Annotated in this window: 40 protein-coding genes, 2 tRNA genes and 1 riboswitch (1 of these 43 cut by a window edge); of the genes, 30 read left to right on the top strand and 12 right to left on the bottom strand. The window is 42.3% G+C overall.

Annotated features, from left to right (window positions below; translation table 11 throughout):
- The 4 genes from DWW23_RS22365 to murQ form a co-directional block, all read left to right on the top strand.
- Nucleotides 1-935 carry the 3' portion of an MFS transporter gene (locus tag DWW23_RS22365; RefSeq protein ID WP_122356356.1) on the top strand. The gene continues 352 nt to the left of window position 1, outside the view, so 935 of the gene's 1,287 nt are visible here — the last part of the coding sequence; its start codon lies off the left edge, out of view; the stop codon is at nucleotides 933-935.
- Between the two features lie 18 nt (nucleotides 936-953).
- Nucleotides 954-1,784, top strand: coding sequence for an ATPase (locus DWW23_RS22360; RefSeq protein ID WP_122356354.1), 831 nt, complete (start codon nucleotides 954-956; stop codon nucleotides 1,782-1,784).
- 74 nt (nucleotides 1,785-1,858) lie between these two features.
- On the top strand, nucleotides 1,859-3,139 hold the full coding sequence (locus DWW23_RS22355; protein WP_122356352.1) for an acetylxylan esterase: 1,281 nt from the start codon (nucleotides 1,859-1,861) through the stop codon (nucleotides 3,137-3,139).
- 120 nt (nucleotides 3,140-3,259) lie between these two features.
- Complete coding sequence (gene murQ, locus DWW23_RS22350; protein ID WP_122356350.1) at nucleotides 3,260-4,072, top strand: N-acetylmuramic acid 6-phosphate etherase; 813 nt, start codon at nucleotides 3,260-3,262, stop codon at nucleotides 4,070-4,072.
- A 28-nt stretch (nucleotides 4,073-4,100) separates the two neighbouring features.
- On the opposite strand, the gene DWW23_RS22345 is transcribed toward murQ, so the two are convergent.
- On the bottom strand, nucleotides 4,101-8,225 hold the full coding sequence (locus tag DWW23_RS22345; RefSeq protein ID WP_122356348.1) for a hybrid sensor histidine kinase/response regulator transcription factor: 4,125 nt from the start codon (nucleotides 8,223-8,225) through the stop codon (nucleotides 4,101-4,103).
- 484 nt (nucleotides 8,226-8,709) lie between these two features.
- Between DWW23_RS22345 and DWW23_RS22340 the strand changes: the two genes are divergently transcribed.
- The 8 genes from DWW23_RS22340 to DWW23_RS22305 all read left to right on the top strand — a co-directional run bounded on the left by DWW23_RS22340 (nucleotide 8,710) and on the right by DWW23_RS22305 (nucleotide 24,150).
- The gene (locus DWW23_RS22340) at nucleotides 8,710-11,886 is read left to right on the top strand and encodes a TonB-dependent receptor (RefSeq protein ID WP_122356346.1); all 3,177 of its coding nucleotides are present in this window, start codon (nucleotides 8,710-8,712) and stop codon (nucleotides 11,884-11,886) included.
- A gap of 12 nt (nucleotides 11,887-11,898) precedes the next feature.
- Entirely contained in the window at nucleotides 11,899-13,659 is a 1,761-nt protein-coding gene (locus DWW23_RS22335) for a RagB/SusD family nutrient uptake outer membrane protein (protein WP_122356344.1), read from the top strand.
- A 28-nt stretch (nucleotides 13,660-13,687) separates the two neighbouring features.
- A complete protein-coding gene (locus tag DWW23_RS22330) occupies nucleotides 13,688-16,675 on the top strand; it encodes a SusC/RagA family TonB-linked outer membrane protein (RefSeq protein ID WP_122356342.1) in 2,988 nt (995 codons plus the stop codon).
- A gap of 12 nt (nucleotides 16,676-16,687) precedes the next feature.
- Complete coding sequence (locus tag DWW23_RS22325) at nucleotides 16,688-18,328, top strand: RagB/SusD family nutrient uptake outer membrane protein (protein WP_122356340.1); 1,641 nt, start codon at nucleotides 16,688-16,690, stop codon at nucleotides 18,326-18,328.
- Between the two features lie 104 nt (nucleotides 18,329-18,432).
- The gene (locus tag DWW23_RS22320) at nucleotides 18,433-19,911 is read left to right on the top strand and encodes a right-handed parallel beta-helix repeat-containing protein (RefSeq protein WP_122356338.1); all 1,479 of its coding nucleotides are present in this window, start codon (nucleotides 18,433-18,435) and stop codon (nucleotides 19,909-19,911) included.
- A 47-nt stretch (nucleotides 19,912-19,958) separates the two neighbouring features.
- Nucleotides 19,959-20,226, top strand: a riboswitch (cobalamin riboswitch).
- A 265-nt stretch (nucleotides 20,227-20,491) separates the two neighbouring features.
- Nucleotides 20,492-21,085, top strand: coding sequence for a porin family protein (locus DWW23_RS22315; RefSeq protein WP_122356336.1), 594 nt, complete (start codon nucleotides 20,492-20,494; stop codon nucleotides 21,083-21,085).
- 69 nt (nucleotides 21,086-21,154) lie between these two features.
- Nucleotides 21,155-23,617, top strand: a complete 2,463-nt coding sequence (priA, locus tag DWW23_RS22310; protein WP_122356334.1) for a primosomal protein N' — start codon at nucleotides 21,155-21,157, stop codon at nucleotides 23,615-23,617.
- 44 nt (nucleotides 23,618-23,661) lie between these two features.
- The gene (locus DWW23_RS22305) at nucleotides 23,662-24,150 is read left to right on the top strand and encodes a low molecular weight protein-tyrosine-phosphatase (protein WP_370449323.1); all 489 of its coding nucleotides are present in this window, start codon (nucleotides 23,662-23,664) and stop codon (nucleotides 24,148-24,150) included.
- On the opposite strand, the gene DWW23_RS22300 is transcribed toward DWW23_RS22305, so the two are convergent.
- The gene (locus DWW23_RS22300) at nucleotides 24,125-26,155 is read right to left on the bottom strand and encodes an HD family phosphohydrolase (RefSeq protein ID WP_122356332.1); all 2,031 of its coding nucleotides are present in this window, start codon (nucleotides 26,153-26,155) and stop codon (nucleotides 24,125-24,127) included. The genes DWW23_RS22305 and DWW23_RS22300 overlap by 26 nt on opposite strands.
- Before the next feature lie 94 nt (nucleotides 26,156-26,249).
- Between DWW23_RS22300 and gltX the strand changes: the two genes are divergently transcribed.
- Together gltX and DWW23_RS22290 are read left to right on the top strand one after the other, a co-directional pair.
- Nucleotides 26,250-27,767: a glutamate--tRNA ligase gene (gene gltX, locus DWW23_RS22295; RefSeq protein WP_122356330.1), complete on the top strand. Its 1,518-nt coding sequence runs from the start codon at nucleotides 26,250-26,252 to the stop codon at nucleotides 27,765-27,767.
- Nucleotides 27,768-27,770: 3 nt separating this feature from the next.
- Complete coding sequence (locus DWW23_RS22290) at nucleotides 27,771-29,009, top strand: 3-deoxy-D-manno-octulosonic acid transferase (protein WP_122356328.1); 1,239 nt, start codon at nucleotides 27,771-27,773, stop codon at nucleotides 29,007-29,009.
- 185 nt (nucleotides 29,010-29,194) lie between these two features.
- Here the strand turns inward: DWW23_RS22290 and DWW23_RS22285 are convergent, their stop codons facing one another.
- Entirely contained in the window at nucleotides 29,195-31,081 is a 1,887-nt protein-coding gene (locus DWW23_RS22285) for a RagB/SusD family nutrient uptake outer membrane protein (RefSeq protein WP_122356326.1), read from the bottom strand.
- Between the two features lie 29 nt (nucleotides 31,082-31,110).
- Entirely contained in the window at nucleotides 31,111-34,251 is a 3,141-nt protein-coding gene (locus tag DWW23_RS22280; RefSeq protein ID WP_122356324.1) for a TonB-dependent receptor, read from the bottom strand.
- 1,215 nt (nucleotides 34,252-35,466) lie between these two features.
- Between DWW23_RS22280 and DWW23_RS22275 the strand changes: the two genes are divergently transcribed.
- The 4 genes from DWW23_RS22275 to DWW23_RS22260 all read left to right on the top strand — a co-directional run bounded on the left by DWW23_RS22275 (nucleotide 35,467) and on the right by DWW23_RS22260 (nucleotide 40,041).
- The gene (locus DWW23_RS22275; protein ID WP_007654232.1) at nucleotides 35,467-35,793 is read left to right on the top strand and encodes a hypothetical protein; all 327 of its coding nucleotides are present in this window, start codon (nucleotides 35,467-35,469) and stop codon (nucleotides 35,791-35,793) included.
- A complete protein-coding gene (locus DWW23_RS22270; RefSeq protein WP_122356322.1) occupies nucleotides 35,748-36,392 on the top strand; it encodes a nucleotidyl transferase AbiEii/AbiGii toxin family protein in 645 nt (214 codons plus the stop codon). The genes DWW23_RS22275 and DWW23_RS22270 overlap by 46 nt, the downstream gene beginning before the upstream one ends.
- A gap of 83 nt (nucleotides 36,393-36,475) precedes the next feature.
- Entirely contained in the window at nucleotides 36,476-38,800 is a 2,325-nt protein-coding gene (locus tag DWW23_RS22265; RefSeq protein ID WP_122356320.1) for a GH92 family glycosyl hydrolase, read from the top strand.
- A 47-nt stretch (nucleotides 38,801-38,847) separates the two neighbouring features.
- Nucleotides 38,848-40,041 (top strand): DUF418 domain-containing protein, encoded by a 1,194-nt coding sequence (locus DWW23_RS22260; protein ID WP_122356318.1) that lies wholly within the window; start codon nucleotides 38,848-38,850, stop codon nucleotides 40,039-40,041.
- Nucleotides 40,042-40,117: 76 nt separating this feature from the next.
- Here DWW23_RS22260 and DWW23_RS22255 read toward each other — a convergent pair whose 3' ends face one another.
- Nucleotides 40,118-41,518, bottom strand: a complete 1,401-nt coding sequence (locus DWW23_RS22255) for a C1 family peptidase (RefSeq protein WP_122356316.1) — start codon at nucleotides 41,516-41,518, stop codon at nucleotides 40,118-40,120.
- Nucleotides 41,519-41,916: 398 nt separating this feature from the next.
- Between DWW23_RS22255 and DWW23_RS22250 the strand changes: the two genes are divergently transcribed.
- Nucleotides 41,917-43,062 carry a 6-bladed beta-propeller gene (locus DWW23_RS22250; RefSeq protein ID WP_122356314.1) on the top strand — a complete coding sequence of 382 codons (1,146 nt, stop codon included), beginning with the start codon at nucleotides 41,917-41,919 and terminating at the stop codon, nucleotides 43,060-43,062.
- Nucleotides 43,063-43,309: 247 nt separating this feature from the next.
- Here the strand turns inward: DWW23_RS22250 and DWW23_RS22245 are convergent, their stop codons facing one another.
- Together DWW23_RS22245 and DWW23_RS22240 are read right to left on the bottom strand one after the other, a co-directional pair.
- Nucleotides 43,310-44,461 (bottom strand): acyltransferase, encoded by a 1,152-nt coding sequence (locus tag DWW23_RS22245; protein WP_122356312.1) that lies wholly within the window; start codon nucleotides 44,459-44,461, stop codon nucleotides 43,310-43,312.
- A gap of 113 nt (nucleotides 44,462-44,574) precedes the next feature.
- Complete coding sequence (locus DWW23_RS22240) at nucleotides 44,575-45,138, bottom strand: Crp/Fnr family transcriptional regulator (RefSeq protein WP_122356395.1); 564 nt, start codon at nucleotides 45,136-45,138, stop codon at nucleotides 44,575-44,577.
- Between the two features lie 313 nt (nucleotides 45,139-45,451).
- Here DWW23_RS22240 and DWW23_RS22235 point away from each other — a divergent pair, with 313 nt between their 5' ends.
- Genes DWW23_RS22235 through DWW23_RS22220 form a run of 4 tightly spaced genes read left to right on the top strand, consistent with a single transcriptional unit; the run spans nucleotide 45,452 to nucleotide 47,610 of the window.
- Nucleotides 45,452-46,420 (top strand): alpha/beta hydrolase, encoded by a 969-nt coding sequence (locus DWW23_RS22235; protein WP_122356310.1) that lies wholly within the window; start codon nucleotides 45,452-45,454, stop codon nucleotides 46,418-46,420.
- Nucleotides 46,421-46,422: 2 nt separating this feature from the next.
- Entirely contained in the window at nucleotides 46,423-46,701 is a 279-nt protein-coding gene (locus DWW23_RS22230; protein ID WP_122356308.1) for a DUF2089 family protein, read from the top strand.
- 2 nt (nucleotides 46,702-46,703) lie between these two features.
- A complete protein-coding gene (locus DWW23_RS22225) occupies nucleotides 46,704-47,291 on the top strand; it encodes a YIP1 family protein (RefSeq protein ID WP_122356306.1) in 588 nt (195 codons plus the stop codon).
- 16 nt (nucleotides 47,292-47,307) lie between these two features.
- Nucleotides 47,308-47,610 (top strand): DUF3784 domain-containing protein, encoded by a 303-nt coding sequence (locus DWW23_RS22220; RefSeq protein ID WP_122356304.1) that lies wholly within the window; start codon nucleotides 47,308-47,310, stop codon nucleotides 47,608-47,610.
- Between the two features lie 7 nt (nucleotides 47,611-47,617).
- On the opposite strand, the gene DWW23_RS22215 is transcribed toward DWW23_RS22220, so the two are convergent.
- The 5 genes from DWW23_RS22215 to DWW23_RS22195 form a co-directional block, all read right to left on the bottom strand.
- Nucleotides 47,618-48,268, bottom strand: a complete 651-nt coding sequence (locus DWW23_RS22215; protein WP_122356302.1) for an HAD family hydrolase — start codon at nucleotides 48,266-48,268, stop codon at nucleotides 47,618-47,620.
- Between the two features lie 475 nt (nucleotides 48,269-48,743).
- Nucleotides 48,744-49,859, bottom strand: a complete 1,116-nt coding sequence (locus DWW23_RS22210) for a carbohydrate-binding family 9-like protein (RefSeq protein WP_122356300.1) — start codon at nucleotides 49,857-49,859, stop codon at nucleotides 48,744-48,746.
- Nucleotides 49,860-49,880: 21 nt separating this feature from the next.
- Entirely contained in the window at nucleotides 49,881-51,053 is a 1,173-nt protein-coding gene (locus tag DWW23_RS22205; RefSeq protein WP_122356298.1) for a serine hydrolase, read from the bottom strand.
- Nucleotides 51,054-51,578: a gamma carbonic anhydrase family protein gene (locus tag DWW23_RS22200; RefSeq protein WP_122356296.1), complete on the bottom strand. Its 525-nt coding sequence runs from the start codon at nucleotides 51,576-51,578 to the stop codon at nucleotides 51,054-51,056.
- A 21-nt stretch (nucleotides 51,579-51,599) separates the two neighbouring features.
- Nucleotides 51,600-53,387 (bottom strand): aminopeptidase P family protein, encoded by a 1,788-nt coding sequence (locus DWW23_RS22195; protein WP_122356294.1) that lies wholly within the window; start codon nucleotides 53,385-53,387, stop codon nucleotides 51,600-51,602.
- Between the two features lie 388 nt (nucleotides 53,388-53,775).
- Here DWW23_RS22195 and DWW23_RS22190 point away from each other — a divergent pair, with 388 nt between their 5' ends.
- The 7 genes from DWW23_RS22190 (at nucleotide 53,776) to DWW23_RS22160 (ending at nucleotide 57,609) form a co-directional block, all read left to right on the top strand.
- On the top strand, nucleotides 53,776-54,630 hold the full coding sequence (locus DWW23_RS22190) for a hypothetical protein (RefSeq protein ID WP_187576755.1): 855 nt from the start codon (nucleotides 53,776-53,778) through the stop codon (nucleotides 54,628-54,630).
- A 14-nt stretch (nucleotides 54,631-54,644) separates the two neighbouring features.
- Nucleotides 54,645-55,694: an S-methyl-5-thioribose-1-phosphate isomerase gene (gene mtnA, locus DWW23_RS22185; RefSeq protein WP_122356290.1), complete on the top strand. Its 1,050-nt coding sequence runs from the start codon at nucleotides 54,645-54,647 to the stop codon at nucleotides 55,692-55,694.
- 143 nt (nucleotides 55,695-55,837) lie between these two features.
- Complete coding sequence (gene rpsU, locus DWW23_RS22180) at nucleotides 55,838-56,029, top strand: 30S ribosomal protein S21 (protein WP_122356288.1); 192 nt, start codon at nucleotides 55,838-55,840, stop codon at nucleotides 56,027-56,029.
- Nucleotides 56,030-56,102: 73 nt separating this feature from the next.
- Nucleotides 56,103-56,999 carry a tyrosine recombinase XerC gene (xerC, locus tag DWW23_RS22175; RefSeq protein WP_122356286.1) on the top strand — a complete coding sequence of 299 codons (897 nt, stop codon included), beginning with the start codon at nucleotides 56,103-56,105 and terminating at the stop codon, nucleotides 56,997-56,999.
- A 2-nt stretch (nucleotides 57,000-57,001) separates the two neighbouring features.
- Complete coding sequence (gene hpf, locus DWW23_RS22170) at nucleotides 57,002-57,301, top strand: ribosome hibernation-promoting factor, HPF/YfiA family (RefSeq protein ID WP_122356284.1); 300 nt, start codon at nucleotides 57,002-57,004, stop codon at nucleotides 57,299-57,301.
- Nucleotides 57,302-57,397: 96 nt separating this feature from the next.
- Nucleotides 57,398-57,471, top strand: a tRNA-Thr gene (locus DWW23_RS22165).
- A gap of 55 nt (nucleotides 57,472-57,526) precedes the next feature.
- A tRNA-Tyr gene (locus tag DWW23_RS22160) sits at nucleotides 57,527-57,609 on the top strand.
- The last annotated feature ends 62 nt before the right edge of the window (nucleotides 57,610-57,671 follow it).

Raw genomic sequence — 57,671 nt, 5'->3', positions numbered from 1 at the left:
ATATTGCAGCAGACGGTTTTTATATGCTGGCTCTCGATCCGCATGAACAAGCTTTTTATGTGGGGATACGCAGTACCTTCTATCGGATTGCGACGATAGCAGGTCAAGGGTTGCTGGTCATGCTGGCCGGGGCTCTTGAAGTGGCTACCGGTAAGATCCCGTTGGCATGGTCGATCACTTTCCTGATCATGGCTGGTTTATTTATCGGTTTTTGTCTGTATCATAAGTATATATTGCCTGTACCGGCTTCTGATAAGGCAGCTGTCACAGTGACGGCTACCACTATTTTCAAAGAGTTCCTGGCTACATTTGTTTCTTTTTTCAAGAAGAAGCAAGCTGTAGTAGCGATCCTTTTTATGTTACTGTACCGTTTTCCCGAAGCACAGCTGGTAAAATTGGTGACACCGTTCCTGATCGATCCCCGGGAAGTGGGAGGATTAGGATTGACCACCTCGGAATTAGGATTGGTCTATGGGACGATCGGCATTATCGGTCTGACCCTGGGAGGAATTATCGGAGGCATTGTTGCTTCACAGGGAGGTTTGAAGAAATGGCTGTGGCCGATGGCTTTGGCGATCACATTGCCTGACCTGGTTTTTATCTACCTGAGTACTGTATTGCCGGAAAGTCTGATCACGATCAATGTCTGTGTTTTTATCGAACAGTTCGGATATGGGTTCGGGTTTACTGCTTATATGCTTTACCTGATCTATTATTCCGAAGGGGAACATAAGACAGCACATTATGCGATATGTACGGCTTTTATGGCGTTAGGCATGATGCTTCCCGGGATGATTGCCGGATGGTTACAGGAAACACTGGGATATGTGACTTTTTTCTGGTGGGTGATGGGATGTTGTCTGATCACATTGGCGGTGACAGCTTGTTTGAAGATAGATCCGGCATTTGCCAGGAAAGAGAAAAAGAAAGAATAATTTGTAACAGAGTAAAATATGATACTGATAGCCGATAGTGGTTCAACCAAGACGGATTGGTGTATGGTAGAGAAGGGAGAATCTGTTCTCCGTTTTCAGACTCGGGGTATGAATCCGTTTTTTCAGACCGAAGAGGAAATGGGAAAGGAGATAGAAACCGGATTATTGCCAGCATTAAAAGACCTTATGCCTTCCGCCGTATATTTTTACGGGGCGGGTTGTGCTTTCCCGGAAAAGAATGAAATGATCCGGCGTTCTGTCAACCGGTATTTGTCTGCACCCGTTGAGGTCGGCAGCGATTTACTGGCGGCGGCACGTGCATTGTGCGGTAGCAGACCGGGGATAGCTTGTATTCTGGGGACTGGTTCGAACTCTTGCCAGTATGATGGGAAAGAGGTTGTAAAGAATGTCTCTCCCCTGGGTTTTATCCTGGGAGATGAAGGAAGTGGTGCCGTATTGGGTAAACTCTTGATTGGGAATGTATTAAAAGATCAGCTACCTCCAGACCTTAAAAACCAGTTTCTTACACAATATGAACTGACTCCAGCGTTGATTATGGATAGTGTGTATCGGCGACCGTTTCCCAACCGTTTTCTGGCAGGATTTTCTCCTTTTATATTGGAACATTTGGATGAACCGGCTATCTGGGAGCTGGTAACCCGTAGTTTTCTGGCATTTTTTACCCGAAATGTGAAACAATACGATTGTTTTAATCTGCCGGTTCATCTGGTAGGTTCGGTAGCCTGGTATTATCAGGATATATTAAAAGATATCGCTTTCGATCTGGGGATCCGTATTGGGACTGTTGCCCGGAGTCCGATGGAAGGATTGATTTCTTATCATGGCTGATGTATCCTTTGATATTTGGTTGATTGTCTTTATATTTGTTGCGTTTGTAATCTTATATTTAATAAATTGTCTGCATGAAAAAAGTGTTATTCTCATTCTGCTTCCTCATCGCATTGTTATGGGGTAGTTCGTTAAGGGTAGAGGCGCAGCCTGCCCGTAAATTGATTGATGTCGTGGTTTCGCCTGACCGGACTGACTGGAAATATAAGGCAAAAGAGGAGGTGACTTTTACTGTCCAGGTTTTCAGAAATGAAAATTTATTGGAAGATGTAGTTGTCGATTATGAATTGGGACCGGAATATTTCCCGGTTAAGACAGAAAAAGATGTTCTGTTGAAGAACGGAAAGACAACATTGAAGGCCTCTCTGAAAGAACCCGGATTTCTGCGTTGTAAAGTGATCGCTAAAGTGGAAGGCCGTAATTATGAAGGAATGGCAACTGTGGCTGTGGATGAAGAACGTATACAGCCGACAACAGAGGATCCGAAAGATTTCGACAGCTTCTGGAACCAGGCGATCGCTGATGCCCGTAAAATACCGTTGGATCCTAAAATGGTATTAATGCCGGAAAGATGTACTTCTACTCAAAATGTGTATCATATCAGTTTTCAGAATGAGCGGTATGGTTCCAGAATGTATGGAATACTGGTCGTTCCGAAGAAAGACGGGAAATATCCCGCTATACTTCAGGTTCCTGGGGCCGGTATACGTCCGTATGGCGGAATTAATCTGGGAGATGATGTGATTACCCTGGAGATAGGTATTCATGGTATTCCTGTGAATCTGCCGCAGGAGGTGTATAATAATCTGGCATCAGGAGCTTTGAACGGATATCCCGGAATCAATAAGAATGACCGCGATGCTCATTACTATAAGCGGGTTTATTTAGGTTGTGTAAAAGCTGTGGACTTTATTTATTCCCTGCCTGAATTTGACGGATCGACGGTAGGTGTGACAGGTGGAAGCCAGGGTGGTGCCCTCTCTATTGTAACTGCAGGATTAGAACCCCGCATTAAATTCCTGGCAGCTTTATATCCGGCCTTATGTGATTATGCGGGGTATTTGCATAACCGTGCAGGTGGCTGGCCTCACTATTACCGGAATGCACAACCCGGACCGAATGAAGTTGAGACATTGGCTTATTTTGACGTAGTTAATTTTGCCCGTCGTGTCAATGCTCCGGGATGGTATAGCTGGGGATATAATGACGTCACTTGTCCTCCTACGTCTATGTATTCTGCATATAATGTTATTCCCGGCGCAAAGGAGTTACATCTTTATCTGGAAACCGGGCACTGGACTTATCCAGAGCAGGATGCTGCCCGTTTACAATGGCTGAAAGAGATATGTAAATAAAATGTAGGTTTATGACCGGAAAACGATTCATCCGATGTTTGTGGATGCTGATGAGGTTTCCGGTCATAAATTTTGTTAGTTTTGCATCTGTTTTAATATCGTGCGTAATACATATTCTATATGGCATTTACTAAAATAACAGAGCAAGATTCATACTATGACAACCTGGAATGTAAATCAGTCCGGGAGTTGTTGGAAGATATAAATACGGAAGACCAAAAGGTTGCATCGGCTGTTCAGAAAACAATACCCCAGATAGAAAAACTGGTATTGCAGATCGTACCCCGGATGAAACAGGGAGGGCGTATCTTTTATTTGGGTGCAGGAACCAGCGGACGTTTGGGAGTACTTGACGCCTCCGAAATACCTCCGACTTTCGGAATGCCTTCCACATTGGTGATCGGTCTGATTGCTGGGGGGGAGAAAGCGCTTCGCAATCCGGTAGAGAATGCAGAGGACGATGTAAACCGGGGATGGGAAGAACTGCAGGAACACCAGATTACTTCTAAAGATATAGTGATCGGGATCGCAGCTTCCGGTACTACTCCTTATGTGATCGGTGCTTTGCGAAAAGCACGTGAGCATGGGATCCTGACGGCTTCTATTTCCAGTAATCCCGATTCTCCGATGGCAGCAGAAGCAGATATAGCCATTGAAATGATTGTCGGACCGGAGTTTGTGACGGGAAGTTCCCGTATGAAATCGGGGACAGGACAAAAGATGATCCTGAATATGATATCAACTTCCGTAATGATCCAATTGGGACGTGTAAAAGGAAACCGGATGATCAATATGCAACTGAGCAATCAGAAACTGGTTGACCGGGGCGTTCGTATGTTGGCTGAAGAATTAGGAATCGGCTACAATGAATCTCATAATCTGTTGCTTATATACGGTTCCGTTAAGAAAGCGCTCGAAGCTTACCGTCATTAATAACAGAATATGGATTGGCATTGAAGATTCAGGATTCTTTAGTTTTATTTTGTTCGATGTATTCCATAGGGGTCATGTCAAATTCTTTTTTGAAACATCTGCTGAAATATTTGGCATCGTTGAAACCTACACGGTAAGCAACTTCAGAGATATTGCCTTTTTGCTCGAGTAATAATTTGCATGATGCTTTTAACCGGATATTCCGGATGAATTCATTCGGTGATAAATTGGTCAGAGATTTCAATTTCCTGTACAGCATCGAGTTTGAGATATTCATTTCTTCTGTAAATGCCTGTAGGTCGAACTCCGGATTTTCGATATTCTTTTCAACAGCATCAATGGCCCGGTTCAATATCTTCTCATCCATGGATGTCAATGAAACCTGGATACTTTGGGTAAGAGGCGTGCTTTTGAACTTCTGTGCCGTGAGTACCCTGTTTTCTATAATACTGAGTAGCTGAGCTTTCAACAACTGGAAGTTAAATGGTTTAGTGATATAAGCATCCGCACTGACCTGGAATCCTTCCAGTTTATCTTCATCTGATATTTTTGCAGAAAGAAGTACGACAGGAATGTGGGAAGTGCTGATCTCTTGTTTGATCGTTCGACAGACTTCGAATCCGTTCATACCCGGCATCATGATATCGCTTAATATGAGTTCTGGATTCTTACTTTGCGCGATATCGATACCCTCGGAACCGTTTGTTGTCGTATAAACAATAAATTGTGTCGCAAGTAGATTCCGGATAGACTGTAAAAGTTCTTCATTATCTTCGATGACCAGGATTGTATGTTTTTTATCAGTCTGACTTTCTTCCGATTTCTCTGGCAGGGTTGTCTCTGCACATTCTGTTGTTGCAATGTCCGGAAGGATCTCCGGAGAATGGATGCCGCTGTTATCTTCTATCTGCTCTTCCCGGTAAGCTGTTTTTTCCAGAGGAATGGAAAATGAGAACTCGGTCCATTCATTTGGAATGCTTGTTACCTGGATGGTACCGTTATGCAATTCCACCAGGTTTTTGGTGAGTGATAAGCCGATGCCATTGCCTCGTTTTTCAGAATCTTTGTAATTGATCTCATAAAAACGTTGGAATATCGAATGAATATGTTTCTCACTTATGCCAATACCGGTATTGCCAACCGTAACGGTCAGTCGTTTGTATTCGAAATCAGAGACAGCCCCTTCCGGTGAAAGTGTGATTTTTACTTTACCGTTTATTTTGTTATACTTGAATGCATTCGATAAAAGATTGTAGATGATCTTGTCTACTTTATCTTTATCGAACCATCCGGGAATGTGTGGTTTCGGATTCTCAATGATAAGTTCTATATTTTTACTTTTTCCTAAAATCAGGAAATTATCATTGCATATCTTGGTAATAAAGGATCCTATATCTCCAAATGATACGGTTAGTTTAAGACCTCCGTTTTCGGCTTTCCTGAATTCCAGAATTTGTTCTAGCAGACGGTTCAGCCGTTGTATATTGGTTTTCATTACATTGAAGACACTGTCTTTGCTATTATATTTTAACCTTAATTCTTCAACGGAACAAGTTATCAGAGAAAGTGGCGTTAAAAGCTCGTGGCTGATATTTGTGAAAAACTTCAGTTTTTCCTGTGCAAGTTCTTCTGATTTGGCATGCTCTATTTGTTCCAGTTTGAGGGCTTCCTTTATTTCCAGTTTATATCGGAATATTCGGAAAGTAATCCATAAAATAAGACAGATTATCAGGAAATATAAGCAATAAGCCCACCAGGTAGCATAAAGGGGGGGAAGCACTTTTATATGGAGTATTTCCGGTTGTTCTCCCATAAAACTGTTTTCGTTCGTTCCCTTTACCAAAAAACGATAGGTGCCACTTCTTAAATTGGTGTAATAAGCGTAACGGTGATTAGCATCAACATAATGCCACTCTTTATCAAAACCTTCCAACATATATGCATACCGATTCTTTTCCGGATTTTTGAATGTGAGGGAAGCGAACTCAATCCCGAAATTGTAATCGTTATTGGATAAAGTAATGGACTTCGAGTATGAGGGATGTAACTGGGGGGACAGGTTTCTCTGTTTGCTCATTGGAAGATTATCGAATGAGTTATGGAAGATTTTAAGATCCGAGATAACCGTTTTCACTTTACTCGATGTCTCTTTTATATCCTTCGGATAGAAGGAACAAAAGCCATTGGCCATACCGAAATGAAGCTGATTATCCAGATCAGACAAAACTGTTCCCTGATTGAATGCATTATCCAGTAAACCGTCTTCTGTGGTAAATATTTTTATTTGTGCACCTTTTTCTCCTTCCGGATTGTATTGTACAAGCCCTTGGTTTGTTCCGATATATAATAGGCCATTGGATTCTGCAATGCTGAAAATTGCATCACCCGGAATTTCCTGCATACAATCGATCAGTTCAAATTTATCTGTTTCGCGATTAAGCATGCTTAATCCACCGCCTTTGGTGCCAGCCCAAAGGCGGTGTTTATTATCCTGATATATACATTTTATTTCATTACTGTTGATAGTTCCGTTTTCCTGATTGTAGTTTCTGAATGTTAATCCTTTTACGCCCTGGGAAGCATCGGCCAGAAATATACCGTTATTCTTGGTCCCCAGCCACATTTGATTTTTGTAATCGTGGCAAATGGATTGAACTTCTATCATTTCACCTTGATTAAGGTTAACATACGACAATGTATCTTGTTCTGCTGTTAGTATATTAATTCCATAATTGCTTCCAATCCATATATTCTGTGCTTCATCACAACAAATATCTTTTATTATATCTCCGGCGATCCATCCTCCCCAAAAAGGGAAATGCTGTTTTACCGAGGTTATTTTATTATTCTGTAATGTGCAGGATAATAAACCTCCGTATTCGGAACCCATCAATAATTCATCACGTAAAGGATGTTTGAATATAATTTGTATATTTCCGATTCTGTCAGGGAATTTTTTTAAGTCAGGATCATTTGCACGGGAAGTTAAACGGTTGGTACGGATATTGTATTTGACTAATCCGACCTTTTCTACTCCGAGTAAAAATTCATCTTTGTTCCATTTGTAAATAGCTGTGACAGATAATGGTTGTTTGAAGTCATCGATGGAATAGAATGGGTGATTACTGAATGGCTGTTCTTTTTCATACATTAGATAAATACCTGAATTTTGTGTAGCCATCCAGATCATACCGTTTTTCCCTTTATACAGATCGTTTATTTCATAGTTGGTTACTGTTCGTGTTGAATCTTGAAAAGAGGACCGATAATTATCAGGAATTAACGGATAAGTAATTATGTCGAGTCCCAGGCTTGTTCCAACCAAAAGGTTTCCGTTTTTATCCTGAGTGATCGAGTGTATTAATCGTTCGTATTTGATATCTTTGTCATACCTTGTATAAAGTATTTTCAATGGATTCGTGTGGTTTTCAATCTTGAATAAATGATTTACTGTGCCAAGCCACAAATTTTTATCTTTATCTTCATAAATGGCCCCGATTCTTCCTTCATCTCCCAAATAGGGACAGTTTATGAATTCTTCTGTGCGTGGGTTCAGGCGGCACAGGCCATTTCCCCATGTTCCTATCCATATAAAACCGTCGGAATCTTCATAAAGTACGCGAATGTCATCTCCGTAAATGCTGTTCGTTTTAAGGATCTTATTCTGATAAACATAGAATGAATCTGCTTTTTCGTCATATCGGTATAATCCGTTAGAGGTTCCGATCCATAAAATATTATCTCTGGTATAAAGGAAGGTCCAAACATGTTTGCCTGCTAATTTATTTCGATCTACGGTTTCCATTTTTCCAGTCTTTTTATCCAGTATATTGATACCGTTCACCGTTCCGATCCATAGTTTGTTGTTTTTGTCTTCAATTAGTGTATTGACCCAGTTGTTGTTGAGAAGTGTGGGGGATGTGTAAGTCGATTTGTACACTTTATTTGTATAACCATCATAACGGCATAGTCCGTTCGTTGTACAAAACCACATATATCCCTCACTGTCCTGATAAATATGCGTGATCTGCTTACTCGGTAACAGCTCCTGTTTATTAATAGGCTGAATATGATATGAAACAAGTGGGGTTGCTGATATTATAAGCGGAATAAATAGCGATAAGAATATCGAGTAAAAATTTCTTGTGGACATAATAACTCCTTTAGATGTAAAGCATGTAAAATTGCACTATGCGAATATATACTTTTTAAGGGAATCGGGAAAATGTAATACGTGGTAAATTTATGAAAAACTGAATAAGATTGTATGGAAAGACCGTGTTTTAAGATTTAATTGGAGTTTTGGATGATTTGTCCTCCTTTATTGAATGATTTATCCTCTTTATACAGATTAGTCTTCCTGGAATACGCATATGTACAATGTGTTAGCTGAATAATCTTATTTTGTCGGATAGATATGTTTTTACAATTTTTTTCTTGTTTGAATGATCTGTCTTCCTCTTTGAATAGATATTTTCTTCTTGTTTTTCCAAAAATAGTGTCTTTTGCATATGTTCAACCTAAAAAAATGCTTATGATGAAAGAGTAGTACGATTGTAAAAAAAAGGTTTTGTTGTTAACCTTCTTTTATGTTATCTCAAATTTTGTTTGATAATCAAAAAATTATTTCAGCCTAAATGAAAAGAAAAATTAGAATTTTTATTCTACCGCTTATAGCCCTTTGGGGGGCTTGGGGTAGTTCCTGGGCAGAGAATATGGCTATAACTGAACGGGAAAAAGATGTAGATACCAGAATTTCGATCAACCAGCAGCGTGATATTTTGGTAACAGGGGTCGTGAATGATACTTATGGAGAACCTATGGTAGGTGTGAATGTCATTGTAAAAGGAACGACTATAGGTACAATGACGAGTGCAGATGGTAGTTTCAGTGTTAAAATACCTTCTGAAAAAACAGTATTGGTTTTTTCTTTTATCGGTTACAAGACCATGGAGATTCCTTATGCCGGAAAAGATAAAATAACTGTAGTATTAGAAGATAATGCGGAAATGCTGGACGAAGTACAGATTATTGCCTATGGTACGCAAAAGAAAGTAACGGTAACGGGAGCTATTTCTTCTATTAATACAGATGAACTGCTAAAATCTCCGACATCCAGTATCGGTAATATGTTGGCGGGAGCCGTATCCGGTATTTCGACTGTACAGTATAGCGGACAACCCGGTGCTGAAGACCCGGAAATATTTGTTAGGGGAAGTGCTTCATTGGATGCTGCCCGCTCGCAGCCATTAGTTTTGGTGGACGGTGTCGAACGTTCGTTTTTTCGTATGGATCCGAATGAAATAGAAAATATTACGGTTCTGAAGGATGCTTCTGCAACGGCCGTGTTCGGTGTTCGAGGTGCGAATGGCGTTATTTTGGTCACAACACGTAGAGGAAAAGAAGGGCGTACGGAAATATCCTGGTCTTCATCTGTGGGTATCAGTGAAGCAATGCGGGTTCCGGAAGTAGTGGGAAGTTATGAACACGCTAAATACTTCAATGAAATGCAGTTGAGCGATAATCCGTCGTTAGGTCCTAACGACCTGCGGTTTTCTCCTTATGTGCTGGAAATGTTCAGGACAAATGCGGATCCTATTATGTTTCCGAATACCGACTGGCAAAAATTATTATTTAAAAATTCCTCTTTGCAAACTCAGCATAACCTGAATATTTCAGGAGGAACGAAAGATATCAAGTATTTTGTTTCCTTGGGTTATTTATTTCAGGATGGTTTGCTTAAAAAGTTTTATGAAAGTTATGATCCGAATTATAAGAATAACCGATATAATTACCGGGCGAATCTGGATATAAACGTAACTAAAACAACTACATTGAAATTAGGACTGGGAGGGCGCTTGGAAACGAGAAGAGAGCCGCCGTTTGCAGATGTTAATAATTTGTGGATACAGATTCTTCGTGTGCAACCATTTTCCAGTCCCGGTTTTGTAGACGGAAAAGCGATCCATTTGAACAATCGCTATATTCCGATGGAGATGCGTAATCTGCTGGATCAGTATTATGGAAAAGGATATACCGATTATTCACAGAATACGATGAATCTGGATATGGATCTGACACAAAAGTTAGATTTTATAACCAAAGGACTTTCTTTCAATATAAAGGGCGCTTATAATACATCTTATACCGGCAGTAAATCATGGAGAGGGTCTATGGAATTCTACATACCGGTTTACAAATCGACTTTAACGAATCCAGGTCTGGCTATCGATGATCCAAGTTTCGACCACTCGATTGTCTATCAGCTGGATGGAGCAGATAATGTTTTATCTCCATCCGAAAGTTGGGGAGAAAAAACGCGTGACTGGTATGCGGAAGCCAGCTTACGTTACGATTGTACGTTCGGTGATCATAAAGTAGGAGGTCTGTTACTTTATAATATGACCAAGCAGTATTACCCCAAAGCAAATACGGATATTCCGCAAGGATATTTAGGGTTGGTGGGGCGTGCTACTTATGCCTATAAAGATCGTTATCTCGTTGATTTTAATGTCGGATATAACGGATCTGAAAATTTTGCACCAGGAAGACGATATGGCTTTTTTCCGGCAGCTTCACTTGGTTGGGTTATTACGGAAGAAAAATTTATGAAGTCTGTCGACTTTATAAGTTTTCTGAAACTAAGAGCTTCTTATGGTCTCGTTGGTAATGATATTTTGAGTGAATATAAACGATTCTTGTATTTACCGGATTCCTGGTCGGCCAGTTCGGGTGGCTATTATTTTGGTGTGAATACACCACAATCTTTTCCCGGGGCTTCCGAGTTATTATTGGGAAATCCGAATGTAACTTGGGAAAAGGCGGCCAAACAGAATTATGGTTTGGATTTAAATCTGTTTGACCAGCGTTTGAGCTTTTCATTGGATGTCTTTTTCGAAAAACGAAAAGATATTCTTATTCAGCAGAATACGGTTCCCGGATTTGTTGCGGCAGATCTGCCAGCTGTTAATTTAGGTAAAGTAAACAATCATGGATATGAAATCTCTTTGGGATGGAATGATAAAATAGGTCGTGATTTCCGTTATTGGTTGAAAGGGAACATTTCTTATTCAAAGAATGAGATTGTTTATAAAGACGAGATTCCACAAAATGAACCTTATATGTATGAGACAGGACGTTCTACCGGATTGAATTTCGGTTATGTCTTCGATCGCTTTTTTGAAGCAACGGATTTTAAAGAAGACGGTTCGACGCTGGAAGGAATTCCTGTACAATCAGGAACATTTAAACCGGGAGATATTCTATACAAAGACCTGAATGGCGATGGAGTGATAGACGGTGATGATAAAACCTATTTCGGTTATAGCGATAATCCCGAATATATTTTTGGTTTGAATATGGGATTTGAATATAAAGGTTTTGATTTTTCTATGAGTTGGACAGGAGCTACTCATGTATCCAGATTATTTGAAGAAGACTTTACCCGTCCGTTTAATACCGGAGATGCTCCGTTAATGAAGTGGATCGCTGATGAGCGTTGGACTGAGGAGAAAGGACAAGCTTCCAAATTTCCGCGTCTGACTCAAACCAACAGAGTCCATAACTCTCAGGTGAGTGATTTCTGGGTTCGAGATGCCTCTTATCTGCGTTTGAAGAATATGGAGATCGGATACACATTAAATGCGAATCTGTTGAAAAAAATAGGTATTCAGAAACTGAGATTATTTATGAACGGATACAACTTATTTACCCTGGATCATCTTGGCTTCATAGATCCGGAATCGAAGGTCACTAATAAGAATAAGTATCCAAATACTCGTATTTACAATTTTGGGGTGAATGTTAACTTTTAACGATTGAATAGTATGAAAAGATTATTAATGCCAATAATTATAATTGCAGGATCTTTATACTTCGGGGCATGTAATGACCTAAAGATAGGAGATGATTTTTTGGAAAAAGGCCCGGGGGCAGATGTTACTCTGGATACAATTTTTTCCTCTAAACAGTTTGCTGAACGTGCTTTGGTGGCGGCATACAAACACTTACCTTATGGGGTGATGTATAGCTGGGATGCGGCAGAAGATAAATTAGGGGTCGATCTGCTTGAATCGACGACAGATCTTTGCCAATCTTATTTAGGATGGGGGTGTGGTGCCGAACGCCATTATTATAACGGACAATACAATGCATCACTTTCCGATACTTATGATGTGATGTATGCCTATACGAAGGAGCGTAGTTGGGAAGCTATTCGTAAAGCTTATATTTTTCTGGAAAATGTGGATCGGGTTCCCGATATGACAGAATCGGAAAAAGAAGTTCGTAAAGGAGAAGCTAAAATGATTATTGCTGTGCAATATACACAAATGATGCGTCATTTTGGGGGATTACCTTTGCTGGATAGAGCCATTTATCCCGGGGATGATTATAACTACCCTCGTGAAACGATTGAAAAAACCGTCAATTTTATTGTGAATCTTTGTAATGAAGCGGCTTCGGTTCTTCCCTGGCAGACATCGGCAGAAGAAGACGGACGGTTTACGAAAGCGGCTGCACTGGGATTGAAGGTTCGTGTATTATTGTTTGCTGCCAGTCCGTTGTTTAATGACAATCAACCTTATTTGGATGGCGAAGCCAGTTCTAATCTGATGGTTTGGTATGGTAATAAATCAGAACAACGCTGGCAGGATGTAATCGATGCCTGTAAAGAATTTGAACAGGCCAACAGCGCAGACTCCTATAAATATGAATTGGTAGAGACCGGGAATTATCGACAGGACTTCCAGGATGCATGGTATAAAAGAAGAAATGGAGAGGTACTGATCTCTACCCGTGTAGCTAATACTTGTCCGGGTATTTGGGATGGTGATTTTTATTTCATGCAATCATCCGGTTGGTATGGTTGCAGCTGTCCGACATTGAATTATATGGATATGTTTGGTAATGCTGATGGTACTCCTTTCTCTTTAGACTGGAATAATATTCCTCAGGGAGTTAATCCTTTTGAAAACAGAGATCCTCGTTTGTATGAAACATTGGTTATCAACGGAGACAAATGGCAGGGAAGAACCGCTCAGACTTATATCGGCGGATTGGAGCAGCCAACTGAAAACGATACACGTTGTCGTACAGGTTCCGTGATGCGTAAGTTCCTTCTCGAACATGACAATGCCACTTTGGCCGGATCAGTTATTCATTGGCCTTATTTACGTTTGGCTGAAATCTACTTGAGTTACGCTGAGGCATTGAATGAAGTAGGACGTACAGGAGAGGCATATGCCTGGGTCGATAAAGTCCGCGGACGGGTAGGATTGCCGAAATTGCAACGTAATTTATCGCAGGAAGAGTTTCGTGAAATGGTTTTGAATGAACGTGCCGTTGAATTTGGCTATGAAGAAATCCGATGGTTTGACCTGGTTCGCTGGAAACGTGCCGGCGATTTTACCAAACCATTGTATGGAGTAAAGATCAGACTTCAGCCGGACGGTTCATTTAAATACGAAAAGTGGCAGTTGGCGGAACGGTATTGGAAAAACAGCTGGTCTCCGAAATGGTATTTATGTGCATTTCCACCGAATGAAATCAACAAGGGGTATGGATTGGTGCAAAATCCGGGATGGTAATTTATTTGATAAATCATAGAAGTAGATTATGAAAATAATAAGAGAAATATATGTGGCTACATTTTTGTCTGTATCCGTACTTTCTTATGCACAGGATGCTTCTACAACAATAAAAGTTGTAGACAAACAAAATAACCCGCTGGTAGGTGTAAAGGTAGCTTTAAAAGATAATATGTCGAATGGTTCGTTGACGGATGAACGTGGACAAGTCTCGCTTGACGATACGCAAAAGGGTGATATTCTCATTGTCCAGGCATCGGATGGCAGCCGGAAAGATATTCAGGTGAAAGAAGGGATGAACGTAGTTGTTTTGGACGGACGTTCCAAACCGGTGAACCGCGGATTCAATTTGTCCGGTCGTAATGAAGAGAGTACGGCGGCTGTTTCTACAATTTATATGCAGTCGGCTAAAACCTCTGATATAAATCCGGCTAACTCATTGTATGGAAAACTCACCGGATTAACAAGCTTACAGGCTACAACTGTTGCCTGGAGCAGTGATCCGGAAATGTTTGTCAGAGGAACCGGAACAACCGGAACAAAGACTCCTTTGATTTTGATCGACGGGTTCGAACGTCCGTTAAGTTCTCTTTCTCAGGATGAAATAGAAAGTGTTACGGTCTTGAAAGATGCCGCATCCCAGGCATTGTACGGAGTGCGGGGGGCCAACGGGGTAATATTGGTTACGACTAAACGTGGAGAGTTTTCCGGCATGAAGGTGAAAGCCAGTTATCAGTTTGGACTGAATACGCCTTTTCGTATTCCGGCTATGGCAAACGGCTACCAGTATGCGCAGGCGATGAATGAAGCTTTACAGATGGACGGACTGGCAGCCCTGTATAGCCAGTCTGATTTGGCAGCTTTTCAATCAGGAACTCAGCCGGAATTGTTCCCCAGTGTAAATTGGGCAGATGAGGTTCTGAAAGATAAAGGAGCGACTCATCAGTTCAATGCCTCTTTTACAGGAGGAGGTAAGAATATACGTTATTTTGCCGCCATCAATTATATAGGTGATAACGGTTTCATGAATACCGATCACTTCAGTCCGGATTATTCCAGTCAGATGGAATGGGATAAACTGAGTGCAAGGGCTAATCTGGATATTAATGCGACGAAACTCACATTGATCAAATTGAATCTGTTGGGTATTTTATCGCAACATAATCGTCCGGCAACGAACTATCCGACATTGTTCCCCATGATTTATAATGTACCGTCGGCAGCTTTTCCTATCAAAACGAGTACCGGAGTATGGGGAGGTGATAATATCCGTAAGAACCCGGTTGCAGAATCGGTAGCAACAGGTTTTTCCATAGGAAATGATCGCTCTTTATATGCCGATTTACGGATCCTGCAGGATTTATCCGTACTTACTCCCGGCCTGAGTGCAGAACTGGCGATTGCTTATGATAACCAAGCCAGTTACTGGGATAGTAAAACAAAAAATTACGTGTATGAAAGTCTGCAGCCGGTCAGGGATAATGGAGGTGACATCACAGATATAACCCGTGTACGTTATGGACAGGAGACAGATTTGTCTTTTAGCTCCAGTTTAGGGTCTCAGAGCCGTGTCACTACTTTTGAAGCAAAAGTGAATTATGAAAAGAACTGGCTGGATACGCATCAGTTGAATGCTTCAGTTATTTATCATCAGGAGGAAAACTCTCCGAATGGGTTGAATCAGACATACCGTCGCCAAAGTTATATTGGAAATGCAAGTTATGCTTATAAAAATAAATATCTTGCTGATCTGGTACTGACTTATTCAGGCTCCAGTGTACTGGGTAATTCGGATAAGTATGCATTTTTCCCGGCTATTTCAGCCGGATGGGTGATTTCTTCGGAAGATTTTATGCAAAATGCAACAGCTATCAATTATTTGAAAGCCAGAGCTTCGTGGGGTATTACCGGAAGTGACAGGTTTGCGTATGATTACGATAAATATTACTTCAAAACAGGTACCAGTGCATATTATTTTGGTGATAACAATAATTCTGCGTCCGGTCATGGGGAAATTCGTTTACCTAATTTAAAATTAAAGCCGGAGACAGCTTCTAAATTTAATTTCGGTATCGATATGGAGGTATTCAACCGGCTTTCTTTATCGGCTGATGTCTTTTATGAAAAACGGACGAATATCCTGGTTAATTCGGCTCCTATTTATTCTACGGTATTGGGTGTTACGACCCCGATGTTGAATGACGGCGAAGTAAAGAATTATGGATTTGAAGCGGGCTTGTCATGGAACGACCGTATAGGTGATTTTACCTATATGCTTGCCGGTAACTTTGCTTTTGCGCGTAATGAGATTGTGAATATGGACGAAGGCTATCAACCATATGATTATTTGAAAAACACAGGCAATCGTATCGGTCAGTATTATGGTCTGGAAGCCATCGGTTTCTTTAAAGATGAGACGGATGTTGCTAACAGTACCCCGCAATCATTCTCGAAAGTGGTTCCGGGCGATGTAAAATACAAAGATCAGAATAATGATGGAGTGATTGATGATTATGATAAAGTGGCTATTGGCTATAGTACGATATTGCCGGAAATAACATATGGATTTACCATTGCATTAGGATATAAAAATTTGAGTTTGAGAGCTGATTTCCAGGGTGTGGCTAACTATACGCTGGTAAAGGATATGGAAAGTATGTACTGGCCGCTGGTGGGCAACAGGAATGTATCTCAGCACTATCTGGAGAATCGTTGGACACCGTCTACACCTGATGCCATGTATCCGCGTCTGACTACTAAACAGAACGATAATAACTTCAGAAACAGTTCTATCTGGACTGAAAATGGAAATTTTCTGAAGTTGAGAAATCTGGAAATAGCATACACATTGCCTAAATCATGGGTGAACAAGATCAGGCTCGAAAAAATCAACTTGTTTGCCAGAGGTATGAATCTCTTTTCCGTAGATCATGTGAAAGATATGGACCCGGAGCAGATGTATGCCACTTATCCTTCTTTCAGATCATATAACATAGGATTAACTCTCGATTTTTAAAATTAGACGTATATGAATAAGTATCTATTATCAACCATATTGGCTTTTGCAGTATCTCTGCCTTCTTGTGATTATCTGGATTACAGTGAGTCTTCCGGATACGGGAAGGAGGATATGTTTGTCTACTTTGACCGGGCGAAAGGTATGCTTACAACAGCGTATTCTTATCTACCGGTAGATTTTGGAAGTTTTGACGGAGCGACTCGTGCGGCTGCAACCGATGAGGCGGAGTATGCATGGAGCACTTCCAATATTATCCGGTATAATAATGGTTCCTGGAGTCCGATTCTGACAATAGACGATGTATGGGGAAACTATTATGCAGCGATCCGGACTACTAACATGTTTCTGGAGAATCATCAAAAAGATTTTGAGAATATAGAATGGAATGATGATTATGCGCTTTTAATGAAACAGTATCAGTATTATCCTTATGAAGCTCGTTTTTTACGTGCATTCTACTATTTTGAGTTGGCAAAGCGTTATAAAAATGTTCCTCTGATAACGGACTGTCTGGAATTGGAAGACGCGAATAAGGTGACACCCGCAGATTTTGAAAAAGTAATCGGGTTTATTGTCAGCGAATGTAATGAGATTGCCGATAAATTACCGGTATCATACAAAGATATGCCGGGAGCTGAAACCGGCCGTATCACGCAGGGAGCCGTCATGGCACTGAAATCGAGAGTATTGCTGTATGCAGCCAGCCCGTTATATGCGGGAGCTGTCAGTCAGGAGAAATGGGTGGAAGCGGCAAAAGCAGCTAAGCAATTGATTGACAAATCTGAATCTGAAGGGTGGTATCAATTGGTTGATGAAAGTAGCTGGAATAATTTGTCTTCAAAAGAATTGATCCTGGAAACCCGGCAGGGTAATTCCAACAATTTTGAGAAGCTGAATTTCCCGATAGGATACGAAGGGGGAAACTCGGGAACCTGCCCTTCACAAAATCTGGTAGATGCCTTTGAAATGAGTGACGGCAGCCGGTTCGACTGGAAGAATCCGGAGCATGTCAGTAACATATATAATCCGGAAAAAAGAGACTCTCGTTTGTTCAAGACCGTGTTATATAATGGATCGACTTTCAAGAATGCAACGGTTGAAACATTCATCGGTGGTAAAAACGGGACTCCTATCGACGGGGCGACTCCTACTGGCTATTATTTGAAAAAGTATGTGTTGGAGTCTATTAGCCTGGATCCGAACAATACAACGACCGGCCGCCATGTCTGGGTCCTTTTCAGATATGCAGAGGTATTGCTCAATTATGCGGAAGCGTTGTATGAGGCGTATGGTAATCCGGATTATACGGATAATACATTTACTTTATCGCCTCGTGCAGCCATCGATCAGGTCAGGACGCGTGCCGGTATGCCGGGTGTTGCTACGGATAACTTCCGGGAAAGGATACGGAACGAACGTCAGGTAGAACTGGCTTTCGAAGATCATCGCTTCTGGGATGTCAGAAGATGGAAGATCGCTGATCAGACGATGGATATTTATGGGGTAAAAATAGAAAAGAAAGGGAATGATTTGATTTACACTCGTCAACTCGTCGATCAGCGGACCTGGAATGACAGAATGTATTTATATCCTATTTCGAATGCTGAATTATTTAAAAATACACTATTGAATCAAAATCCGGATTGGTAAAATGATAAGTTTAGGGATGTATTAAAGTCCTGTTATCAGGGTTCCTTAACATGGACTTTTTACATCCCCTTTTGAATATTGGTTAACAAATAAATTAATTAGAGATGAAAATATGCACTTTGCTTTTGGCTTTATTGCTATGTGCCTGTAGTCCTGTTTCGCGGACATTTTATATGGATAGTCTGACGGGTGATGATAGCAACACAGGAAATTCACCTTCAACCGCCTGGAAGAGTTTGAAAAAACTGAATGAACAGATGTTCGAACCGGGTGACCGTATCTTGTTCAAATCGGGTACGGAATACATAGGACAGTTTGAACCGAAAGGTAGTGGTAGTAAAGAAATGCCTGTCATTGTCAGTAGTTATGAAGAAGGCAAAAAGCCCGTTTTACATGGTAACGGGCTCAAGCAACACACAGTGTTGCTTGAAGGTCTCGAATATTGGGAGGTTAATAATCTGGAGATAACAAATAAAGGGGAAAAACCGGATCCGGGCAGAAACGGAGTGATTATTTACGCCTGGGATAAAGGAGATGTTCACCATATCCATTTAAAGAACCTGACTGTTCATGATGTGAACGGTAGTTGTATTAAGAATGAAGGAGCAGGAAACGGTATTTACTGGCATAACGGTGGAGAAGAAGTACCGACCCGTTTTGTCGATTTACTGATTGAGAACTGCCATATCTATCGTTGTCATCGAAATGGCATTACCGGAAATGGAAATTCAGGTCGTGATAAATGGTTCCCGAGTTTGAATGTCGTTATCCGGGGGAATCTGATCGAACAAGTTCCGGGGGATGGGATTGTCCCGATCGCTTGTGATGGTGCATTGGTCGAACATAATGTGGTGAGGGACAGTCCTGATCTGTTAAGGATTGAAGATGCCGCAGCCGGGATATGGCCGTGGAGTTGTGATAATACAATTATCCAGTTCAACGAAGTAAGCGGTCAGTTTGCCAAGTGGGATGCACAAGGATTCGATTCGGATTACAACTGTCGTAATACGCTTATCCAGTATAACTTCAGCCACGATAATGCCGGAGGTTTTGTGATGGTTTGTAATGAAGGTAACTCTTTGGGAGAGCCGTATAATATAGGTACAGAAAATACGATTATCCGCCACAATGTAAGTATTAATGACGGTTTGCGTCCGTATCCGACTCGTCCGGGTTGGTTCTCTCCGGTAATCCATATTTCCGGACCGGCTAAACAGACGGCTATTGAGGATAACGTAATCGTTATCATGAAAAAGCCTTCTCCCGATATAGATCGTTCAGTGCTCGTGATGGATAACTGGGGTGGTCCCTGGGCGGAGAATACGGTTTTCAAGCGGAATATCTTCTATATCATGAACGATGAACTGCAATATAAGTTTGTGACAGGTAATAGCATTAATACCAAATTTGAAGGTAACACTTATTATGGCAATTTTATCGACAGGCCTGAAGATTCTTCCGCTGTTGAAAAAGAATTAGATTTACTATCCAGCTTTCCATTCCATAAGGAGTTTCCCGAATATTTGCGGGAGAAAGTGTTGGATCGATTGAAACAAAGCACCGATCAGGCTAAAATAGAATAGTCTCTAACGAAAATAGGCATTCGTTGTGATAATCCGAAAAAACTCTCTATATTTGCGGCATGCATTGTTCCTGGCCTGTATTCGCAGGAAAGGATTAAAAGGGAATCGGGTGAAAATCCCGGACAGTCCCGCTGCTGTAAGCTTCATAACGGATAAGGCAACACTCATGCCACTGACGAAGGAGTTGACAGATAACAGTGGACAGTGGACAGTTTAACTGTCAATTGTCAACTATCAACTGTCAACTGACAAAAGTTGGGAAGGCGCCCGATCCGGAAGTAAGTCAGAAGACCTGCAAGGCATATTATTTCGACGGCTTCGAGGAAAGGCCGGAAGAGAACAAAAGGCAATTCTGCCTCTATATTCTTACTCCCGTTCATCCTGTCGTTGTCCTGGTGTATTTGTTTTTAATTATTTTGCCATAATAATTAGGAAAAGAGGCATGGATCGGTTTGCGGGATGAGCTCCGTGTCCGGTGCATGCTTTTCTTTTTAATGAATGAACAGTAAGGCTGGAATACTTGTTTATTATTGGAAAAGTATGTTTATTTGCAAACAGTAATTAATTAACAACAGGCAATATGAAAAAGGTTACAGGTTTAGTTTTGATTATTTTGATGGCATTCATAGCCGTACCGGCCAAGTCCCAGCTGAAGTTTGGGGTGAAAGGCGGTTTAAACATATCGTCCGTTCATCTGAATTCCGATATACTGAAAGCGGATAACGTGACAGGTTTCCAGATCGGTCCGATGATCGAAACAACGATTCCTCTGGTCGGAATAGGATTGGATGCAGCGATCCTTTATTCACAGAAAGGAGTAGATATGAAAGCGGAAGGATCGGCCTCTTCAACAAGTATGAAAACAGATTATCTCGATATACCGGTAAATCTGAAATGGAAATTCGGTATTCCTCTTGTCAAAGCCTATCTTTCTGCCGGTCCGTATGTCGGTTTCCGTGTAGGAGGGGATAAAATATGGGATGTTTTAGGAGATCAGATAAAAGCGAAAAACTTTAGTGCAGGCCTTAACTTCGGTGTAGGTGCGGAACTGATCAGTCATTTGCAGATCGGTGTAAATTACGGTTTGGGACTAACCGATAACTATAGTTCTGAGAAATTCGACCTGAATGCCAAGAACCGCGGATGGTCTATTACAGCTGCCATTTTGTTTTGATAACAGACATAAGATATGAAGGGCCGGGCTTTAACAGTCCGGCCTTTTTTGTTACTTTTGGCATCGTAAATGAAATATGCAGATGTCATACTACCCCTGCCGCTGGAAAATAGCTATACTTATAGCATTCCTGCGGACCTGGAGGCTGCCGTAACTCCCGGTTGCCGGGTCATTGTTCATTTCGGTAAGAAACGTTATTACACAGCGATTGTCATGGATGTGCATGAACGTAGGCCGAATACGGATTTTGAAACAAAAGAGATCTATGCCTTGCTGGATGCAAGTCCCGTGTTGCGCAGGCCGCAACTTCGTTTCTGGAAATGGATAGCCTCTTATTATTTGTGTAAACTGGGAGATGTTTATAAAGCAGCCTTACCTTCCGGGTTAAAACTGGAAAGTGAAACGGCTGTGACTTATAATGCTGATTTTGAGGCAGACGGTCCTTTGCGCCCCAATGAACAAGCAGTACTGGATGCCTTCAAAGGTGTACTCAAATTAACTGTATCGGAACTGGAGAAAAGAACCGGATTGCGTAATGTTGTACCGGTTGTGGCTTCTTTGATGGCTCGTGGAGCTGTTGAAGTCAGCGAAGAAATGAAACGAGGGTTTGTTCCGAAAATGCAGACATTTATCCGGTTGTCGCAGGAATATGCTACTGAGGAACGTTTACAGGAGGTTTTTGCCGATTTTAAGCGGGCAAAAAAACAGGAACTTTTGCTGGTTTGTTTTCTCGATTTAAGTCATGCTTTAAACCCTGCTCTGAGTAAGGAGGTTTCAAGAAAAGAATTGCTGGAGCACAGTGGCTGTTCATCTGCTATATTGGAAGGTTTGCTGAAACGAGGAGTCCTGGAGAGTTATGAGAAAGAAGTCGGACGTTTGCAAGTCCCGGTATGCCGGTTGCAGTCGCTTAGTTTGCTAAGTCCGGCACAGGAAAAAGCCTATAACGAGATACATGATACTTTTACTTCCAAAGAGGTTTGTTTGCTTCATGGAGTTACTTCGAGCGGAAAGACTGAAATCTATGTCCGTCTGATCGATGAGGTGTTGAAGATGGGCCGGCAAGTTTTGTATATGCTTCCGGAGATCGCTATAACGACCCAGATCACGGAGCGGTTGGCTAAGTTGTTCGGAGACAAGTTGCTGGTATATCATTCCAAATTTTCCGACAATGAACGTGTGGAGGTTTGGAATAAGCTGCTTCATGGGGGAGAACCGATGGTCGTACTGGGAGTACGTTCCTCTCTTTTTCTTCCGTTCAAGGACCTGGGGCTGATCATTGTGGATGAGGAACATGAGAATACCTATAAACAACAAGACCCGGCACCACGTTACCATGCCCGTAATGCTGCTATCGTATTGGCGGGGATGCACGGGGCAAAGACATTGTTGGGGTCTGCGACCCCTTCGATCGACTCTTATTTCAATGCAACGACCGGTAAATATGGATTGGTAGAACTGACTTCCCGTTTCGGTGATTGCCTGATGCCGGAGATCATAACTGCCGATATAAAAGAACTGAAGCGTAAAAAGATCATGAAAGATACGCTTTTCTCTCCTTTGCTGGTTGAAAAGGTAAATGCGGCGCTTGCTCGTGGCGAACAGGCTATCCTGTTCCAGAACCGGCGTGGGTTCGCTCCGATGATCGAATGTAAGAGTTGCGGCTGGGTCCCTCATTGTGTGAATTGTGATGTCAGCCTGACCTATCATAAATACCATAATCAACTGGTCTGCCATTATTGCGGATATACTATTCAGTTACCGCCGCATTGTCCGGAATGTCAGAGTGCTGAGTTAAAAATGATGGGATTCGGTACGGAAAAGGTGGAGGAGGAGATCGCTTCTTTATTTCCGGCGGCAAAAGTCGAGCGGCTGGATTTCGACACAGCCCGTACCCGTACGGCTTACGAGCGTATTATATCGGATTTTGAGAAAGGGAAGACGCAGATACTGATCGGGACGCAAATGTTGTCCAAAGGGTTGGACTTTGGAAATGTGAGTGTAGTAGGTATTCTGAATGCCGATAACCTGATGAATTACCCAGATTTCCGGGCTCACGAACGCGCTTTCCAGCTGATGGTACAGGTGAGCGGGCGTGCCGGCAGGAGAGATAAACGCGGTACGGTTGTTTTACAGACTTCCCAGCCGGAGCATCCTTTGATACGAATGGTACAGCATTTTGCTTATCGGGAAATGGTCCGTTTGCAGTTGAGCGAGCGCAGTATGTTCCGGTATCCGCCTTATTACCGGTTGATTGTTCTGGTGCTCCGGAGCCGTAATGAGACTGTCTTGCAGGAAATGTCGACAATCTATGCAGAAAAGTTGCGTGTTCGTTTAGGAGAAAGGGTATTAGGCCCAGTGACTCCGCCTGTCACCCGGGTACAGACATTGCATATTAAAAAGATCGTTCTGAAAATCGAGATAGCTGCAGCGATTGCCCCTGTTAGGGAGATACTGGAAGCAATTCATTCGGAAATGCAACGCTATCTTCCTTTTAAACAGTTGATAGTACACTATGATATCGACCCGGCGTAAACAATGAAGTATTCAATTAAAAAAACAATTAAATGACCAGTATGATGAAGCAGGAAAAGATAAGATTGTTATTTGTTTGTCTCGGAAATATCTGTCGCTCTCCGTCGGCAGAAGCAGTGATGAAGAAATTGGTAAAGGATGCCGGTCTTGAAGATTCTATCGAAGTCGATTCGGCAGGTATCATGGGATATCATGAAGGAGAACGTGCCGACCAGCGGATGCGTAGCCATGCAGCACGGCGGGGCTATGTGCTCGATTCTATCTCCCGTCCTGTCCGTACTTCCGATTTCTATGATTTCGATCTGATCATCGGGATGGACGATCGTAATATCGATGACCTGAAACAGAAGGCCCCCGACCTGTCATCTGTTGCTAAAATACACCAGATGACAGAATATTCCCGTAATAAATTATACGATTATGTCCCCGATCCCTATTATGGAGGCGCCTCCGGCTTTGAGTTGGTTCTCGATTTACTGGAAGACGCCTGTGGCGGATTATTGGAAACTATTTCTTCAGGTCAGGATAACTGATACGGGTATGGAACATCGTTTTCAGCTTGTCGACAAAAACACTTTTAATGGTTTCCACGTCCCGGAAGGTCAGCGGAGCACTCTTTAATAATCCGTCAGCGATCTGTCCGTCGATAATTTTATCCACCAACTGTTTGATGCTCTCTTCCGTATGTTCTTTCAGACTGCGGGAGGCCGCTTCAACAGAGTCCGCCATCATCAGCACGGCAGTCTCTTTTGAGAACGGGTTAGGTCCCGGATAAGTAAACACCTTTTCGTCGATCTCTTTATCCGGATATTGGTTTTTGAATGAGTTATAGAAATATTTGGCTTTCCCCAATCCATGATGTGTGCGGATGAAATCGACGACAGCTTTCGGTAACAATGCCTTCTCGGCTATCCTTACTCCATCGGTGACATGGTTGATGATCACTTTGGCACTCTGGTCGAAAGTCAGCTGGCCATGTGGATTCACACTACTTTGGTTTTCGGTAAAGAAAGCCGGGTTTGCCATTTTTCCTATATCATGGTACATGGCTCCCGTTCGCACTAGTTGCGCATTCGCTCCGATTTTTGCAGCCGCTTCCGATGCCAGGATAGAGACCTGCAGGGAGTGTTGGAATGTTCCGGGAGATGTTTCCGATAACTTTTTAAGAATAGGCGTATTGATGTTCGATAATTCCACCAATGTGATACTCGATACATATCCGAAGGTCTTTTCCAACATGTAAACCAGAATATAAGTAAACATCAACAGAATGAAGTTAATACCGAAGTACAGGATCATCAGCCAGTTGATCTTGTTGAAATCGGCTTCCTGATATAAGGCAAGACTGATATAACATAATGTATAAGACATAAAGATCAGGAATGCGCAACGGATCAGCTGCGAACGTTCCGACAGGTCTCTCAAGCTGAAGGTAACGACCATCCCCGCTATGATCTGTAACAGCAGGAACTCATGCGGGAAAGGTACCATCAGCGAACATATCAATACGATGATAAGATGTGTAAACAGGGCTGTACGGGAATCAAAGAAGGTCCGGACAACGATCGGCACAATCGCATAAGGCAATATATAAATATTGAACAGTGCATACGTGACACACAACTCTGTCAATATACAACTGACAAATATACACAGGACGAGAAACAGCGCGTTCCGCCTGTTATGTAATATCTTCAACCGGAAGGACCACAGGTATAGCCAGAAACAAAAAATCATACCGAAGACCAGTACGAATTGTCCGCCGAGGATAATACTTTGACGTTGGGCACCGCCCGACTTCGTTTCGTGTACGATCTTTAGGGAACGTAACACATTGTATGTATGATTATCAATAATTTCTCCCCTGTCAACGATGCGTTCCCCCGCCTGTACCATACCGTTAGCCAGTGCTACCCCCCGGAGCATATCGTCTTTTACTTTCTCAGACATCGCTTCATCGTACGATACGTTTTCCGTCAGGTAATTATTAATATCACAAGACTGCAGGATCGATTTGTCCAAACGGGTCGGACAATTATTTATAATGAACTCATAAGCTGTTTTTACCGTGAAAAAGTCGCTGGCATAACGGGAATGTGCAATATTATTTTCCAGCAGGTTAACGCGTTCGTAGTTGTTCTTTTTCAGGTTTTCCACTTCCTGCGGGGCTATGATCCCTTTTTTGTACAGGCTGACCAGGCTATTTTCGATGTATTGCATATAAGCCGGCGTCGCTTTCCGTTTCAGGTCATTGTTGTAGGCAGTCCGTAACTTGTCGACTTCCGTATTTTCGACAGTCGCGTCCATGCGGAAATAAGGCTCGAAGTTTTTCAGTACACTGTCTTTTTCTGCTTCGACTTCGGCATCGGTTTTATAAATAGGAAAATCGCTCGGCGCAGTAAGCAATCCGTACCTCCAGGGCTTGCCTTCATAGAACTGATAACGGAATTTCCCCTCACGCGGGAAAAAGTAAGCAATTAGCAGAGATGCTACTATGAAATATACGGCCGGGTGTATGCTATAGTTTTTTAGTTTCATAAGATTCTCATTTGAGGGCGAAATGTACATAAAAAAGTTTAGTAAGAGAAAAAAAAGGACTACTTTTGCCGCATTATTATAGAATGAAAGAATTATGACTCAAAGGAAAGTTAGAGTCCGTTTTGCACCCAGCCCGACAGGGGCGCTGCATATCGGAGGTGTTCGTACTGCTTTATACAACTATTTGTTTGCCAAACAAAATGGCGGAGATTTGATTTTACGTATTGAAGATACCGATTCTCAACGGTTTGTTCCGGGAGCCGAGAAGTATATCATTGAAGCTCTTACCTGGTTGGGTATCAAGTTCGATGAAGGTGTGAACTTTGGAGGCGAACAGGGTCCCTATCGTCAAAGTGAGAGAAAGGCTATTTATAAGGAATATGTCGATCAGTTGTTGAGCGACGGTCTGGCTTATATCGCTTTCGATACACCACAGGAACTGGATGCCAAACGTCAGGAAATCGCTAATTTCCAGTACGATGCATCTACCCGTTTGCAGATGCGCAACTCCTTGACACTTTCTGCAGAGGAAACAAAGGCATTGATCGATGCCGGCAACCAGTATGTTGTCCGCATCAAGATCGAACCGAACGAAGATATCCATGTAAACGATATCATCCGTGGTGAAGTAGTGATCAACTCTTCTATCCTGGATGATAAAGTATTATATAAATCGGCTGACCAGCTGCCTACTTACCATCTGGCAAACATTGTCGATGACCACCTGATGGAAGTAACTCACGTGATCCGTGGTGAAGAATGGTTGCCGAGTGCTCCCCTTCATGTCCTGTTATACCGTTATCTGGGTTGGGCGGATACGATGCCGCAATTTGCCCACCTCGCTTTATTGCTGAAGCCGGAAGGGAACGGTAAACTGAGTAAACGTGACGGTGACCGTTTAGGATTCCCTGTGTTCCCGTTGGAATGGCATGATCCTAAGACCGGCGATATTTCTTCGGGATACCGTGAAAGCGGTTATTTGCCGGAAGCAGTCGTTAACTTTCTTGCTCTGCTGGGATGGAACCCCGGTAACGATCAGGAGATCATGAGCATGGATGAACTGATCAAATATTTCGATCTTACCCGTTGCAGCAAGGCCGGTGCCAAGTTCGATTATGAAAAAGGTAAATGGTTCAACCACCAGTATATCCAGAAGAAAGACAATAAAGAAGTGGCAGCACTGTTCATGCCTATCCTTGAAAGCCACGGTGTAAAAGCCGAACCGGCTTATGTGGAAAAAGTGGTAGGAATGATGAAAGACCGTGTTTCTTTCATTAAGGAATTGTGGGATGTTTGTGCATTCTTCTTTGTTGCTCCGACCGAATACGATGAGAAGACAACGAAAAAACGCTGGAAAGCCGATTCTGCAGCCCAGTTGGCAGAACTGATCGAAGTGCTGCGCGTTCGTGAACCGTTCGATATCGAAGGAACCGAAGAAGAAGTGAAAGCCTGGATCGAAAGCAAAGGATACCATTTGGGAAATATCATGAATGCTACCCGTTTGGCTTTGGTCGGTGAAGGAAAAGGCCCTCACATATTTGATATTACAGAAGCTTTAGGAAAAGAAGAATCTATTCGCCGTATCGAAAGAGCGATTGAAGTGCTTAAATAAGTTATGTATAGTCTGGCAATCCACTTTTACGCATTTATCATTGCGTTGATATCTCCATTCCATAAAAAGGCCCGGATCATGCGTCTGGGGCAGTGGAGGACGAATTCCATTCTTCGTGAGAAGATCGACCGGAATGCAAAATATATCTGGTTTCATGCTTCCTCCCTGGGCGAGTTCGAACAGGGCCGTCCGATGATGGAGAAGATCAAGGCGGAACATCCGGAGTATAAAATACTGCTTACTTTCTTCTCTCCTTCGGGATATGAGGTTCGTAAGAATTACAATGGGGCAGATGTCATTTGTTATCTGCCCTTCGATACGCCTTACCGGGTTAAAAAGTTCCTGAATCTGGCAAACCCGGCTATTGCCGTATTTATAAAATATGAGTTTTGGGGAAATTACCTGCATGAGTTAAAACGCAGAGGCATCCCTGTTTATATCATTTCTGCTATCTTCCGTCGTGACCAGCTGTTTTTCCAATGGTTCGGTTATTCATACCGGAAGATGCTTTATTGCTTCACACATTTGTTCGTACAGGACGATCGCTCGAAAGAATTATTGAATGAATTTGGTATCAGGAATGTGACGGTTACCGGTGATACCCGCTTCGACCGGGTATTGGACGTTCGTAACCAGGCCCGTGAATTGCCGAATGTGGAACGTTTTGTTTGTGAAGGAGGAGAAGAGAAACACCTTACTCTTATTGCCGGAAGTTCCTGGCCGCAGGATGAGGAAATACTGATCCCTTATTTCAATGAACATCCGGAGATGAAATTAATCATTGCGCCGCATGAGATCCACCGGGAACATCTGATGTATATCGAGTCGCTGTTGAAGCGTCCCTCCGTCCGTTTATCGGATGTGAAGCAAGATCCGTCTTTACTGGAAGGAAAAGATTGCCTGATCATCGATAGTTTCGGATTGCTTTCTTCGATCTACCGTTACGGCACGATCGCTTATATCGGTGGAGGTTTCGGAGCCGGTATACATAATACATTGGAAGCTGCGGTGTATGGCATACCTGTCATATTCGGACCCAGATACCAGAAATTCAAGGAAGCACGCGACCTGATCAAAGTGGGAGGAGGTTTTTCCGTATCGGATAAACAGGTTTTCTGCGATAAGATGGATGAGTTGCTGACTTATCATGAAGTTTTGGAAGCTTCGGGTAATAGTGCCGGACATTTCGTTAGCGATAATGCCGGGGCAACCGATAAGATATTACAAACGATTCAGTTTTAAAAAGAGATACCGATTGATCAGATGTTTTTCAGGTTTATGCCGGATAAGAAACAGACATCTGTCAATCGGTACTCGTTTTTTTAAGCTCCGGGTTCTCAAAATCCCGTGTATTCCACTTTCATTCAATAGCCCGGAGCCTTGCGCATAGTTGATGTTTTTATGTATTGCGCTTTTTTCTCATTGATTTATTCTGTTGCCGGAGCTTCTTCACCGACCATCAGGGGAGTAATATTATTTTCTGCTCCCGGATAGCCTATATTCTGATTGATAACCCCTCCGGTATTTGTCTTGATCGCATTTTCCGGAACCGGCCACAGTACATGATGTACGCTCATCCGGTATTCGCCATAAGGGATAACGACTCCTTTGTTGTAAAAGTTATTATGCTTGATCACCCAATCGAAATAAAAGTTCACTCCAGCGTCCTTACAGTTTGTCCCGGTTCCGCCCGGACCTGAGAAATTATCTAATTTATAGATACGGCCCCCGAATTCTTCACAAGCCTTGCCTGTTTTAGCATACAGATAGGACATGCGGACCAGTTCCACATGGCGGTTTTCTTCGTAGTACAGTTCACGGGCACGTTCGGCCAATACCTCGGCGATACCGATCGTTCCGGTCAAAGGTTCTGCCCCGGCGCGGTTTCGGACAACATTCAGCATGGCGGCAGCATTCGCATTATCCCCTTTCCAATAGTAACACTCGGCCATCATCAGGTATGTTTCGGCTGAACGATAGACATACCAGGGAGTTTCACCGCCCTGGTAATCCTGTGTTTTTGTAGGGTCCGGAACAAACAGTTTGTAATGCGGCCACATATACCAGCAACGGATAGAGTCGGCAACGGACATGTCATTCGGACGAACCAGCGGCTGGCCATACCACGGACTGTTGTTCTTCTTCAGGCTCGGCTCATTGTATCGCAGATCTTCCATACGTTTCCAGCTGTCGTGATTATTCGGACTGCGCAAGTCGTTCTTTTCCTTATCGGTCCAGATCTCATACTGGAAATAATTCGTAGGGCGGCAAGTGCCGATACCACGGCCGTAATTGGCATCATTATCGATCTCCGTGTTCTTGTCTTCGGAGGCCGGAACAATAGCTGTCCCGGATTTTCCGTCCGGAGTTTTGATGGCTGCCCCTTTGGCCCAGTAGGGGAGTCCGTTACGCATCGTATAAATACGTTTATCTCCGGCTTCGACAATGTCAGGATAAGCCACCACGTACATGAGACCTTCCGTATTGTTCATGTCTATTTTAGCTTCTACGCTATGTAAGTCATGCATCAGGTTTGTATTCGGTTTGTTCTGGTTGCTGGTGAAACGTTCTGTCATCAACGGATGCCGGGCAACTACTTCCTTTCCCACTTCGATGGCGCGGTCGAAATCTCCCAGCGACATACATATTTTCATTAATAACATGCCGCAAGCATCTTTATTAGCCCTGCCGCGGTCCATCTGTTCAGGAACCCATTGATAGGCAAACTCCATATCCTTTTTACATTGTTCGAGTATGCTCCAGCGGTCATAGGAATAAAAGTCGAGCTTCGGCCGGGTGATCTCTTCACTTAACCAGGGGACGTTCCCGAACTGATGTGTCAATTTGTAATAACGGTAGGAACGATGGAAATAGGCTCCGCCCAGCACTGCATTCCGCTCTGCCTCGTCTTTGAATGTGGCGGCGTCGAGACGGCTGATCACAATATTGGCATACTTGATCCCTTTAAAACCTTCTGCCCAATACCATCCGTTCTTGCCTTTCATATCATTCTTCGTACGGGCAGGAAGCATCTCGTTATCGAAATCGACCAGCGAACCGCTTTCATCGGTTTTTCCATGTACGGCAATATCTGCTGTGTACATTTCCGTTAGTATCGGAGCGCCGTCGGTAAAAAATTCGTGGCGCATATTCCGTTCGCAGGCTACCAATGCGGAGTACAAACCGGCTGCGTCTACATAGGTGTTTTCCGGAGTGTAGAAGGATAGGGGTTTCGGTTCGAGCCAACTGTCGTTACAGGAGTTGAGTAAAGGTAACGCGGCTAAAGCCAGTATGAGATATTTTGTATTGTTCATAATCTTAATTCTTATAGGTTGATCAATGTTTATAAAGTAAAGTTTACACCGAAATTGACGGTTCTCAGCGTCGTGTCGCCGCCTTCCGGATCTCCGAAAGTCCATCCTGTGATGACGAACGGGTTACGAACGGCAACAGAGAAACGCATGTTCTGTACGGAGAATTTTTTCAGGAAGTTTTGCGGAACGTTATACGACAATGTGATGTTTTCCATGCGTACAAATGTCTTTTTTACATAATTGCTACCGATGTTTTTAGATCCCAGGCGTCCGTAATCGTCGGTCGGATTATCTTTCGTCCAGCGCGGAATATCTACTACGGTATACCGGTCGAACATACCGCCTGTATTGGCAGCCCGGTTGAATGTCCCGTATTGTCCGATATGCGAATACATCATAAAGGATAAATTGAAGTTTTTATAGAATGTAAACTCATTTCTCCATGACCAGCGGTAACGGGGAGTTGTATATCCCTGGAATATCTTATCGTCGTTATCCATTACCCCATCGTTGTTCTGGTCGATGTATTTAAAATCTCCCGGCTTATTCCCGTATTTGGCAGCCTCTTCTTCTTCTCCGAGCTGCCAGACGCCGTCGCGTTCATAATCCCATATCTGATCTGTATCGTGACCGATGAACCATTTGTTTGCTATATCATCCGCTTCTTTATATCCGATCACATTGCCGTCGGCATCCTTCACTTCTTCTTTGTCTCCATACAGATGTTTGATTTTCCGGCGGTTGAATGAGAAGGTTCCGCTTGAATTCCAAGAGAAGTTTTTATTCTCTATCAGATTGGCATTCAGAGTCAGCTCAAATCCACGGTTCGTCAATGTTCCCAGATTGGCTTTCACATTATCGTACCCTAAAATGGAAGGCAGCGAACGGCTCACCAACAGATCGTTGGTTTCGGCCATGTAAGTTTCCATGCTACCGCTTAGCCTGTTTCCGCACACAGAGAAGTCTATACCTATATTGTAAGAGGCCGTACGTTCCCATTTCAATGCGCTGTTCGGCATGCGGTTGATGTATATCTGGGAGGTTACATAGACATTTCCGTTCTGGTCGATATAAGGATGCAGTCCGGAATTCAGGGAAGCCAATGCTTCATATTGGCCGATATCCCTGTTCCCGTTCTGTCCCCAGGAAAAACGGAGTTTTCCGTAATTCAGCCAATTGTCTGATGCCTTCATAAATTTTTCGGAAGTAAAGACCCAGCCCAAAGCTAATGCGGGGAATGTGGCACGTGGGTTCATTTGCCCGAAAGCGGAATAGCCGTCACGTCGGACCGAAGCTGTGATCAGATATTTATCCCGGAAAGAATAAAATACGCGTCCCATCAACGCATCTCCTGTTTTGTAGGTATCGTTACTGGAGACGGATGGAATGGCTCCGGCTCCGATATTATGGTATCCAAGCACGTCACTTGGGGTAAACTGCTGGTTCTTGGCTACCGTTTGCCACCATTGCCCCTTTTCCGCATTGAATAGGAACGTCGCTTCTACACGGTGATCCTTACCGAACTCCTGTTTCCAGCGTACGATATGGTCGAGTAGCCAGTTGAACGTCTTCTCGTTTTTTCGTTCCGACTTTCCGCCTTCTCCGGCCCATTCAGGATGTTGGGACGATTCATGGTTCATATATTCGTACCAATGGTAACGGGGAGTAAAATTCATTTGGTATTCCAACCCGAAAGGTAATTTTAGGATAGCATACAAATTGGCATTGAAATCATGGTTGATATCGCGCCGGTCGCGATACAGGTTGTCGAAGAACGGATTTTTGGTATTATTGTCGCCGGAAGGATACATCCGGTACGGACTATCCAGGTTGTCAATTTCGTTGGTCGTGTATGGTGAATTATGCTCGCGCTGATCGACATCGGCAGCCAGGTAACCACCGATACGGGTCGCAAATTGAGAATTTAGTCCGACAGTAAGAAAAGAAGTAACTTTCGATTCCAGATTCAGTCGTGACCGGAAATTCCGGTAGCGGTCACCGGTTTTTACTCCTTCACGGTCGGCGTATCCCAGCGACCAATAATAAGAGAAATTGTCCGTCCGGTTGGATATACTGGTGGTATAATCCTGTTGCAGACCGGTCTGATAAACGATGTCATCCCAATTGGTCTCCACGCCGTTCAGATAATTTTCAATTTCGATATTCTGCAGATTCAAACGGGTCAGCCAGGTTGTGACCAGTGTCTTGTCATCAGGCAGCACTGAACCCGGATTTTTCTGGTCGTAATTGTACCATGTCAATGGATCGACTCCCATCGATGACAAGGTGCGCGGGTCGGCATACTTGCCGGGTTGTGCAGTTAGTTCGTCCTGGGATAGCAGACCCTCTGCATATTCCTGACGAAATGCCAGGAAGCCTGCTCCGTCAACCGTTTTAGGAAGGCGCGAATTATGTACCAGGCCGACGTTGGCATTGAAAGTAATCACCGGCTTACCCGTGTTTCCTTTTTTAGTCGTAATGGCAATGACTCCATTGGCTGCTTTGGCTCCATAAACAGCAACGGAACTGGCATCTTTCAGGACATCGATGCTTTCGACATCCATGGCATTGATATCCTGCATGGAACCGTCGTAAATGACGCCATCCAGTACGATGAGAGGCGCAGAACCTGCACTTAACGTATTTTTTCCTCGTATTTGCAGGTCGGCTGTACCGGCAGCGTCTGTAGACATACTGATGGACAAACCGGCGGCACTGGCACGAAGCAGGTCTTGAACGGACCGTGGAGCTTCCGCTTCCATTTTTTCTGCTTTTACACGGGAAATAGCACCTGTCAGGTCTTTTTTCTTAGCTGTACCATAACCGATAACCAGTACTTCATCCAGTTCTTCGGTATCTTCTTTTAGAGTGATTGTGAGTATTTCCTGATTGGTAACAGGAATCTCTTGCGTTACATAACCGATATAAGAAAATACTAATATCGGCTTTTCCCCTGACACATTCAGTCTGAACATTCCGTCACTACCGGTTATGGTTCCATTGGTCTTTCCTTTTTCCATAACATTAACACCGATAAGTGCTTCACCTGAATGATCTTTTACAATACCTTTTACGGTAGTTCTTTGCGCATAGGCCTGACTAATAAACATCCCTGATAAAAATAGTATCAAGGCAAGTCGATGAAAAAAACTGAGAACATGATTTTTCATACAAATGTAAATACTAGATATCCATCAATCCCCGGAGTGGATGGTTATACAAATAAAAGAAGGCGTGAGGATTGTTGATTATATCTAGTTGGAGGCCTTCGACTGCCCTGTAGCTAATATAAACAACAACTCACGCCCTTTTATCTTGTACATCCATAGAGACATATGCATATAACAATGCCTATGAACAGATATAACAAGGAAAGGTTCGTGAGCGTTTTTGTTGTCTATTATCTAGCTACATTGAAAAGTGTCGAAGTTTCCAACTAAGATAATATCTTTAAAACGCTTCCGTAATCAATAAAATGTACCGACCAATAACGCTTTATCGGTGTGTACGGGAACAAAAATATGTAGAAGTGTTGGATAAAGCAAATAAAAACAAAAAAAGTTTTGAATTGTTCCTCTGTTCTCTTGAGAAAGATACGTTTCACAGAATAAGGAAAGACTGTGAAGATACGTCGTTTGAGACACGACTGACTTGTACAGGCAAAGCCATAGTTGCAGTCAGCTGTAAACCTCTGATAATAATTGACCATCTCTTGTTTTAAACAAATGTCATTTTGTCGGCATAAGGTTCGATGTGTTGGCGGTTTGACCAAATAATTGGATTTAAGATAACACGCGTGTTCTGTATTACTCTTCTTATAGAAAATGTATATACACATTTATTAACACAATGTTTGGCTGATACGCGTTTTTAACTCGGTTGAGAAAAGAGGTAAACTCGTTTTAAACGAATTATTTTTCATTTTAAATAAGTTTTATTTTGATTGTAGCAGAAATACCTACTTGTTTAAATGTATATACTTGTTAATTTAAGAGCGTATGTGTTATTTTATATGCGTAGGGAGAGCCTGATTATATGTTCTAAAGCATTTCATCGCTTCTAAAACTACCAGAACAACACTCAACTCTCCGATGTTCAAAAGCTCGCAGGTAACCATATATTGCAATAAAACATCGGATATTTTAGAAATAATACGACAGAATAATATCAATATGTCTAGAATTATGACATCTCAAAGATGGCGAACCTCTCTACAATCGAATAAAAACAACCATCGCCTTCGGCTATCCATACAACTTACCCAGCAGGCTATAAGATGACATTTTGTCAATTTGCTGTGAGGAGGATGGATAATAAAAACGTTTGAATAATTGTGTCTTCTTTCGAAATGTAGTAAATTTGTATAGGTACAAAAAGAACAGGAAATGACTATATTTGATGAATATAAGACATACACTGGTGATACATCAATCTCGTCATCCTTGCTTTGGGAATATGACTTGTCTCATTTTGATTGGTGGAAATCAAGAAAAGTAGTAGTTCAACGTGTCATAGAGAGGGGATGGCTAAAGGATTTTTATGCTGCATTTAAATTGTATGGCGGTATAGAAGGATTTAGGGAAATAATAAAAGAAGTTCCCAATTTGTCGTCCCGGGATATGAATTTTGTCTGTATTGCCTTTAATCTTAAAAAAGAAGAACTAAAATGTTACACACGGAAACTGTTGCGAGATCAACTCTTGAACTCTTAAAAATGCTGGAAAGTGAAAGTGTGATGTCAAATTTTAATTTGGCAGGGGGAACTTCTTTGGCCTTATATTTAGGTCATAGAATCAGTGTTGATCTGGATCTTTTTACACCGGAATCATTCGATGCAGGGAAACTAGAAATATTCCTTCGTGATAAATATGGTTTCCGTACTGACTTCATGGAAAAAAATACCTTGAAGGGAACCATAGACGGTGTTAAGATAGACTGCATTACCCATTCTTATGGTTATCTTGAGAAGCCATACACCGAGTCTGATATAAGATTGTATAGTATGGAGGATATCGTAGCCATGAAACTTTCAGCTATTGCCGATAATGGTTCGCGGCTAAAAGATTTTATTGATATAGCTTTTTTATCTACTCGTTTTCCTTTTAATTCAATGCTTAGGTTGTATGAGCGTAAATTCCCCGGGTCAAATCTCATCAGACCTTTCAAGGCCATTACTTATTTTGATGACATAGATTTCGAAGAAGATATTGTTATGTTGAATGGTAAATATGATTGGAAACTTATTGAAAGGAGATTGATTGATATGACTCAAATTCAAAATAAAGTTTTTGAGTCGTTTCCGCTTCCTTAATTTATATTTCATATATAGGTTAGCTGAATGGAAAAATTTGAAATGTAGTCATAATAATATTATTCTTATCAATCGATAGCATTATGAAAAAAAATATTAGTTTGTGTTCATTAGTTCTCTGTGTTGTTTCGTTTTCTTGTGGTTCTGTAAAAGATAACCAGGAATCGCAAGAGATTTTATCTTCTTATGTAAATCCTTTTATCGGTGCCTCCACCAGTATGGATGCGGGTGGATCTTATCATGGTTTAGGTAAAACTTTTCCGGGAGCGACGGCTCCGTTCGGTATGGTACAGGTCAGTCCTAATACGATTACCGGAGGGGATAATGGTTCCGGTTATAGTGATGAGCATACTTCCATCGAAGGTTTTGCTTTTACACAAATGAGCGGGATTGGCTGGTATGGCGATCTGGGAAACCTGCTTGTTATGCCGACGGTAGGGAAACTGCATACATTTTCGGGTACATTGGACGAACCGGATAAGGGATACCGCTCCCGGTACGATAAGTCCTCGGAAAAAGCATCTGCCGGTTATTACTCTGTGATGCTGACGGATTATCAGATAAAAGCGGAGGCAACGGCACTTCCTCATAGCGGAATGTTGCGTTTTACATTTCCTGAAAGTAAAGAATCGCGTATCCAGATAGATCTGGCAAGAAGGGTGGGAGGAACTTCTACCTGGCAAGCTATCGAAGTGATCAATGACCATACGATCCGTGGAGAGATGAAATGTCCTCCCGAAGGCGGTGGCTGGGGAAATGGCGACGGTAAAGCTGACTATATCGTCTATTTCTATGCCGAGTTTTCCCGGCCTTTCCGGTCGCATGGCGTATGGTCGGCCGATATACCGGACGACTGGACGCGCAAACGCGGAGATATAGAGAGTGAACGCTATCATGAAGTAGTGAGAAATGCCCGGATCATTCCGGACGTAACTTCTTATGTGGGGAAGCATATCGGATTCTATGCTGACTTCGATACAAAAAACGGAGATCAGATTCTGATGAAAAGCGGCATCTCTTTTACCAGTATGAGGAATGCAGAAGAGAACCTTCATTCGGAAATGAATGCGTGGGATTTTGATGCGACATTGGCTTCCTGCCAGCAGTTGTGGAATGACGCACTTTCCAAAATCACCGTATCGGGTGGGACGGAAGATGAAAAGCATATCTTTTATACGGCTCTTTATCACACGATGATCGATCCGCGTGTATGCAGTGATGTGAATGGAGAATATATGGGGGCGGATAAACAGGTGCATGTAACAGACCGGTTCTCTAAACGGACAATCTTTAGTGGTTGGGATGTTTTCCGGAGCCAGATGCCTTTGCAAACGATTATAAATCCGACTCTGATCAATGACCAGATAAACTCGCTGGTTGAGATTGCGGACCAGAGCGGAAACAACTATCTGGAACGATGGGAGTTGCTGAATGCCTATTCGGGCTGTATGCTGGGAAATCCGGCTATCTCAGTGTTATGTGATGCTTATTCAAAAGGAATCCGTTCGTATGATATAGACAAGGCTTATCAGTATGCATTGAATACATCCCGGATGTTTGGAAATAATGAAAACGGATATACGCCGGGTTCCATCTCTCATACATTAGAATATGCCTACAACGATTGGTGTATGGCTCGTTTGGCCGGATGGCTTGGAAAAGAGGCGGATAAGGAGCTTTTTGAACGCAGGTCAGGAACTTATACGACCCTTTACGATCCGGATTATGGCTGGTTCCGTCCCCGTAATGAAAAAGGGGAATATTTGCCGTTACCGGAACAGGGGAGACTGGCTGAAGGATATGGTTGTGTGGAAAGTAATGCCTATCAGCAAGGATGGTTCGTACCTCATGATGTGGAAGGCATGATCAAACTGATGGGCGGACGGGAAAAGGTTCTGGCTGATCTGACGGATATGTTTGAACAAACACCTGCCGGCTATTTGTGGAATCAATATTATAATCACGCCAACGAACCGGTACATCATGTACCCTTCCTGTTCAATCGCCTGGGTGCTCCGGAACTTACGCAGAAATGGACGCGGGATATTTGCCGGAATGCTTATAAAAATTCAGTATTGGGATTGGTCGGTAATGAGGACGTAGGACAGATGTCGGCCTGGTACGTATTGGCGGCTAGTGGATTACATCCGGTTTGTCCGGGCGACCAGCGGTATGAACTGACCAGCCCGGTATTTGAGAAGATCGTCTTCAATCTGGATCCTGACTATGCGGAGGGTAAGACATTTGTGATTGAAGCTCACAATAACAGCCCTGAAAATATCTATGTCCAGCAGGCTACTTTAAATGGAAATCCTTACAATAAATGTTATCTGATGCATGCCGACCTGATGAAGGGTGGAACGTTGGTGTTACAGATGGGGGCAGAGCCTTCGGATTGGGGGAAATGAGATAAAAAACTTTTATATAGATTGAATATCTGATACATAAATAAGAAATGATACATACTATTCAAAAATCCGAACGCTTGAATGTTGTAGATGCGCTTCGCGGCTTTGCTTTGTTGGCTATTGTGTTATTGCATAATCTTGAACATTATAATATTTATTTCATTCCGGAGTTTCAGCCGGCCTGGTTGCAGGTTCTGGACAAATGGATGTGGGATAGCTTTTTCTTTCTGTTTAGTGGAAAGGCTTATGCTACTTTCTCTTTGCTTTTTGGCTTCAGCTTCTACATTCAGTTTCATCATGCGGAACAAAAAGGGATCGATTTTCGGGGACGTTTTGCCTGGCGGTTAGTTCTGTTGTTTCTGTTTGCCCAACTTCATGCTTTATTTTATAACGGTGATATTCTGGTACTCTATGCCGTTGCAGGTTTTGTCCTTATTCCGGTGTGTAAACTGAAAGATAAAATTGTTTTTTGGATCGCCGTCTTTCTGTTGCTTCAACCTTTTGAATGGGGCAGGATGTTGTATGCGTTATCTGATCCGGATTATGTCGCTGTCGGGAATAGATTCATGATCTATTCGGAACGGGTAGGAGGAGTGACTATGAATGGTTCTTTTTGGGAGGTCTTGCGCAGTAACATATGGGACGGACAATTGTATAGCAACTTCTGGCAGGTAGAAAATGGACGGTTGTTTCAGACATCGGCCTTGTTTATGTTTGGAATGTTGTTAGGACGTAATGGCTCTTTCATCAGGAACGACCGTACGATTGGCTTTTGGAAACGTGTCTTAGGCATAGGTATATTGGCATTCGTTCCGTTGTATCTGCTTCGGGTTTTTATCCCCGAACATATAGATAATCCATCCGTATTGCTTCCTTATAAGATAATAACTCAATCTCTTGGCAATTTTGCCTTTATGCTGATCCTGGTTTCGGCCTTTGTGCTGATTTGGTTCAAAAAGGAGAATGGGTGTAACTGGCAGAAGTTTATTATCCCTTACGGACGTATGAGCCTGACCAACTATATTTCGCAGTCTATAATAGGTGTGTGTATTTATTATGGATTTGGCTTGGGGTTGTATCGTGTTACCGGAGCTACGGAGACTTTGCTTATCGGACTGGCTATTTTCACCGTTCAATGGGTATTCAGCCGTTACTGGTTGTCGTGCCATAAACAAGGACCATTGGAGTATTTATGGAAACAAGGAACCTGGATAGGCAGTAAAAACAATAAAAAGAAGTAATTAGAGAGTGTAGAAAAAATAACCCCGACAGACCAGGTTTGTCGGGGTTATTTTTCTATGTTCCAGAATACAACTATTAATATTCGTCTGTAAACATCGGGTCCCAGGCCGGGAGGCGGGTCGGTGTTTGTTTGAGAACGTCTTTTACTTTGTCGGTGATATATTTCTTGTCGACTACCAGACGGAACATATATTCGTTGAACCATTCGTCGGTCATGATCAGGTGGCCGCTGTTGGCACCCGGTCCCCAGCTGTTTTCGACCATCCATTTTTTGGGTGTGCCGTTAGCATCGAAATCGACGGCCATCAGGGTCATGGCATGTGACGATCCGCTGGCGAATGTTTGGATACGTTGTTTCTTATCCATGCCGAAAGTAGTTCCCATCAGTGAGCTGTAGTCGTAATAGTTCACGTCCAGCAGACCACGTTCACGGTCGAAGAATTTACCCACGTCGCAGGAGAAATACATCATTGTGCTGTCTTTGATGGAGGCGATAGCCATTTCTTTGATATCTTCGATCGGAAGGTTTACGTAAGTCCAGTTTTTTCCGTCATAACGGTGGCGGTCGAAATCGATCTCATATAACTTGTAGTACTCACGGCTTGGATCGTTCATTAACATGACATAATTGTTTGTCAGGTCTTTGCCGATATATTCATCGAAGAATGATTTAGGAGTGTATTCTTTGGTTTCAACCGGATTGCCTTGTGCATCTTTACGTGTCCATGTGAATTTCGTAGGCGGTTCACCCAGGTTGAGGACGAGCATCCGGTAAATAGTTCCCAGCATTTCGGTTTTACTCTTTTCCAGTGCGGCTACTTTAGTCCCTTTGGCAGACTGGTCGCGCAGTTGCAGGCCGAACTCTTTCAATTTAAGGCTGATCAGATTAGCCATTCTTCCTGTACTTTCACTGCTATTGGTTTCTACCATTACGTCAGACGGGACTACACCATATTTACCCAGAATATCGGATATTCCGGTGAACTGTCCTCCGTCGCTAAGCGGATTTTTGAATAGCCATTCCACCATTTTGTCATCCATCGGCTTTTCGCGTGTGTCGATAATCCCTTGCAGGAACAGATTGGCTTTTTCCAGCTGGTCCCAGAAGAAGGAGTAATTCTGCGAGAATTGAAAATCTCCCATATTGTACTTTGCGATTGCCTGTGCACGAAATACGTTCAGGCCGGTAAATAGCCAGCAACGGCCGGATGATTTCTGGTTGGTAATCCCTTTGCTGTCTACTTTATTGGAGAAATAAGTATCGAAATTATTTTTACTTTCTGCATTTACCGCCAGTTTGTTGATATCGTTATTACTGATGGCGTTATGAATAGCCTTGTCGGTAGGAGTCCCTTTGTACGATTGTTTGATCTGTTGCAGCATTTCCGGAGAAATTCCTCCGCCGATTTGCTGTCCGAAGGCGGATAACGTAATACCCAGTGCAAGGGCTGTTATCCATAGGTTGTTTCGTTTCATGATATAGTTCGTTTATGTTATGTATTTAATTTGTTACAAAGATAAGGGATACAAATTGGAATGACTAGATATGGTAAAAGAAAAATGATATATGTATTTTCTGATAACTTTGATAAAATTTGCTGTTTTTAATTGTTTGTTTGAAAACAATATTACTAATGTTGTAGAATGTCATATTTAGGTAGTGTCGGAATTTGATACACTAATGCTTGCTATAATCGTTTGTTAAGTAGTAGGTTTGTATAGTTCAATCCCTATTTATTGTGACAGTTTTTGTAACAAGTGTTAATTTGAAGATATGTGTTAAAGAAATACATATTTTTATCAAATTTAGTGTTTATATTTGACAGATGTCTTGAAAAACAATCTTGTATACATAAATAATAATAAAGGGGAAGATGAAATTTTCTATTTTCAGTTATTCAATTCTATTCTTTTCTTTGTTTTTTGTTATCAGTTGTCGGAAAACTGTAATAAAGCGGAGTGATTCTGACTCAGTATATATAACTTTCAATGATAAAGAAAAGATAGATCTGGATGAAAGGTATGTGACTTTTATTGACACCATTAGATTGGAAACAAATGATAATTCCTTACTTAAGTATATAGATCGTATCTGTGTTGATGAGGACATGTACTTCTTTTTTGACGGATCTTTATCTAAAATTGTCATTTTTGATAAAGAAGGAAACTATGTAAACCAAATAAGTAAAATAGGCCAAGGTCCGGGAGAATATGCTCAACTATCCGATTTTTTTGTCGATACGAAAGAAAAACAAATCGTATTGCTTTGTGATAGACCTGAAAAAATAATGTACTTCAATTATGAGGGGGAATTTATAAAGGAAAACTATTTTAATACTTTGTATATGCAAATTGCTTCAGACAACGAGTATATATATGTAGATAATCCATTTCATCCGGAATTAGAAAACTCACAAGTAATAGTTTTAAATAAGAAAGGAAATATAGTATCATATCAGTTACCCTTATTGCCGAATCCGGGTATAAATTTGATGGCACCTGGAAATTGCTTTACAAAAAATTCCACTATTCATTATGTTCGACGTTTTGATAATTCGATATATGAAATTAAAGATGGTGTTGTCAGTCAGCAATACTGTATAGATTTTAAACAACATAATCTTCCCGAAAATATATTTGATGGGATTGAGACCCCTGATCAATTGCACGAATTAGCACGGGAGAAGAGATATATCTATTGTTTATTTAATATATCAGATGGTGAAAAATACATGCTTATAAATACAAATATTGGAATTTATATTATTGATAAGGAAATGAGTGAGATACAGAAAATAGATTATATTAAAAATCCACTCCTTCCTACAGATACAAAACATAATTTTCCTATAGATAATACGAATGGTATTTTTGCGTGTGTTTACTCTTCATATATGTTTGATACGCAAAAAGAATGGATACAGAATGGTAAGTCTAAATTGAATGAAGAGCAGCGAAAATTTGTGTTGAGTGTAAAAGAAGAAGATAATCCAATACTGTTCTTGTATCAATTGAAATGAAAAAATGATTGGGGATATCATCGGATGGTGGTCTTAAAAAGACCTTCTATATACGATATTGCTGTTTTTAACTCGGATAGTACCCCTAGGTATTAATTGCAAAACGAATCGTTGGACTTCCCGGTGATACGGTTGCTATTGTAAATAGTGATCTCCAAATAAAATAATCTTATGCTTGTTAAGACATATTTATATATTCCGTAAATTACTTTTGTTGAAGTAATTTACGGAATATGTTTTGTGATACTTATTTCTTAGCGAGGAACTTCTTACTCAGCCATTTTCTAACCGGTTCGTCATATAGTTTCAGGCATAGGTATGCCAAAACTATATTCAATACACAAACACCCAAGACTACCTGCCAGGTCTCTGCGAGCGTGTAAAGTTCTTTGTCGATCAACCAGGCATAGAACAGGTACATCACAGGATAATGTATGATATAAAGAGGGAAAGAAATGTCTCCCAGGAATTTACATATCTTTGTCGACTTGGTATCGGTAGTGGTTCCCGATGCTCCCACCCAGATAAGGATAGGGAAAATCAGGATGATACAAAATGATTCATAAAGTCCGTTCATGGAAATCGGATCTGTCCCTTCCACGAATGGTACAGAGAATAACCCCAGTAATATGATCGAACAGATCCAGAATGCGCCTCTCACCTTGATGGGCTTGAAGTTACGAGATAAAAGCATACCCATAGAAAAGGGGAAGAGCATGCGTAATAATCCGCCTACAAAATTCACGCCATCCAATGTCCACCCGACTCCGATGTTACCGTAACCGGATACGTCGAGGGTGGCGAATGCTGCCAGTGCTGCTCCCATCAAAAAGACGACTACAGTCAATGCCTTGGTTGACAAACGGCGAATGAACAGGGCATAAAGAATATTGCCGATATACTCGAAGAATAACGACCAGCTGGGACCGTTCAGCGGAAACATTTCGCCATTTCCTCTGACTTCATAACTGGCTCCCGGTATGGCGGGAATGAAGAACAATGAACAAAGCAGGGATAACATGACCAAGGAGATAGAGACATGTGTCCCGTCCCATTTTACACTGCCTTGAATCAGAAAAGAGATAACACCCAGAACCGCTCCCATGATAACCATCGGATGAAGACGGATCAAACGGCGTTTAAAGAAATCTTTCATGGTTAGCGTCTTTGACCAGCGGTCGTCATACGCATAACCGATAACGAAACCGGATAGGATAAAGAAGAAATCCACAGCCAGATAGCCGTGATTGATACTATCGATGGTAGTGCCTCCGGCAAAAGCGTAGCCTTCGAACACGTGATACCATACGACTAAAAGTGCTGCCACCCCTCTTAATCCGTCGAGAAGATCGTAATGAGGTTTACTGTCTGTGAATGCAGCAGAAGAGATGTTTTGCATGATAAGAGTTTGTTATTTAGATTATTATTATTACGTGTAACTTATGAAGCTCCAAAATTATAAAACTTATGCGTCCTAAAATTTGTCCTACATCAAATAGTACCGGGTAAAGATTATTTCTGGGCTCTGATCCGGCTGAGTGTAGATGAGGTTATCCCCAGGTAGGAGGCAATATACCCCAATTGTACACGCTGATACACTTCGGGAAATTGTTGTTTGAATTCCTCAAATCTCTCCTTTGCTGACAAGGTAAGACGTTCTTTATGTGAGCGGTGCAAACGCCTGTATTCGTTCTGATGAATGACTCTTCCCCAGTTGGCCAGTTCGATATTGGTTTGAAAAAGCTGTAGCAAATCGGCCAGTGATATTTGATAGGCTACTACTTCTTCAAGCGTTTCTACAAACTCTTCACTTACCTTATTATAGTACAACTCATCCATACTAAAGACAATACTTCCTTCATAGGCGAAAGAGGTGGTTATTTCCTCTCCGTTTACCAACCAGAAGGAGCGGGTCATTCCTTTCTCTATAAAGTAAGCCGATTTGCAAAACATATTAGCTTTTATCAGTTGATGCTTTTTAGGGAAATGACATAAAGTGACATGTTCTTTCAATGTTTGTATCGTTGTATCGGAAATTGGATATGAAGAGTTTATCTTGTCAATAATATTTACCATAAGAAATTCTTGATTATTTTCCATCACATGCAAAAATAAGAGGAATAATGCAACATTTCTCCTGTTGGGGAGATATTTTCATAGAAAAGGTGATAAAGTAGATTAATCAATCTAAATAAGAAGGATATTAAACAGATTTCAGACCGTATTTGATGTATTGCGTTTGGTCCTCCTGTTTATTTAGATTCGTTGCTCTATTTCCATTTGTGGATGAATTATATTTATAAATAGTTGAATAAAGTTTATATATGATTGAATTTTATTCAATATAATTTCTATATTTGTCCGGATAACTTTTTAGGAAGGTAATAATATGAAACAGATGAAATTATTATTCAGCGTCTTTTTCTCTTTTGTATTTCTGACTTGTTTCGGGCAGTTGCAACCATTGACCGGTCAGGGAGTGACCTTGAATACTCAAAGCGGAGATATTCATGGAAAACTACTTCTTCCCCCGGGAATGAAGTCTTTTCCTGTTGTTTTATTGATTGCCGGATCAGGTCCGACCGATATGGATGGTAATTCTGCCGTTGGGCAGATGACGAACAACTCTTTGAGATTCCTTGCCGAAGATTTGGCAAAGCAGGGGATTGCTTCTCTTCGTTTCGATAAGCGGGGAATAGCTTCCAGTGCTTCGGCAGGAAAGAGAGAGGCAGACTTGCGTTTCGAAGATTATGTGAATGACGTAAAAGGTTGGATCGATTATTTGAAAAAAGATTCGCGCTTTACGGGTATTACGGTGATCGGGCATAGTGAAGGATCGTTGATCGGGATGTTGGCATGCCGCAATAATCCGAAAGTAAAAGCTTTTGTGTCGTTAGCCGGAGCGGGGAGACCGGCTTATGAAATAATAGAAAAGCAGTTGTCTTCCCAACCGGAATCGGTCCGGAATATAGTAGCCGCTATCAATGATTCGTTGCGACAGGGTAAATTGGTGGCGAATGTTCCGTTTGGAATGGAAGCGCTGTTCAGGCAATCGGTTCAACCTTATATGATATCATGGTATAAATATAATCCTCAACAGATAATCAAGGAATTAACGATACCGAGCCTAATCGTGCAGGGTAAAACCGATATACAGGTTCTCGTAGAGGATGCGGAACTGTTGAAGAAGGCTTCTCCTTCGGCAAAGCTTCTTTTAATTGAAAAGATGAACCATGTATTGAAAGATTGTGATACGACCGATCCCCAGAAGCAGATGGCAGTCTATACAAATCCTTCTTTACCGGTTAATGCGGTTTTGCTTTCGTCATTGGGTACGTTTATAAAGGAACAGAAGTGATTATGGGAGAAGTCAGAAAACGTTTGCCGTTACAGTGTCCGGCTTGTGATTCTCCTCTGAGAGTGGGGCGGCTCTTTTGCGAACAATGTGATACGGAGGTTTGCGGGAACTTTGAACTGCCTCTTCTGGCAAGGTTGACCGAGAAGGAGCAGTTATTTATCGTTGATTTTATCAAGTCGAGTGGCAGCTTGAAAGATATGGCGAAGAATATGGGAGTGAGTTATCCTACTGTTAGGAATATATTAGATGATCTGATTGATAAATTAAATAAGATTGAATAGTTATGAAAAGACAATGGTTGAATTTTCTGATTAATCCGTTTGAATGGATTGCCGGTTTTCAGGCGCTGGGGTGGGGGCTTTTAGGAATGGTCGTATCCACGGTTATCAGCTATCTTTCCGGATGGCATTATCATGGTTTATTGCATTTCGGTCCGGCACCGAATCCGGCCTGGTGGTGTTACGCTGTCGAACATCTGGTTGTTTGGATTGTGCCGGCTACTTTGTTTTATCTCGGAGGGTTGATCTTGTCGCGTTCCCGGATCAGGGTGATCGATGTGTTGGGGACAGTTGCTTTTGCCCAGATCCCTTTCATCTTTATGAATTTGTTCAATATGTTGCCTCCGATGCAGAATCTGGCAAAAGTGGATATGAATGTGCCGCCGACAGAATTGTTGGCACAACCTGGTTTCCTGGTAGGAGTATGGCTTTCATTGATCGGAGTTATATTTCTGGTCTGGGTATTGGTCTGGATGTTCAAAGCACTGAAGGTCTCTTGTAATCTGAAGGGGTATTCGTTGGGTATTCTCTATTGTGTAGCCGTGTTTGGTGGTGATATTCTTTGCCGTTACCTGATCGGTCTGTGCTATTAATGAAACAATGTAGGGTATGAATTATTCAGATTTTATAGCAGGTTTGATATTAGTTGTTGTCGGTTTTCTGGTGGTTAAATTCCCCATGTTGATAGCCGGATATAATACGATGCCGAAGGAAAAACGTGACAAAGTGGATATAGGTGGTTTGAGCCGAATGATGCGTAGATGGTTTATCTGTATAGGAATTTGTCAGATGGTAGGCGTTGCTTTATTGAATAAGTTGGCTTTGTATGGGGTAAAAGAAGCTTTTAGTGCAATCTTTTTATTAGGTGGATGTATGATTGTGGTGGTAAAAGCTCAAAAATATAATCCGTAAATTACTGCTATAAGAGTAATTTACGGAGTGCCGGAATATTTTCTGCAATATGATCTGCTCCGGCATCTGAAAGTTCTTTATAATCTCCGAAGCCGTATAAGACGCCGATAGAGTCGATCCCTACGTTTTTGGCTCCGATGATATCGTGTTTCCGATCGCCTATCATCACAACAGACTCCAGATTGGTTATTTGATTGGATTGTAAGATATAGTTGATCACATCTGTTTTTGTGTGAAGAGAGCCATCCAGGCCACTACCGGCAACAAAAGAAAAATAGTCGCTCAACCCGAAATGATCGAGGATACGTTTGGCAAATATTTCCGGCTTGGAAGTAGCCAGTATCACAGTTTTACCGTTTTTTTGTGCATCTGCCAGTAGTTCTTCGATTCCCGGATATAATTCATTTTCCAGAATGCCTTTGTCGGCATATCTTTCCCTGTATTTGGCAACGGCAACGGTCGCCTGTTCATCCGTGAAGTTGTAAAAGTCTTTGAACGAATCCAGAAGAGGCGGTCCGATAAAAGGGGATAATTCCCGTAGGTCGTTTACCTGAATACCAAAATAATTTAATGCATATGCAACACACCGGGTGATTCCGGTCTCTGAGTCGGTAATGGTACCGTCGAGGTCAAAAAGAAGATATTTATATTGTTTCATTTTTATCCTATTTGTATGTTACTTTTCTCTTGATAGAAAAGTAACCAAAAGATCAAGGCTTAATCGGCTTCACTGCTTCGGTGAAAGACTCTGCTGAAAAATCCGAAACTCGCTACGCTCAGACAACGGATTTTTTTAATCGCTTCGTCTTCCCCCTTCGCGGACGTTCACCCGCTTAGGCCTTTCCCAGGAAGCTCCGCTTCCTCTTAGGATTGCCGACACTGATAATTATATACTATAACAGTACTTTCTGTTTTAACAGGCAGTGTCGGCAATCACAAAAGAACGCTTTGCGTTCTATGAAAGGCCTCAGCTGGTGAGCGTAAAGCGCAGCATCCGGAGAGAGCGTCCGGAGCATCCGCTGTTTGAGCGCAGCGAGTTTCGGAGGCGACAGCGAACGCAGGATGCGGAGTAGCGAGGCAGGTGTAGCCTTGATCTTTTGGCTACTTTTCCATCAAGGGAAAAGTAGGTTTAATTATTTTTTAGATGCCCAAACCATTCCATCCTGTCTGATATGCCATACATTTCCATCTGTGCCGGGTAATGTGATTTCATACATGGAAGGAGTGTTGAACAGGCTGATCTGTTTGGCTTGTTCTGCCGGACATAATTCTTCCGGTTTGAGAGCCGCTACGAATGGAGCATATTCACCGAATGTCGCAGCATACTCATTCTGACGGTAATACAGGTTACGCAGAAGCCACTTCACTTCATCATTCGGGTCTGTAACAAACGGAGTTTCTCCGGTTCCCGCAACCTTATCGGATATCTGTACAAATCCCCAGTATTCCGGCATGTGGATATTGATCACTCCGGTCGGAGCCCATACCCAGTTATATTCACGTATTTTGTCTTCACCTTTGATGGGGACTTTTACGTACTTGCCATCCTGTACCTCTGTAGTCCATTCCACACGTGAGAAGTTTGTACGGATATGTTCACCGTCGACAGGTCCTTTTTTACCTCTCGCTACCTGATAGATCGATGACCAGGGGATAAATACTTCTACGCTCCAGGATTTGTCGGTGTCTTTCGGGTTATTTAATGTGCCATCCACGTAGACGGCCGATTTCATACCGGCAAATTCCCAGTTGTTCAATACTTGCGGATTGTCACGGTAGGGTTTGCTCAGGAACAGATCCCATTCTGTGCCTAACGCATTTACCTCATATTCCAGGTAATTATGTGTATCGTTTGTCGGATTGAGGAATATTTCAAAGTCGTTATCCTGATAGATTACGGCATCATGTTCTGTGATCGTAGCCCATACATGAGGCTCTTCCATCAGGACGGCAAAATACATACCATTGTCGTCGTAAGTCATTTTAGCCCGTGTCTGCAAAAGTGGTTTGGGGCGTTTGTCTCCTTCGATGTCTACAAAGTCGGTTGTCCAGGGAATAGCATCCCATTCTTCGGGAGACAGTTTACCGTCTATCTTGATCGGAGCCGGAGCTTTGTAGCATACATACGTCGGAGGATTGTAAGGAGCCTGCGGCGTGTAAGTAATCTCTTTTCCTTTCTCTTGTGGCGCTTGTGCACAAGAAAGGAGTAACAATGCTGCCATGGGTGCAGTAAAAACTGTTTTCTTCATTTGTTGTTTAATTTAGTATGTTTATTCTGATTCTCTCTGATTATTTGTTGACTTTTGTATTATTTCGATAGCAGTACCCAGCCATGTATCTATATCATCCGGGTAATGTTGGGCGGTACGCGTATCGCTGCGTTTATGCCCCAGGCGTACGACGACGGCATTCAATTCCGGAATGGCAAAGACATATTGCCCGAGAATTCCTCGCATGTAAGGGATTTCCATATCCTTGTAAGTCAGGTGCCAGAACTGGAAGCCGTAGCAGTGGTTCGTTTCATTGTATTCTTTGAATATCAGATTAGTGTCGGGAGTCGTAGCTTCTTTTATATAGGATTCGGAAACGAGTTGTTTTCCGTTCCAGTTCCCTTTGTTTAAGATCAGTTGTCCGAAGCGGGCGAAGTCGCGGGCATTGCTGTTGAAGCAGCAATATGCTTTTTCGATACCGTCCTTTTTATCCAGACTCCAAAGGGCATCTTCTTCTGCGTTTAGCGGAGTCCATAGTTTTCTTGAAACGTATGAACTGATGTTCTCTCCGGTCGCTTTTTCTACGATAAGGGCGAGTAACTGCGTTACGCCACTCTGATAAATAAAGTGGATGCCAGGTTCTTCGATTTCTTTCATTCCCAAAGCGATCTGTTGCAGATCATCTCCGTAATACAGTTTGGTGGTGGGAGAGAAAGGGGAAGAATAGGCCTCGTCGAAGTCGACACCTGCGCTCATTGTCAGCAAATGGCGTAGCGTCAGGGCTTTGCCATTGTATCCTTTGAATTCGGGATAGAAGTCGTTGACAGGTTGGTCTACATTTTTGATGAAGCCGTCGTCTATGGCGCATCCTATAGCCAGTGAGACTATGCTTTTAGCCATGGAAAACGAGTTGCTGCGCGAGTGCGGAGAGTAATCTTCCCAGTATTGTTCGAAAAGTAAGGTGCTGTCTTTGATAATGACAAAAGCTACGGTTCCCAGATCCTCAAAAACAGGCTGGAATTTTTCCGGAACGGATAGTTTGTTGTATGCTTCCGATTCCGGCCAGGGTTGCGGGTTGCCGGCCTTCACCATCCGGTTTTCAAAGATCGGATACTGGTCGATCTTCGGGAGCAGGTGAATAAGAGCGCGTCGCAGGTAATAATTGGAGGGCAATACCAGATAGCCTCCGATACAACATAGAGCCAGTAGTATTGCCCATCCTGTCTTTTTCATTTATTCTGAATCTTCTTTATACCAACTTGAATACATGTGGTAGTTTTTTGCAATCTTCTGGTTGATCTCTTTGGCTTGTTCCGGATCTACCTTCTTTACGAATTTAGCAGGGACACCGGCATAAATACTACCCGGTTCGACTATGGTCTTACTCAGAACAACCGAGCCGGCAGCTACGATAGCCCCTTCACCGATCACTGCATGGTCGAGTACAACCGATCCCATTCCGATCAGGGCTCCGTTGCATATTTTGGCTCCATGTATCGTCACATTATGCCCGACCGAGACATCATCGCCGATCTCTATGGTCGATTTCTCATATAACGTATGTAGTACGGAGCCGTCCTGTATGTTGACTCCGTTTCCTATGCGGATTGAGTTTACGTCACCCCGGAGAACGGTTCCGAACCAGATGCTGCAACCGTCTCCTATTTCGACATCGCCGATAATAGCGGCGTTGTCTGCTAAAAATGTGTCTTTACCGATTTTCGGGGTAAAGCCTCTTACTGATTTTATTAATGCCATAATTTTATAGTTGACAATTGATTAAATTTCTGTTGTTTTCTCTTTTAACCACGCTTTTTCATCTTCATTCAGATGTGGGCTTAACAGGTCGTACACCATCTGGTGATATTTGTTTATCCAGGCACGTTCTCTGACTGACAACATCGGGACAATGATCAGTTTTGTGTCTATATAGCACAAAGTGAGAGTGTCGAATCCGTAGAATTTACCGTATTCCGTTTCGCTGTCTTCACGGACAAGCACCATATTCTCTGTCCGGATACCGTATTCTCCGGTCCGGTACATGGCCGGTTCATCACTGATCACCATACCCGGTTTTAGCGGTATGGGATTAGCCTCCATACGGATACTCTGAGGACCTTCATGTACGTTCAGACAATGACCGATCCCGTGACCTGTTCCGTGCAGGTAGTTAATGCCTGCATCCCATAATGCTTTCCGGGCGAGAATATCCAGTTGTACGCCTTTCGCTCCTGCAGGGAATTTGCATTTGGCAATTCCGATCGTTCCTTTTAATACACGGGTAAAATCTTTTTTCATTTGCTCCGTCGGTTCTCCCAGGGCGATTGTACGGGTGATATCGGTAGTCCCGTCCAGATATTGGGCGCCGGAGTCCATCAGAAGCATATTGTCCGCTTTTATTTCCGCGTCGGTTTCTGGTGTGGCTGCATAATGGACAATTGCTCCGTGGGCAGCATATCCGCAGATCGTTTCAAAACTGTCCATGATATACTGCGGTTGTTCGGCCCGTAAAGCCGTTAGTTTGTCAGATGCGCTGAGTTCGGTTACTTTTTCTCCTGCAGCTAATTTCTTTTCCAGCCAAATGTAGAAACGGGTCAATGCAATACCGTCTTTTACTACGGCATTGCGGAATCCTTTTATTTCAGTTTCGTTCTTGATACTTTTCAGGTGGTTTGCCGGTGTGATGTCTTCAACGATGGTACATCCTTTGGGCAGTGCATTGTAAAGCGACAGGTTTGTTTTTGCCGGGTCGATAAATACGGAACTCTTTTCCGGAAGCCGGGAAAGATATTTTTGTATCATTGTATAGTCGGCGAGGACCACTCCTTCTTTTTTTAGATGTTCGGCTGCTTCTGCCGTGATCTTTCCGGGATTGATGAAAAGTACACTTTCGTCTTCGGATACAAATGCGTAACTGATTACGACAGGATTGTACGTAACATCTGTCCCGCGTATATTGAATGTCCAGGCAACTTCATCGAGGGCGGCGATGATAAGGCTGTCGGCACCTTGTTTACGTAATAGGTTGTTGATCGCATCCAGCTTTTCACGAACCGATTTTCCACTCAGTTCTACCGGCATTTCGAATAACGGATTGCCGGGGATAGCCGGTCGGTCTTTCCATACAAGGTCGATCAGGTCGTAAGATGCTTCCAGTTTGATCCCTTTCCGGTTTAGCGTTCTTTCCAGTTGGGCGGCATCGGCAACACTGTAGGTTTGTCCGTCCAGTCCGACCGTTTGCCCGTTCTGCATTTCATGCAGCAGAAATTCCGGGATTGTCGGAGTTTCCGGTAGGGCCATCTTATATAGTTCGATACCGGAGCCTTCCAGTTGAATACCTGCTTGTAAAAAATAGCGGGAATCAGTCCATAACCCGGCTTTATCGGCCGTTATGACCACTGTGCCGGCAGAACCGTCAAAACCTGATATCCATTCACGCGATTTCCAGCGGTCGGCAGGATATTCGCTCAGATGCGGATCTGAACTGGGGATGATGTAAGCATCTATATTTTTTTCTTTCATTGCCTCTCTAAGCGCGGCAATACGTTCCGGAATGTTTGTTTTCATCGCATTATTGTTTTAGTCAACATTACTATTGGCAAAGTTAATAAAATATCGGAGAAACCCTTTTCTTCACTTGGGAAATACCTGTATATTCTGAGCTATAAGTTGTGACATTTACTGAATATTTAATTTGCAAACAAAGAAGTTGGGGGAAGTATTGGAAGTGAAACCGCTGTTTGGGGTGTATTATTTGTTTTGCGATAAGTATATTTAGATAATGTGTAATAGGGGTTTTTGTGCATTGAATGTCTTAAATATAAAGAATGTTACTGACGGGTAGCAGGGCAAGCCAATAAAGAAAAGTGCAGGTCGCATTCGTTTCTATGGCAGAAGGATAGGTAATTTTAAATAAAAATAATATATTTGTTGGACTTTACTTAATCGAATGATCATGAAAAGGATATTGTTTGTTTTGAGTGTAGTGGCTCTGTTTAGTTTGAGCTCCTGTTCTTCGTACTATTATTCTGTTTTGGAATCGAATGATACGATAGGTGAGAAGAATGGTAACAGAGATTTTGTCATAGAAAATGACAGTGTGTTTATTTCTTATTGTTTTTACGGTGAAGATGCACCTATATCTATAACTGTGTACAACAAGATGGATGAGCCACTGTTTGTGGACTGGCAACGTTCTGCCTTGATAATCGACGATGTGGCTACCAGCTATTATCAGGAAAAAGCACCTATTCAGGGGCAGACTGAATCCAGTTATTCCGGAGATGCATATAGGTGGAACAGAAATTACAGCATAACAGATGGTTATTCCGCAGGTTCGTTTGCCGGGGAGATCGCATTGCCTAAAGGGGTAAGTTTTATTCCTCCGAAGTCGAAAGTGGAATCTACACCTTTGAGATTGTCGAATTTCCCATTCGACCAGATTCCGAAAGATCAGTATACCAGGCAGAAATTTGCTAAATCTAATTCCAGTGTGGTAACTGTAAGAGTGAAAAAATTTACAGAGGAAGATACTCCTTTGGCTTTCAGAAGTTATTTAAGTCTTTATACGGCAGATCAGGATAATGGGAAAAGAAAATACTCTACTTTTGAAAGTAGTTTTTATGTTTCCCAATTGATAAAGACCGGAAATGTATCGCCGGCTTCTTTCGATGCAGGGAAAAAACAGGCCGGAGACTTTTTCTATGTACATAACGTGAAGGGGGCCGATGCCGGATTGATTGTCGGTGCTGTTGCTATCGGAGCTGCAGGTATTGTCATTGAATCGACGTTAACTCCCGATGTATACTAACCATAAATATATAGATGAAAAATATAACTGATTTGAAAACTGTCCGTCTCAGTGATGACCTGAATGCTGTCGTGATTCTGGACCAAACCCGGTTGCCTGCTGAAGAGTGTTATTTGGAGTTGTCTTCGGCAGAGGAAATATGGGATGCGATTTACAAGTTGAAAGTACGTGGTGCGCCTGCTATAGGAGTAGCTGCTGCTTATGGGATATATGTGTGCAGCAGACTGATTCAGGCCGGATCGTTTGATGAGTTTTATACGGAGTTTCACCGTATTAAGAATTATCTGGCAGGTGCTCGTCCTACGGCTGTCAATCTGGTCGCCGCTCTGGAGCGGATGGAGAAAGTTGTGCTGAATAATGTTTCGGCAACGGTGCCTGACCTAGTAGAGTTACTACATGGGGAGGCGATGGCCATTCGTGAGGAAGATGCTGCTGCATGTCGGCGTATCGGCGCATATGGCTTGTCGCTGTTGCGTCCGGGAATGGGGATTCTGACCCATTGTAATGCCGGACATCTGGCTGTTTCCGAATATGGGACGGCACTGGCACCCATTTATCTGGGAGAGGAGAGAGGCTATGGCTTCAAGGTTTTTGCTGATGAAACCCGTCCGTTGCTGCAGGGAGCACGGCTCACTGCTTATGAATTGCATCGGGCTGGAGTAGATGTTACGCTTATCTGTGATAATATGGCTTCGTCTGTTATGCAGAAAGGGTGGGTACAAGCTGTTCTTGTCGGTTGCGACCGGATCGCAGCTAATGGCGATGTTGCGAATAAGATTGGAACATCGGGTGTGGCAGTTCTTGCTCGTCATTATGGTATTCCGTTTTATGTGCTGGGGCCTATATCTACAATTGATAAACAATGTCCGGATGGCAAATCGATCGTTATAGAGGAACGTGATCCGGATGAAGTATCCGGAATGTGGTATACACACCGGATGGCGCCGGATGGTATACATATATATAATCCGGCCTTTGATGTGACCCCTCATGAGTTAATTACAGCTATTATTACGGAAAAAGGAATTGCTTATCCTCCGTTTGAAGAGAGTCTAAAGCTGTAGCTGGCAGAGCTTCTGTATGTTAAAGCATTCATCGAAAAAGAAAAAATACGAATTATTGCCCGAAAGTTTTGCTAATAACGAAAGAATCAGTAATTTTGCTGCCCATTTTGAGGATATAATTAAAAACAATAAATAATTAAATTATGATCGTAGTTCCATTGAAAGAAGGCGAAAACATCGAGAAAGCGCTTAAGAAATTTAAAAGAAAGTTCGAAAAAACAGGAGTAGTAAAAGAACTGAGAAGTCGTCAGGCTTTCATAAAGCCTTCTGTTGAAAAGAGAAAACAAACTATGCGTGCAGTTTACGTTCAACAATTGCAGCAGGTAGAAGAATAAAATATCCTGCCAGGCTTGTTTTATTGAATTCTTATTCCTATTTTCGTTGCATAAAAGTTGATGCAACGCAGATATGTTGATAGATTCATTTTTAGATTATCTTCGGTATGAGAGGAACTATTCCAATTATACGATAGAGGCTTATTCGAAAGATTTGCGTCAGTTCGAAGAGTATGTAAAAGTGAATAAGGATAACAGATTTGCTCCGGATGAAGTCGATGCGGATTTAGTTAGATGTTGGATCGTTTCTTTAATGGACGATAAGATGTCTCCTGTGTCGGTCAATCGGAAATTAAGTTCTTTGAAGTCTTTTTTTAAATTCCTTATGAAGCAGGGAAGCATCTCTGTTAATCCATTAAGGTTAATAACCGGACCGAAGACAAAGAAGCCGTTGCCTTATTTCGTCAGAGATAAAGAAATGGAATTGTTGTTGGATGGTGATGGGTTTGATGAGGATTTTGAGGGTGTAAGGGATCGTCTGATACTTGAAATGCTATATGATACAGGTATTCGTCGTTCGGAATTAACCGGAATTTGTGATTCTGATGTTGATTGTGATACGATGCAAGTGCGTGTAACAGGTAAACGTAACAAGCAGCGACTGATTCCATTTGCAGAAGGATTAAAAAACTTAATACAGGCATACACTGAAGTTCGAAATCGTGAAGTTGGTTCGGAGAGCGGATGGTTTTTTGTAAGAAAAAACGGGGAGCAACTATCGGCAGGTATCGTCTATAATATAGTAAAGAAGAAATTGTCGGAGATCCCAACATTGGCGAAACGTAGCCCTCATGTATTGAGACATTCGTTTGCAACAAGTATGTTGAATAATGGAGCAGAGCTGAATGCTGTGAAAGAACTGTTAGGACACAGTAGTTTGGCTTCAACCAGCGTTTACACACATACAACCTTTGAGGAATTAAAAAAAGTGTATCATGCTCATCCAAGAGCTAAAAAAGAAGGAGGTTAATTATGGACATTAGAATTCAAGCAATCCATTTTGACGCAACAGCTCAGTTAGAAGCGTTTATTCAGAAAAAAGTTGGTAAGTTGGAGCAATACTTCGACGGCATAATATTAGCAGAAGTAACGTTGAAGGTTGTGAAACCTGAATCAGCTAAGAATAAAGAAGCAGCTGTGCATCTAAAAATAAAGAATGGCGATTGCTTTGCGGAGAAGATAAACGACACTTTTGAAGCGTCTATTGACGAATGTGTTGAAGCTTTGGAAAAGCAATTAGTTAAATTCAAGGAAAAAATCAGAGCCAAATAAAAAAAACGGTAGATAAATTTGGTATGTAAGAAATAATATCTAAATTTGCAGCCGTTTCGCCTACACGACGAAACGGCTTCTTTTAGAAGAAGGTTCGCCTCTTTAGCTCAGTTGGCCAGAGCACGTGATTTGTAATCTCGGGGTCGTTGGTTCGAATCCGACAAGAGGCTCAAAGGAATGGAAAATTGAAAATTAGAATCACAGATGATTTTCAATTAAAAATAGGGGCAGTTACCAGAGTGGCCAAATGGGGCTGACTGTAACTCAGCTGTCTTTCGACTTCGGTGGTTCGAATCCATCACTGCCCACAACTAAGGAACAATCTAAAAAGCAGATTGGTTCGTGAAAGAATTAAAATTGCGGAAGTAGC

The organism is Parabacteroides sp. AF14-59 (assembly GCF_003479515.1).
Classification (GTDB): domain Bacteria; phylum Bacteroidota; class Bacteroidia; order Bacteroidales; family Tannerellaceae; genus Parabacteroides; species Parabacteroides faecis.
This window is presented reverse-complemented; position numbering and strand designations above follow the sequence as displayed.

Bases quoted from the DNA above. Each gene is read 5' to 3' on its own strand.
- DWW23_RS22275 (WP_007654232.1), top strand. From the start codon at position 35,467: ATGACTATATTTGATGAATATAAGACATACACTGGTGATACATCAATC.
- DWW23_RS22220 (WP_122356304.1), top strand. From the start codon at position 47,308: ATGAATTATTCAGATTTTATAGCAGGTTTGATATTAGTTGTTGTCGGT.
- DWW23_RS22265 (WP_122356320.1), top strand. From the start codon at position 36,476: ATGAAAAAAAATATTAGTTTGTGTTCATTAGTTCTCTGTGTTGTTTCG.
- DWW23_RS22355 (WP_122356352.1), top strand. From the start codon at position 1,859: ATGAAAAAAGTGTTATTCTCATTCTGCTTCCTCATCGCATTGTTATGG.
- DWW23_RS22305 (WP_370449323.1), top strand. From the start codon at position 23,662: ATGAAGCAGGAAAAGATAAGATTGTTATTTGTTTGTCTCGGAAATATC.
- xerC (WP_122356286.1), top strand. From the start codon at position 56,103: ATGTTGATAGATTCATTTTTAGATTATCTTCGGTATGAGAGGAACTAT.
- DWW23_RS22240 (WP_122356395.1), bottom strand. From the start codon at position 45,138: ATGGTAAATATTATTGACAAGATAAACTCTTCATATCCAATTTCCGAT.
- DWW23_RS22270 (WP_122356322.1), top strand. From the start codon at position 35,748: ATGTTACACACGGAAACTGTTGCGAGATCAACTCTTGAACTCTTAAAA.
- rpsU (WP_122356288.1), top strand. From the start codon at position 55,838: ATGATCGTAGTTCCATTGAAAGAAGGCGAAAACATCGAGAAAGCGCTT.
- DWW23_RS22285 (WP_122356326.1), bottom strand. From the start codon at position 31,081: ATGAACAATACAAAATATCTCATACTGGCTTTAGCCGCGTTACCTTTA.
- DWW23_RS22315 (WP_122356336.1), top strand. From the start codon at position 20,492: ATGAAAAAGGTTACAGGTTTAGTTTTGATTATTTTGATGGCATTCATA.
- DWW23_RS22300 (WP_122356332.1), bottom strand. From the start codon at position 26,155: ATGAAACTAAAAAACTATAGCATACACCCGGCCGTATATTTCATAGTA.
- DWW23_RS22340 (WP_122356346.1), top strand. From the start codon at position 8,710: ATGAAAAGAAAAATTAGAATTTTTATTCTACCGCTTATAGCCCTTTGG.
- DWW23_RS22250 (WP_122356314.1), top strand. From the start codon at position 41,917: ATGAAATTTTCTATTTTCAGTTATTCAATTCTATTCTTTTCTTTGTTT.
- DWW23_RS22245 (WP_122356312.1), bottom strand. From the start codon at position 44,461: ATGCAAAACATCTCTTCTGCTGCATTCACAGACAGTAAACCTCATTAC.
- DWW23_RS22190 (WP_187576755.1), top strand. From the start codon at position 53,776: ATGAAAAGGATATTGTTTGTTTTGAGTGTAGTGGCTCTGTTTAGTTTG.
- mtnA (WP_122356290.1), top strand. From the start codon at position 54,645: ATGAAAAATATAACTGATTTGAAAACTGTCCGTCTCAGTGATGACCTG.
- DWW23_RS22230 (WP_122356308.1), top strand. From the start codon at position 46,423: ATGGGAGAAGTCAGAAAACGTTTGCCGTTACAGTGTCCGGCTTGTGAT.
- DWW23_RS22205 (WP_122356298.1), bottom strand. From the start codon at position 51,053: ATGAAAAAGACAGGATGGGCAATACTACTGGCTCTATGTTGTATCGGA.
- gltX (WP_122356330.1), top strand. From the start codon at position 26,250: ATGACTCAAAGGAAAGTTAGAGTCCGTTTTGCACCCAGCCCGACAGGG.
- DWW23_RS22235 (WP_122356310.1), top strand. From the start codon at position 45,452: ATGAAACAGATGAAATTATTATTCAGCGTCTTTTTCTCTTTTGTATTT.
- DWW23_RS22210 (WP_122356300.1), bottom strand. From the start codon at position 49,859: ATGAAGAAAACAGTTTTTACTGCACCCATGGCAGCATTGTTACTCCTT.
- DWW23_RS22195 (WP_122356294.1), bottom strand. From the start codon at position 53,387: ATGAAAACAAACATTCCGGAACGTATTGCCGCGCTTAGAGAGGCAATG.
- DWW23_RS22335 (WP_122356344.1), top strand. From the start codon at position 11,899: ATGAAAAGATTATTAATGCCAATAATTATAATTGCAGGATCTTTATAC.
- hpf (WP_122356284.1), top strand. From the start codon at position 57,002: ATGGACATTAGAATTCAAGCAATCCATTTTGACGCAACAGCTCAGTTA.
- murQ (WP_122356350.1), top strand. From the start codon at position 3,260: ATGGCATTTACTAAAATAACAGAGCAAGATTCATACTATGACAACCTG.
- DWW23_RS22360 (WP_122356354.1), top strand. From the start codon at position 954: ATGATACTGATAGCCGATAGTGGTTCAACCAAGACGGATTGGTGTATG.
- DWW23_RS22255 (WP_122356316.1), bottom strand. From the start codon at position 41,518: ATGAAACGAAACAACCTATGGATAACAGCCCTTGCACTGGGTATTACG.
- priA (WP_122356334.1), top strand. From the start codon at position 21,155: ATGAAATATGCAGATGTCATACTACCCCTGCCGCTGGAAAATAGCTAT.
- DWW23_RS22320 (WP_122356338.1), top strand. From the start codon at position 18,433: ATGAAAATATGCACTTTGCTTTTGGCTTTATTGCTATGTGCCTGTAGT.
- DWW23_RS22290 (WP_122356328.1), top strand. From the start codon at position 27,771: ATGTATAGTCTGGCAATCCACTTTTACGCATTTATCATTGCGTTGATA.
- DWW23_RS22200 (WP_122356296.1), bottom strand. From the start codon at position 51,578: ATGGCATTAATAAAATCAGTAAGAGGCTTTACCCCGAAAATCGGTAAA.
- DWW23_RS22225 (WP_122356306.1), top strand. From the start codon at position 46,704: ATGAAAAGACAATGGTTGAATTTTCTGATTAATCCGTTTGAATGGATT.
- DWW23_RS22345 (WP_122356348.1), bottom strand. From the start codon at position 8,225: ATGTCCACAAGAAATTTTTACTCGATATTCTTATCGCTATTTATTCCG.
- DWW23_RS22280 (WP_122356324.1), bottom strand. From the start codon at position 34,251: ATGAAAAATCATGTTCTCAGTTTTTTTCATCGACTTGCCTTGATACTA.
- DWW23_RS22215 (WP_122356302.1), bottom strand. From the start codon at position 48,268: ATGAAACAATATAAATATCTTCTTTTTGACCTCGACGGTACCATTACC.
- DWW23_RS22325 (WP_122356340.1), top strand. From the start codon at position 16,688: ATGAATAAGTATCTATTATCAACCATATTGGCTTTTGCAGTATCTCTG.
- DWW23_RS22330 (WP_122356342.1), top strand. From the start codon at position 13,688: ATGAAAATAATAAGAGAAATATATGTGGCTACATTTTTGTCTGTATCC.
- DWW23_RS22260 (WP_122356318.1), top strand. From the start codon at position 38,848: ATGATACATACTATTCAAAAATCCGAACGCTTGAATGTTGTAGATGCG.